Source organism: Streptomyces sp. NPDC089915 (assembly GCF_040684675.1).
GTDB lineage: Bacteria > Actinomycetota > Actinomycetes > Streptomycetales > Streptomycetaceae > Streptomyces.
This window is the reverse complement of record NZ_JBFBGN010000040.1, coordinates 1-53,439: the sequence shown is the minus strand read 5'-3', so window position 1 is coordinate 53,439 and position 53,439 is coordinate 1. Positions and strand designations below refer to the sequence as shown.

Here is a 53,439-nt window from a genome sequence, read left to right as displayed (position 1 = left end):
GCCCCGGATCTGGTCGACGGCGTGCGGCAGGATCCGCGCCAGCACCGCGAGGCCGTCCTTGACCCCGCCCGTGGAGCCGGAGGGTCGAACGCCGGCGGGGCTGGGAGGGGCCGGGGCGCGGCGGGGCCGGGTGGGCGGGCCGGTGGGTGCGGCGGGGCCGGGTGGGGTGGGTTCTGAGAGACTGTGGGCGATGAACGAGACACCGATGCGCGTGTACGCCGAGATCGATCTTGACGCGGTACGGGCGAACGTGCGCGCACTGCGCGCACGGGCGCCCCGGTCCGCACTGATGGCCGTCGTCAAGTCGAACGCCTACGGGCACGGCGCCGTCCCGTGCGCCCGTGCGGCCCAGGAGGCCGGGGCCGAATGGCTCGGCACCGCCACCCCCGAGGAGGCGCTGGAGCTGCGCGCCGCCGGGATCCAGGGGCGGATCATGTGCTGGCTGTGGACCCCCGGCGGTCCCTGGCGGGAGGCCGTCGAGGCCGACATCGACGTCTCCGTCAGCGGCATGTGGGCGCTGGACGAGGTCCGCGCGGCCGCCCGCGCGGCCGGCCGTACCGCCCGGATCCAGCTCAAGGCCGACACCGGCCTCGGCCGCAACGGCTGCCAGCCCGCCGACTGGGCCGAACTCGTCGGCGCGGCCGTCGCCGCGCAGGCCGAGGGCACCGTCCAGGTCACCGGCGTCTGGTCGCACTTCGCCTGCGCCGACGAGCCCGGCCACCCCTCGATCCGGCTCCAGCTCGACGCCTTCCGCGACATGCTGGCCTACGCGGAGAAGGAGGGCGTCGACCCCGAGGTCCGGCACATCGCCAACTCGCCCGCGACGCTCACCCTCCCCGAGACCCACTTCGACCTCGTCCGCACCGGACTGGCCGTCTACGGCGTCTCGCCGTCCCCCGAGCTCGGCACCCCCGCCCAGCTCGGCCTGCGGCCCGCGATGACCCTGCGGGCCTCCCTCGCGCTGGTCAAGACCGTCCCCGCCGGCCACGGCGTGAGCTACGGCCACCACTACGTCACCGAGTCCGAGACGCACCTCGCGCTCGTCCCCGCCGGCTACGCCGACGGCATCCCGCGCAACGCCTCCGGCCGCGGGCCCGTGCTCGTCGCCGGGAAGATCCGGCGGGCCGCCGGCCGGATCGCCATGGACCAGTTCGTCGTGGACCTCGGCGACGACCTCGCCGAGGCGGGCGACGAGGCCGTCATCCTCGGCGACGCCGAGCGCGGCGAGCCGACCGCCGAGGACTGGGCTCAAGCGGCGCATACGATCGCGTATGAGATCGTCACCCGTATCGGAGGTCGGGTGCCCCGGGTCTACCTCGGCGGCTGAGGCTGAGTGAGGACGGCGACGTCGTGAGCGGGATCGGGTCGTGAGCGAGAACTGGCGCAAGGCCGGCTGGGCCGGCGCCGCCATCGGTGTCATAGCCGCGGGCGCCGCGGCCGGTGTCGCCGTCGAGCGGATCACCGTGGGCCGGGGCATCCGCCGCAAGGCGCGCCTCGCGCTGGACGCCGCCGGGGACTACGGCTCCCTGCGCGGCACCGAGGGCACCTGCCGGGCCGAGGACGGCACCGAGCTCCACTACGAGGTCGACGACGTCGACGGACCGGACCAGGCCTCCCCGGGCGGCGGCAGGCGCAGGCCGCGCCGCAAGGGCCCCGCCCCGGCCACCGTCGTCTTCTGCCACGGCTACTGCCTCAGTCAGGACTCCTGGCACTTCCAGCGCGCCGCCCTGCGCGGAGTCGTCCGCTCCGTCTACTGGGACCAGCGCAGCCACGGCCGCAGCGCCCGCGGCCTCGCCCAGGCCGACGGCGAGCCCGTCACCATCGAGCAGCTCGGCCGCGACCTCAAGGCCGTCATCGACGCGGCCGCGCCCGAGGGCCCGCTCGTCCTCGTCGGCCACTCCATGGGCGGCATGACCGTCATGGCCCTCGCCGAGCAGTTCCCCGAGCTGGTGCGCGAGCGGGTGCTCGGGGTGGCCCTGGTCGGCACGTCCAGCGGGCGGCTCGACGAGGTGACGTACGGGCTGCCGTCCATCGGGCAGGGCGCCGTGCGCCGCATCCTGCCGGGCGTGCTCAAGGCCCTCGGCTCCCAGGTGGAGCTGGTGGAGCGGGGTCGCCGGGCCACCGCCGACCTCTTCGCCGGCATGATCAAGCTCTACTCGTTCGGCTCCCGCGAGGTGGACCCGGGCGTCGCGCGCTTCGCCGAGCGGCTGATCGAGGCCACCCCGATCGACGTGGTCGCCGAGTTCTACCCGGCCTTCCAGACCCACGACAAGAGCGCCGCCCTCCAGCGGTTCGCCGACCTGCCGGTCACCGTCGTCGCCGGGGACCGGGACATGATCACCCCGGCCGCCCACAGCGTGGCGATCAAGGAGCAGCTCCCGGCCGCCGAGCTGGTGGTCCTGGAGGAGACCGGGCACCTGATGATGCTGGAGCGCCCCGAGATCGTGACGGGGCTGCTCACCGGGCTGCTGGCCCGCGCCGGAGCCGTCCCCGCACCGACTAACGTTGGGGCGCATGGAAGACGTACAGCGGGAAGCGCCGCGCAGCCCGGCCGCTGAGGCCCTGGCCGAGGCCGCCGCCGAGACCCTGATCACCGTCGACTCGCCCGCCTCCATGCAGGAGCTGGGCCGCCGGATCGCCGGCCTGCTGCGCCCCGGCGACCTGGTCCTGCTGACCGGTGAGCTCGGCGCGGGCAAGACCACCCTGACCCGGGGGCTGGGGGAGGGGCTGGGCGTGCGCGGGGCCGTGACCTCGCCGACCTTCGTGATCGCCCGGGTGCACCCGTCCCTGGGCGACGGGCCGCCGCTGGTGCACGTGGACGCGTACCGGCTCGGCGGCGGGCTGGACGAGATGGAGGACCTGGACCTCGACGTCTCGCTGCCCGAGTCCGTGGTCGTCGTGGAGTGGGGCGACGGCAAGGTCGAGGAGCTCTCCGACGACCGGCTGCACGTGGTCATCGGCCGTGCGGTCGGCCACGAGGAGGTCATGGACGACGTCCGCGAGGTCGCGCTGCGCGGAGTCGGCGCGCGGTGGGCGCAGGCCGGGCCGGAGCTGGCGGGGCTGTACCCGGGCGCGTAGCGGGGCCGGTGTGCCACCGGTCCGGCCGATTCACCCACGAGGTACCGACAACTCGTCGGGAAAACGTTGCGCCGGTGCGGGCCCGCGTGATGACATGGTACCGAGCGCTGGTTAGGTGTACCTAAGTTCGGCGTCCCGGGGTCCCAGGAGGCAGCCATGTCGGCAGCAGGAGCAGAGCGAGCGCCCGTCGTGTCCATGCGGGCCCTGCTCGCGGCGGGCGTGGCCGCCACCGCGGTGTCCACGCCGCCCGCACGCTCGGAACCCGGCCCCCGGGACCCCGCCGCCGAGGACGCGCCGGACGCGGAACAGGCCGCCTCCGCGGAGCCGGAAGCGGCCTGAAACCTCGCGGGAGACCGCGCGCGGTCCTCCGTACGGGTGAAAAATCTGCCCGGGAGCCCGGGAAGCCCTACTGGACGACGACGATCTTCGAGTTGTAGAGCGCGAACGCCCACATGGCGTCCCCGTCCGCACGAGACATCCGGATGCCGCCCGTCTTCTTCGCCGGGTCAGGCTGCGGCAGCGCGCCGTCCGCGCGGGCGCTGAACCCGATCGCGATGCCCTCGGTGCTGTTGGCGAACCGGACGACGTGCTCGATCGGCACCCCGTCCGAGCCGGTGACCGTGCCCGCCCGCGAGTTGACGAGGTAGGAGCCCGGGGCCGGGTGCACCGTGCTCGGCACCACCGTGAAGGTCTTCGGCTCCTTGCCGTCCTCCGTGACCAGCCAGACCCGCTTCTGCGACACCGAGTACACCACCCGCTGCCCGCTGCCCGACTCGGCCGGCAGCACCGCCGGCTTCGCCGCCTCCTGCTGCGCCGGAGGCTGGTTCTGCGGGTTCGCCGGGGCCTGCGCGGCGGGCTTCGCGGGGTGCGCGGGGGCGGTCGCGTGCGCCTGGTAGCCGAGGAAGCCGATGGCGGCGATCGCCGCCACGGTGAGCCCGGCCACGATTCCCGAGCTGCTGCGTGCCACCTTGCTCCACCTCTCCGCGCCTGCGCGTTCCGGATCCCGCTGTCCCGCGGCGCCGTTGCTGCCCGCCGCCGCGTCGTACTCCCGGTCGAAAGGTAGCAGCCGGGCCCCGCTCCGACCGGCCGCAAGGCCCGGGGGCCGGGGAGTCGTAGGCTGTTCGCGTGCTCTTGCTCGCCGTAGATACCGCCACGCCCGCCGTCACCGTCGCCCTGCACGACGGGGAGTCCGTCCTGGCCAGGTCCCACCAGGTCGACGCCCGCCGCCACGGGGAGCTCCTGCTCCCGTCCGTGGACCGGGTCCTCGCCGATGCCGGGGTGAAGCTCGAAGCCCTCACCGGCATCGTCGTCGGCGTCGGACCCGGCCCCTACACCGGGCTGCGCGTCGGCCTCGTCACCGCCGCCTCCTTCGCCGCCGTCCTCGGCGTCCCCGTGCACGGCCTGTGCACCCTCGACGGGCTCGCGTACGCCGCGGGCGCCGCCGGGATCGAGGGCCCCTTCACCGTCGCCACCGACGCGCGGCGCAAGGAGGTCTACTGGGCGCGTTACGAGGACCCGCGCACCCGCGTCGGCGAGCCCGCCGTCGACCGCCCGGCCGACATCGCCGAGCAGGTCGCCGGCCTCCCCTCGGTCGGCCAGGGCGCCCGCCTCTACCCCGAGGTCTTCCCCGACGCCCGCGACCCCGAGCACCAGTCGGCCGCCGCCCTGGCCGCCCTGGCCGCCGAGCGCCTCGCGGCGGGCATCCCGTTCGAGAACGCCGACGGCGTGCCCCCGGCCCCCCTCTACCTGCGCCGCCCCGACGCCCAGGTGCCGAAGAACTACAAGGTGGTCACCCCGCAGTGACGGCCCCGACCGCGGTGCTCCGCGAGATGCGCTGGTGGGACATCGCACCGGTGCTGGAACTGGAGCACGAGCTCTTCCCCGAGGACGCCTGGTCGGCCGGGATGTTCTGGTCCGAGCTCGCCCACGCGCGCGGCCCGCACGCCAGCCGCCGCTACGTCGTCGCGGAAGACCCTGCCTCCGGCCGCCTGGTCGGCTACGCCGGACTCGCGGCCTCCGGCGACCTGGGCGACGTACAGACCATCGCGGCGGCCAAGGACCAGTGGGGCACCGGACTCGGCGCCCGGCTGCTCACCGAGCTGCTGCGCGCCGCGACCGACTTCGAATGCGCCGAGGTGCTGCTGGAGGTCCGGGTGGACAACACCCGCGCCCAGCGGCTCTACGAGCGCTTCGGCTTCGAGCCGATCGGCTTCCGGCGCGGCTACTACCAGCCGGGGAACGTCGACGCGCTGGTGATGCGCCTGACGGACCCGGCCCGGACGGCCGCCCCCGCCACCCCGAACACCGAGACCCCCGAACACCCTGAGAGCAGTGAGACCCATGGCTGACGAACCGCTCGTCCTCGGCATCGAGACCTCCTGCGACGAGACCGGCGTCGGCATCGTCCGCGGCACCACCCTGCTCGCCGACGCGATCGCCTCCAGCGTCGACGAGCACGCCCGCTTCGGCGGAGTCGTCCCCGAGGTCGCCTCCCGGGCCCACCTGGAGGCCATGGTCCCGACCATCGAGCGCGCCCTGAAGGAAGCCGGCGTCAGCGCCCGCGACCTCGACGGCATCGCCGTCACCGCCGGTCCCGGCCTCGCGGGCGCGCTGCTCGTCGGCGTCTCGGCCGCCAAGGCGTACGCGTACGCGCTGGGCAAGCCGCTCTACGGGGTCAACCACCTCGCCTCGCACATCTGCGTCGACCAGCTGGAGCACGGCCCGCTGCCCGAGCCGACCATGGCCCTGCTGGTCTCCGGCGGCCACTCCTCGCTGCTCCTCGCCCCGGACATCACCAGCGACGTACGGCCGCTCGGCGCGACCATCGACGACGCGGCCGGCGAGGCCTTCGACAAGATCGCCCGCGTGCTCCAGCTGGGCTTCCCCGGCGGCCCGGTCATCGACCGGCTGGCGAAGGAGGGCGACCCCAAGGCCATCCACTTCCCGCGCGGGCTCACGGGGTCGCGCGACCCCGCGTACGACTTCTCCTTCTCCGGCCTCAAGACGGCCGTGGCCCGCTGGATCGAGGCGAAGCGGAACGCGGGCGAGGAGGTGCCGGTGCGCGATGTGGCGGCGTCCTTCCAGGAGGCCGTGGTGGACGTGCTGACGCGCAAGGCGATCCGCGCCTGCAAGGACGAGGGCGTGGACCACCTGATGATCGGCGGCGGCGTGGCGGCCAACTCCCGGCTGCGTTCGCTGGCGCAGGAGCGGTGTGACGACGCGGGGATCATCCTGCGCGTGCCCCGGCCCAAGCTGTGCACCGACAACGGCGCGATGGTCGCGGCCCTGGGCGCGGAGATGGTCAAGCGGAACCGTCCGGCCTCGGACTGGGACCTGTCGGCGGACTCCTCCCTCCCGGTCACGGACCCGCACGTCCCGGGGACCTCGCACGACCACGACCACGACCACGACCACGCGCATTCGCATTCGCACGACCACGTGCACGAGCTGAGCAAGGACAACCTCTACTCGTGAACGCCGTCGTCGCGCTGATGTGGGAGGCCCGGGCCGTCGACGGCCGGGGCAACGAGCTGCTGGAGTGGGCGCGCGCCCAGGTCCTGGCCCGGGAGCCGCTGCGCCGCGAGGTGCTGCGGGCCCCGCAGGACCGGGTGCTCGTGATCACCTGGTGGGAGACCCCGGAGGGCGGCCCGCAGGCGGACCTGCCCGAGCTGCCGGAGCCCGCCGCGGACCTGATCACCCGGGCCGTGCACCGCTGGCGCTTCGAGTCCGTCGAGGTCACGCCGGGCGGCTGAGCGCGGGTCGAGGCGTGCTGCGGTGAAGCTCTACGGGCCGCCGCTAGGGTCGTGCGCATGCCTAGCCGCCGTGACCTGCCGCCCCCGCCGCCGCCCGCGCACCTGCGCGAGTGGCTGGACGAAGGCGCCGTACGGGCCGACCGCGCGCGCTTCCTCGCGGACCTGAGCCGCCGCACCCTGGGCCTGGGGCGGCTGGTCCTGCTCTGGCTGACCGCGGCGGTCTTCGCGCTCGGCTGGACCTTCGTCAGCACGGCCGTGATGACCTTCGAGTCCGGCACGGGCGCGGAGTACGCCTTCGCCGTCGTCTTCGCCCTGATGGGCCTCGCGGTGCTGGTGCCGGCCGGGCGGTACTTCGTCCGGGGCGCCCGGCAGGAGCGCCGGGTGCACCGGCTGCTGTGCGCGTGGGCCGTCGAGGACCGGGACCCCGGGGCGGACACGGGGCTGCGGGCCCCGGTGCGGATCCTGGTGTGGCTGCTGGCCTCGCTGGCCCTGGGCGCCCTCGGCCTCTGGACGGCCTTCACCTCGGCGGCGGGGGCCCGTCCGGGCACGGACACGGTGGGGCAGATCGGCTACTTCATGGGCCTGGGCATGATCCTGTGGATCACCGCCCTCCTGGGCCTCGCCAAGGCCGCCACCCACTACAGCTGGTCCCTCCGCGCCCGAAGGGCCCGGGGCGGCGCGGCGGCGCCCCTCCCGCCCACCGGCCCCACACCCCGACGGACGGCCCACACCCCGGCAAGGCCGGCGAACTCCAGCCTCGCGGGCAACTCCAGCCTCGCCGGCGTTTGAGGCGCGGGGTCCGGGGCGGAGCCCCGAAAGCCCGGGCGAAGCCCGGGGCCGCTCGCGCGACGGCGCCGCACCCGGGCGGGGTCCGGGGCGGCGGCACCCCGCGCCCCCTCAGGCCACCGGCGAGCCGATCAGCATCGCCGGCCCCCCGGCCACCCGCGTGAGGAACACCGTCGCCGCATTCGGCCCCGACGGCTTCACCTTCCGCCGCAGTTCCTCCGGCTCGATCGCCGACCCCCGCTTCTTCACCGTCAGCACTCCCACCTCCCGCTCCCGCAGCAGCGCCTTCAGCTTCTTCAGCCCGAACGGCAGCACGTCCGTGATCTCGTAGGCCGTCGCGTACGGCGTCGCCCGCAGCTCGTCGGCCGTGATGTACGCGATCGTCGGGTCGATCAGCCGCCCGCCCAGGTCCCGCGCCACCTCCGCCACCAGGTGCGCCCGGATCACCGCCCCGTCCGGCTCGTACAGCCAGCGCCCCACCGGCCCCGCCTGCGGATCCGGCAGCGGCTCGGCGGTGTGCAGCCCGACCGGCCCCGGCAGCAGGGTGGCCCGTACCGTCCCGGGGGCGGTGCCGAACCACAGCACGGCCTCCTTCACGTCCCCGTGGTCCGAGATCCACTCCGCCTCGGCCTCCGCCGGCACCGCCTCGTGCGGGATCCCGGGCGCGATCTTGATGGCGGCGTACTTCGCGGCCCGCGCCGCCCCGACCGCCCACGACAGCGGCGGCGAGTACGACTCCGGGTCGAAGATCCGCCCGCGCCCGCCGCGCCGCGCCGGGTCGATGAAGACGGCCTCGTACGAGGAGACGTCGACGGTCGTCACGTCCGCCTCCCGGACCTCGATCAGGTCCGCCAGCCCCAGCGCCTCCGCGTTGGCCCGCGCCACGGCCACCGTCAGCGGGTCGAGGTCCACCGCCAGCACCCGGATCCCGCGCCGCGCCAGCGCCAGCGCGTCCCCGCCGATCCCGCAGCACAGGTCCGCGACGCTCCGTACGCCCAGGCCGGCGAGGCGTTCGGCCCGGTACGAGGCCACCGACGCCCGGGTGGCCATCTCGCCGCCGCCGGGGGTGAAGAACATCCGGAACGCGTCCTCGGCCCCGAACTTCGCCACCGCCCGCTGCCGCAGCCGGGCCTGCCCCAGCGCGGCCGACACCAGCGCGGCGGGGTGCTCGCGGCGCAGCCGGGTGGCCACGGCCAGCTCCTGGGCGGGGTCGTAGTCGCGGAGCGAGTCGAGGAGCGCGCGGCCCTCGGGGGTGAGGAGCGCGGAGAAGTCTTCGGGAGTCACGGCTCCATTGTCGGCCAGTCGGTGGAAGGGAGGGCTCCGGCCGTGGTGTCGACCGGGGAGCCGGGCCGTGTGGTGCAAGGATCCGCAGCTATGCAGCTAGTAGGACAAAAGGGAAATCCCACGCAGTTTGGTCACCGGTCCGCGGCACGCCCGCGCGGCCGGTACGGGGTGGCCGCGGCAGCGCTGCTGGTCGCCGCCCTGGGCACGGGGTGCGGAGCCGCGGACACGGCCGCTCCGGTCAAGGGCAAGCCGGACCGCCCCGCCGCCGAGGCCGGCTCCGGCGCGGCCGGCGCCCTCGCCAACTCCGCCGAGCAGCTCAAGGCCGCCCAGGCGGCCCGCGCCGTCATGGCGAAGAAGTGGGGGCTGGCCAAGACCCCGCTCATGGCCCCGGCCGGGCCCAAGACGAAGCCCGAGATCACCACCCGCGAGGGCTTCGAGGTCGAGGGCCAGGACGAGCTGCCCCCGGTCTTCACCACGGTCCCGACCGAGGACAAGGTGGTCTTCCTGACCGTCGACGACGGCGCGGAGAAGGACCCCGAGTTCATCCGGATGATGCAGGAGCTGAAGCTCCCGTACACGGCGTTCCTCAGCGACTACCTGGTACGGGACAACTACCCGTACTTCAAGGAGATGCAGGCCGCCGGAGTCACCCTGAACAACCACACCCTCAACCACCGCTACATGCCCGGCCTCAACTACGAGCAGCAGCACGAGGAGATCTGCGGGCAGCAGGACACGATCCAGAAGCAGTTCGGCAAGCGGCCCCAGCTCTTCCGGCCCCCGTACGGCAACTACAACCAGGACACCCTGCGCGCGGCGAAGTCCTGTGGAATCAAGGCGGTCCCCCTGTGGAACGCGGAGGCCTTCCCGAACCGGATGGACTACCGTGAATGGGACAGGGACCTGCACCCCGGGGACATCATCCTCACGCACTTCCGGGGTCGTGAGGACTGGAAGGGCACCATGCCTGACATGATCCGTCATGTCATGAAGACCGTCACGGACAAGGGGTATGCCGTGGCCCGCCTGGAGGATTACCTGTGAAGTACGCGCGTCGGCTGGTGGCCGGGACGCTGACGGCCGGCGCGCTCGCGCTGTCCCTGTCGGGATGCGGGAACAGCGTGGATCCCATCGAGCGGCTGGGCCGCAAGGCCGGACAGTCGGGGAGCCCGTCGGCCTCCCCGTCCGCCCGGACCTCCGCGGCCCCCTCCGCACAGGCAGGCACCCCGGGGGACGAGGCGTACCGCAAGTGGGGGCTGACCGCCCCGCTCCAGTACGCCCCGAAGCCCGCGCAGAAGCCCCAGCTCCCCAAGGCGGCGGGGCCGGGCAAGCCGGTGGTGGTGGACCGAATACCCGTGGCCCCGAACGACAAGGTCGTCTTCCTGACCTTCGACGACGGCGCGGAGAAGGACCCCGAGTTCCTGAAGATGGCGGCCGACCTGAAGCTGCCGATCAGCATGTTCCTGACGGACAACGTGGCGTCGTCGGACTACGGCTACTTCGAGAAGCTCCGCGACAACGGCTCGAACAGCACGGTGAACAACCACACGCTGACGCACCCCAACATGCGCACGCTGGCGTTCGCGGCGCAGAAGAAGGAGATATGCGGCCAGCAGGAGCGCCTGGAGAAGCGCTTCGGCAAGCGGCCCGTTCTCTTCCGCCCGCCGTTCGGCAACTACAACGACGACACCCTGAAGGCCGCCTCGGAGTGCGGCATCAACACGGTCGTGCTGTGGCGGGCGTCGATGCAGATAAACGACTTCCAGTACGCCGAGGGCTCGGCCCTGAAACCCGGCGACATCATCCTGGCCCACTTCCGCGGCCCGTCGGAACTCAAGGGCGCGACGGAGATCCACATGGTCACCCGGATGCTCCAGCACATACAGGAGCAGGGGTACAAGGTGGGACGGCTGGAGGACTACCTGTAGGGGCGCGGGGCGCGGGGCGGGGTGAGGGTCGGGACTTGACCTGGGCGGTCTCAGGGAGGGTTGGGGGTTTCCCGCCAGTCTCATCGTCCTTCCGCGTCGGGCCGGTCAGTCAAGAGCGCTCCTTCGTCGCGTCGCTTCGCGATGTCGCTGCGCTCCACTCTTGACAGCCCGTCCCGCCACGAAAAGCCGAAGACTGCCGGGAACCCCCCAAAGGAACGGGACGGACGTTCCTTGGACATGCGGCGGGATCGGCGATGAGTCGGGGTCGTCGGGACACGGCAGACCAGACATCGGGCTCCGACGACCGTAATCGGCGCCTGGGGCCGCCCCACGCATCAGATCGCTACGCGCTTCGCTCGTCTCAGCGTCCGACGGCCGTCCGGGGCCGCTACCCGCACGAAATGCCAATCAGGACGGCATCCGGGGCCGATAGGCGCGGCAGATCGCTACGCGCTGCCCAAGTCTCAGCGTCCGGCAGCCGTCTGGGGTTGCTACCTGCACCAAATGGCGAACAGGACCCCATCAGGCGCTGTCCGCACCGGAAGGTGGGAGAACTGGGCTCTTCAGCCAGCGAGTTGAACGGGCTGCTCGGAAGTCATGGGCGGCAGTGGCTGCCAGGTGGCGGGGACGTCGCGCATGACCAGGGCGCAGTCCAGGGTGGCGGTTCCCGGGGGGAAGTGGTTCGGGTCGTCGAAGAACGACGAGGTGGCGGAGACGGCGCGGCCGGCTTCCACGTGCCAGGCGTCGGTGCTCAGCCGCATGCCCTCCAGGTGGTGGCCGGTGCTGGTGGGGGAGAGGCCCTTCGATCCCTGCTGGAAGAAGCGGGAGGCCTCGGCGAGGTCGGCGAAGAGCTCGCTGCCCCGGAGCTCGTCGGACAGTTCGACGGTCACGTCGACCTGGGTGTCGCCGTCGTGCGTCGCCAGTGCGACGCGCATCCGGTCGGGCGTCTCGTCCACCTCGAAGTCCGCGCGGCCGTGTTCGCCGGGGAAGAGACGGCCGCCGGCCCAGGCGTTGAGCCGGGAGGCGGTGTCGCGCCGGGGGATGTAGACGCCGGTCTCCACGCCGTCCGGTCCGTCCCATTCGACGGCGATGCGATGGGCCACGTTCTCGCTGCGCATGCCGACGGCGGCGGGGGCCCAGGTGGGCCGGACGCCGCCCAGGCGGAGCAGGCAGATGCCCGCGACGGCGTAGCCGTTCACCAACTGCGGGCGCAGCGGCTCGGGCAGCAGACGCGCCGCCGTTTCCGGGGCGACCCGGTAGTTCACCAGGAGGCGCCGTTCGATGACGCTGGACATGGCCGGCTGCTTCATGATCCCTCGCTCTGCGCCCCGGGGCGCCATTTGGTGTGGCGGAGCACGATCTGTTCAGGGCATACGGCGCTGAGGAACCGGCCGACGGAGGTGGCCAGACGGTCCTCGGCGAGCGCGTAGAGGATCCGGTTCCCCTCCCGTCGCTCGGTCACCAGCCCGGCACCCTTGAGCACGCCGAGGTGGCGCGAGATGGAGGGCGCGCTGATCGAGAACCTGGCCGCGATCTCCCCGGCGGCGAGCTCGCCGCCCCTGAGGTCTTCAAGGATCTGCCGCCTCGTCGGGTCGGCGAGGGCGCGGAAGGCCCCCGCCTCGTCCTGAGCTTCCGTCATGCTCGCAACTTAGCTCATTAGCTAAACAGCTAACAAGGCCTGGGCATCGTCGAGTTGCCGGGGGCTGGGGGCCGGGTGCCTCTGGTCGGTGGCGTGTACCTCGCCCCGGGCATGCCCGCCGAAGAGCTCGACCGACTCCTCGCGACCGATCCGTACGTCCTCGCGGGTGTCGCCACGCACAGCGTCGTGGAGTTCACCCCGCTGCTGGTCGCGGCCGGCTTGGAGGGCCTCAAGGCCTGATCGCCGAGTTCAGCCGTGCAGGGTGCGGAGCATGACGGCGTACAGAGGGCTGTCGGGGAAGGGCTGCTGGGTAGCCGACGGGTTCGCCCTGCTCATAGCCAATGACGCAGGTGAAGCCGGGGTTGCCGCCCCAGTGGTCGACGAACCACGGGAAGCGCTGGACGAAAGGGTCGTCCTTCTGGTCCGCGTAGACCTCGGCGTGCACGTCGATGAGGGTCTGGCGTATGGCCTTGGCCGTGGAGTGGTCATGGTGCACGAGTTCGAGCGTCATGCGGGGCTCCTCAGCTGGTTCCAGGTGCGGGTATCGCGATCTCAGCGCAGTCAAATCACGCAAAACAGGCGGGAGTTCAAGGGTTAGTCTGCCCGCATGACGATTCGCGCTGTGGTCTTCGACGTCGGCGAGTGCCTGGTGGACGAGACGCGGGAGTACGGGACGTGGGCCGACTGGCTCGGCGTGCCGCGCCACACCTTCGCCGCCTTGTTCGGTGCCGTCATCGCGCAGGGGCGCGACTACCGCGAAACGTTCCAGGCCTTCAGGCCCGGGTTCGACCTGTACGAGCAGCGCGAGGCGCGTGCCGCAGCCGGGCAGCCCGAGCACTTCGACGAGGGTGACCTGTACCCGGACGTGCGTCCCGCGCTGGCACGACTTCGGACCGATGGGCTGTGGCTGGGCATCGCCGGCAACCAGACCGTCCGTGCCGGCGGGATCCTCCGGAACCTGTTCTCCTCGGACGTGGACCTGATCGGCACGTCGGACGACTGGGGGGCCAGCAAGCCCGACCCCGAGTTCTTCGTCCGCGTCGCGAAGGCCGTGCCCTTCGCGCCGGAGGAGATCCTCTACGTCGGCGACCGGGTCGACAACGACCTGCGCCCCGCCGTCGCCGCGGGCATGCACAGCGCCCTGATCCGGCGGGGCCCCTGGGCCACCATCCAGTGGGAGACGACCGAGGCAGTGGAGCTGCCGACCTTCCGGGTCGGCAGTCTCCTCGATCTCCCCGGCCAGATCGCCGAGTTCAACGGGTCAGCGCACTGAGGAGCGCGGCCCAGCCGTAAAGCCGGTCGGCGAGGTCACGTACGCACTCGCTGTGCTGCCACCTCGCCAACGTCCCCCCGCCTATGACCAGCCCCAGACGGCCGCCGGACGCCGGAATATGGGCAGCGCGTAGCGATCTGCTGCGCCCACCGGTCCCGGATGCCGATCTCGTTGGCTTTTGGGGCGGGTAGCAACCCCCGACGGCCGTCGGACGCTGAGAAATGAGGAGCGCGTAGCGATCTGGTGCGTGGGCTGGCCCCAGGCTCCGATTGCGGTCGTCGGGGGCCGGGTGTGTGGTCTGCCGTGTCCCGACGACCCCGACTCGGCGCTGATACGGGCGCATGTCCAAGGAACGTCCGTCCCGTTCCTTTGGGGGGTTCCCGGCAGTCTTCGGCATTTCGTGGCGGGTCGGGCTGTCAAGAGTGGAGCGCAGCGAAATCGCGTAGCGACGCGACGAAGGAGCGCTCTTGACTGACCGGCCCGACGCGGAAGGACGATGAGACTGGCGGGAAACCCCCAACCCTCCCTGAGAACGGTCGGCCCAGGTCCCGCCCTCACCCGCCCCCGCCGCACCGTGCCACCCCCGCCCCACCCACACCCCCGGGCGGCGGGTGGGCAGCCACCGCCCGGCGCCCGGCCCCTCGCGGGGGTGATGGCGGGCCCGCACCGAGCCCCGTACGCCCTCCCACGGGGGGCCCGCCGAGCCCCGTAGCCGTAGCCGTACCCCTACCGCACCCCCGCCCCCACCACCGGGGTGATCGTCGTCTCCGCCGGGCCTCTCGCGTCCGCCTCGCGTTGGCGTTCCGCGCTGTCGCTGATGCGGAGCAGGAGGGCGATCATGATCCAGTTGGCCAGGAGGGACGAGCCGCCCTTCGCCAGGAAGGGCAGGGCCTTGCCGGTCAGGGGGATCAGGCCCGTGACGCCGCCCGCGACCACGAAGACCTGGAGCGCCAGCGCCGACGCGAGGCCCACCGCCAGCAGCTTGCCGAACGGGTCCCGCGCGGCCAGCGCCATCCGCAGGCCCCGCTGCGCGAGGAGCGCGTACAGCAGCAGTACGGCCATGACCCCCGCCAGGCCGAGCTCCTCGCCCACCGTCGTCAGGATGAAGTCGCTGCGCCCCGCGAACTTGATCAGCTCGGGGTGGCCCATCCCCAGGCCCGTCCCCGAGACGCCGCCCGTGCCGAAGCTGAACAGGGCCTGCGCCGACTGGTCGGAGGTGACACCCGGCGGGCGGTTCTCCCAGTAGTAGGACAGCGGGTTGAGCCAGGCCGCCACGCGCGCCTTGACGTGCGGCTCGGTCGAGCCGACCACGAAGGCGCCGCCCGCCGCCATGACCAGGCCGCAGACGATCCAGCTGGTGCGCTCGGTGGCCACGTACAGCATCACCACGAACACACCGAAGAAGATCAGCGAGGTGCCCAGGTCGCGCTCGAAGACCAGCACGAGCAGCGAGATGATCCACACCGTGATGATCGGCCCGAGCTGGCGCATCGGCGGCAGCCGCATGCCCAGGAACTTCCGGCCGGTCAGTGCCAGCGAGTCGCGGTGGATGACCAGGTAGCCCGCGAAGAAGATCGCGATCATGATCTTCACGAACTCGCCGGGCTGGAGCGAGAACCCGAACAGGATGATCCAGCGCTTCGCGCCGTAGGTGTCCGCCCCGAAGAACGCCGGCGCGATCAGCAGCACCAGCGCGACGGCCATCGTGATGTAGATGAACCGCTGGAGCAGCCGGTGGTCCCGCAGCAGCGCCACCACGAGCAGGCAGGCGGCGACCCCGACCACCGTCCACATCAGCTGGCCGGGCGCGTTCGCGTCGGAGTTGTAGCGCTCGATGTACCCCTGGTCGAGCCGGTGGATGAGCACCAGCCCCAGCCCCGTGAGCAGCATGGCGAGCGGGAAGATCAGCGGGTCCGCGTACGCCGCGAAGCGGCGGATGCCCAGGTGTCCCACCAGGGAGAGCAGGGTCATGCTGAGCACGAAGCTGGTGAGGTGCTGCGGCAGCTCGCCGTTCATGGCCAGGCCCGCGCTCACGTGTCCGAAGACGGCGATGCCGACGACGAACACCAGCAGGAGCGCTTCGGTGCGGCGGCGGGCCCCGGCCGTCGTCAGCGGTCTCAGTCCACGCACGGGACGCCGCCGCCGTCGATGGTGTCGGGCTCCGGCTCGGGCTCCGCCCGCGGCCCTGACGGCGGAGGGGCCGAGGGTGATGAGGGTGATGAGGGGAGGGAGGAAGGAGACGCGGCGCCCGGTGCACTCGGGGTCGCAGTGGCGGTCTGGGGACCGATCTGCTCGGCAATGAGGCGCTTTATCTTCATATCATCTACGACGTTGATGTCCTCCCCATGGTTCCTTGCGAAGCCCTCGATGGGGAGTGTCGAAAATTGCACTTTGCCGCCGGACAGGTTCTTCGCCTGCTTCACGAACGACAGCAGATCCCACCCCGCGTCCGTCACGACGTCCTGTTTCGCCGTGTCGATCAGCTTGATCAGCTTGAGCGGATCGGTGAAGGTCCCCGCCGAATCCAGCTTCTGCGTGGCCCCCGCCAGGAAGGCCTGCTGCCGCTTGGTCCGGTCCAGGTCGCCCCCGTCCAGACCGTGCCGCTGGCGTACGAACGCCAGTGACTGCCGCCCGTTCAGCGTCTGCCGGCCCGCCGGGAAGTCCGCCCCCGAGTACCGGTCCTTCACCGGCTTCTTCAGGCACACCGGGACGCCGCCCAGCGCGTCCGCGAGGTGGTAGAAGCCGGCCAGGTTCAGTTCGGCGAAATGATCGACCGGGACGCCCAGGAAGTTCCGCACCGTTTCGATCTGCGCCTTGCGCCCGGCCTCGCGCCCCTCCCGTTCGAGCTGCCGCCGGTCCTTCACCCCCTGCGCGGAGAGCCGTTCCTCCTCGGCCGACTTCGCCAGCCCGTACGCCTTCTTGATCTTGTCCTTGCCGCCCCCGGCGGCCCCCGCCAGCGGGACGAAGTCGTCCCGGGGTATCGAGAAGGCCTTGGCCCGCCCGCCGTCACCCGGCACGTGCAGCAGGATCATGGTGTTGGCGTTGTAGCCCCCGATGTCGGAGCTCCCCGCGTGCAGCTGGTCCAGCACCGCCTCCGGCAGCGGGTCGCCGTTCTGGTCGCGGCGGCTGTCCAGGCCGATGAGCAGGACGTTCACATCGCCGTGCGCCGACTTCTGCGCCCCGTCCAAGGCCTTCGAGCTGCCGATGCTCGACGCCAGTTCCCGGTAGACGTACCAGACGGTGCCGGCGGCCAGCAGCGCCAGCGCGCACGCCGTGACCAGCAGCGTGCGGCCGAGGCCGCGCGGGGAGCGTCCGCGCGGGGAGCCGCCGCCGGGGCGGGCTCCGCGGGGGCCGCGCCTGTGGTGACCGGTGCCGGGTTTCCTCCGTCGCGCGCTCATGCCGGTCGATCCTGGCGCAGGGGCGCTGAAGGAAACCTGAGAGCGGCGCCTCAGCCGCCCCCCGACGGGATCCGCAGCTCCAGCAGCGCGCCGCCGCCCGGCGCGTCCAGCGCGCGTACGCCGCCGCCGTGCGCCCGTGCGATCTCGCGGGCGATCGCCAGGCCCAGCCCGGTGCCGCCGCTGGCCCGGCCCCGGTCCGCGTCGAGCCGGACGAACCGCTCGAAGACCCGGTCCCGGTCCGCCTCCGGGATCCCCGGACCGTCGTCCGCCACCTCCAGGACCGCCCACCCGTCCCGCGCGGCGGCCCGCACCACGACCCCGCCCCGCGCGTACCGCAGGGCGTTGTCCACCAGGTTGGCCAGGGCCCGCTCCAGCCGGGCCGCGTCCCCGTGCGCCGGGACCGGATCCGGCGCCTCCACCCGCAGCGGCACCCGGGGCGCGGGCCGGCGCGCCGCGTCCTCCGCCGCCAGCAGGGCCAGGTCCACCGGCTCGGGGCGCGGCGCGGGCCCGCCGTCGAGGCGGGCCAGGAGCAGCAGGTCGGCGGCGATCCGCTGGAGCCGCTCGGTGTCGGCCAGCGCCGCGGCCACCGAGGCCCGGTCGGGCCGCTCCATCGCCAGGGCCACCTCCAGCCGGGAGCGGACGGCGGCCAGCGGGTTGCGCAGCTCGTGCGAGGCGTCGGCGGTGAACTGCCGCTGGCGGGCGTCGGAGCGCTCCAGCCGGTCGAGGGTGTCGTTGACGGTCCGCGCCAGCTGGGCGATCTCGTCGGCGCCGCCCGGGTCGGGGACGCGGCGGTCCAGCTCGCTCGCGGTGACCGAGGCCAGCCCGGAGCGGATCGCGGTGACGGGGCGCAGCGCGTGCCCGGTGGCCCACCAGGCGAGGGCCGCCGCGAAGGCGATCATCGGGGGCGCCCCGCCGAGCAGCCCGGCCGCGACGGCGCGGGTGGCGTCGTCGACGTCGCCGAGGACGGTCATCGCGTACACGGTGTGCGGGGCGGCCGGGTCGTGCGCCCCGGGCGGCCCGGGGGCCCCGACCGCCACGACCACGCGCCGCTGCGCGCCGGGGTGCGCGGGTGCCAGGACGGCCGACCGGGAGTCCTGTCCGGGCCCGGGGCGCAGCCCGTCGAGGCGGGGGATGTCCCGGGGCTCGCCGCCGGCGGCGGTGCTCGCGACGGTCCGGCCCCGCGCGTCCTGTACGAGGACCAGGTCGACCCCGTTCTCCGGTGCGGGCAGCCGGCCGCCGGGCGGGAGGGTCCGGGTGTCGACCTGGGCGGCGACCTTCCGGGCGGCGAGCTCGGTGCGGCCGGTGGTGTTGTCGAGGAGGTTGCCGCGCATGAGGGTGTACAGCCACAGTCCGCCGGTGGCGAGGACGGCGGCCATCGCGAGCGCGGCGGCGAGCGCGGTCCGGGCGCGCAGGCTGCTAACCAAGGCCGGTCACCGTCAGCCGCCGTCGGGGGCCATGCGGTAGCCCGTGCCGTGGACGGTGAGGATGGAGCGGCGGCCGAAGGGGGCGTCGATCTTCTTGCGCAGGGAGGAGACGTAGACCTCGACGATGTTGGGGTCGATGCCGTGCGGGGAGTCCCAGACCTCGTCGAGGATGTCCTGCTTGGCGACGGCCCGGCCGGGGCGTTCCATCAGGCAGGCGAGGACGCCGAGCTCGCGGGCGGTGAGCTCGATGTCCTGCTCGCCGCGGCGGCAGCGGCGGTCGTGCGGGTCGAGGACGAGGTCCCCGGCGCGGAGCACGGCGGGCGCGGGCCCGGGGCCGGCGGCGCGGCGGGCGAGGGCGCGCAGGCGGGCGCCGAGCACGACGAAGGAGAAGGGCTTGGTGAGGTAGTCGTCGGCCCCGGCGTCGAGGCCCTCGGCCTCGTCGTACTCGCCGTCCTTGGCGGTGAGGACCAGGACGGGGGTGGGGTCGCCGTGGGCGCGCATACGGGCGCAGATCTCGGCGCCGCCGGGGCCGGGGAGCATGAGGTCCAGCAGGACGACGTCGTACGGACCGCCGGTGAGCGCGAGTTCCAGCCCGCGGTGCCCGTCGTGGGCGACCTCGACGCGGTGGCCCTCGGCGGACAGGCCCTGCCGGAGGGACTCGGCCAGGTTCTCTTCGTCTTCGACGACCAGGATGCGCACCCGCCCAGCCTCACACACCGGGCGCCGGACCCCGTGGGGCAGGGTTTGGGCCAAACGGGGCGACCCGCGGCCGGAATACGTGGATCCGGTGGAGCGTGTTGGCACTCCGCTTGACCGAGTGCTAATCGCCGGAATAGTGTCACACCTGGCACTCGCCACCGGTGAGTGCCAACACAGCGACAGGCTGGTCCGGCACCCGCGACGACGGATCGACCTGGTCGCCACTCCAGACAGTTAACCCCGGATCTCCGAAGGGGGAGGTCGGATCGTGACGACCGCCAGCTCCAAGGTTGCCATCAAGCCGCTTGAGGACCGCATCGTGGTCCAGCCGCTCGACGCCGAGCAGACCACGGCCTCCGGCCTGGTCATCCCGGACACCGCGAAGGAGAAGCCCCAGGAGGGCGTCGTCCTCGCGGTCGGCCCGGGCCGCTTCGAGGACGGCCAGCGTCTCCCGCTGGACGTCTCCGTCGGCGACGTCGTGCTGTACAGCAAGTACGGCGGCACCGAAGTGAAGTACAGCGGCGAGGAGTACCTCGTCCTCTCGGCCCGCGACGTGCTCGCGATCGTCGAGAAGTAATCACTTCTCACGCTTTGCTTTGAACTGCGCCCCTGGTCACCCCGCTGATTGCCGGGCGGCGAGGGGCGCGGTTCGTTAAACCCGAGTTTTCGAGAGGGCTGAACCGCTTCCATGGCGAAGATCCTGAAGTTCGACGAGGACGCCCGTCGCGCCCTCGAGCGCGGCGTCAACAAGCTTGCCGACACGGTCAAGGTGACGATCGGCCCCAAGGGCCGCAACGTCGTCATCGACAAGAAGTTCGGCGCCCCCACCATCACCAACGACGGTGTCACCATCGCCCGCGAGGTCGAGCTGGACGACCCGTACGAGAACCTCGGCGCGCAGCTGGTGAAGGAGGTGGCGACCAAGACCAACGACATCGCGGGTGACGGCACCACCACCGCCACCGTGCTGGCCCAGGCGCTCGTCCGCGAGGGTCTGCGCAACGTCGCCGCCGGTGCCTCCCCGGCCGCCCTGAAGAAGGGCATCGACGCCGCGGTCAAGGCCGTGTCCGAGGAGCTCCTCGCGACCGCCCGCCCGATCGAGGACAAGTCCGACATCGCCGCCGTGGCCGCGCTCTCCGCGCAGGACTCGCAGGTCGGCGAGCTCATCGCCGAGGCGATGGACAAGGTCGGCAAGGACGGTGTCATCACCGTCGAGGAGTCCAACGCCTTCGGCCTGGAGCTGGAGTTCACCGAGGGCATGGCCTTCGACAAGGGCTACCTCTCCCCGTACATGGTGACCGACCAGGAGCGTATGGAGGCCGTCCTCGACGACCCGTACATCCTGATCAACCAGGGCAAGATCTCCTCCATCCAGGACCTCCTGCCCCTGCTGGAGAAGGTCATCCAGGCCGGCGGCTCCCGCCCGCTGCTGATCATCGCCGAGGACGTCGAGGGCGAGGCGCTCTCCACCCTCGTCGTCAACAAGATCCGCGGCACCTTCAACGCGGTCGCCGTCAAGGCCCCGGGCTTCGGCGACCGTCGCAAGGCGATGCTCCAGGACATGGCCACCCTCACCGGTGCCACCGTCATCGCCGAGGAGGTCGGCCTCAAGCTCGACCAGGCCGGTCTGGACGTCCTCGGTTCCGCGCGCCGCGTGACCATCTCCAAGGACGACACGACCATCGTCGACGGTGGCGGCAACGCCGCTGACGTCGCGGGCCGCGTCAACCAGATCAAGGCCGAGATCGAGTCCACGGACTCCGACTGGGACCGCGAGAAGCTGCAGGAGCGCCTGGCGAAGCTCGCCGGCGGCGTCTGCGTCATCAAGGTCGGCGCCGCCACCGAGGTGGAGCTCAAGGAGAAGAAGCACCGCCTCGAGGACGCCATCTCGGCGACCCGCGCCGCGGTCGAGGAGGGCATCGTCTCCGGCGGTGGCTCCGCGCTCGTCCACGCCGTCAAGGTCCTGGAGGGCAACCTCGGCCTGACCGGCGACGAGGGCACGGGCGTGTCGGTCGTCCGCCGCGCCGCCGTCGAGCCGCTGCGCTGGATCGCCGAGAACGCCGGCCTCGAGGGCTACGTCATCACCTCGAAGGTGGCGGAGCTGGAGAAGGGCAACGGCTTCAACGCCGCCTCCGGCGAGTACGGCGACCTGGTCAAGGCCGGCGTCATCGACCCGGTCAAGGTCACCCGCTCCGCGCTGGAGAACGCCGCCTCCATCGCCTCCCTGCTGCTCACGACCGAGACCCTGGTCGTCGAGAAGCCGGCCGAGGAAGAGGCCGACGCCGGCCACGGCCACGGTCACGGCCACAGCCACTGAGGCTGAAGCCTGAGCACCAGCTCCACGAGAAGGCCCTGGTCACCGCTGCTTCGCGGGGGTGACCAGGGCCTCTTGCGTGGGATTACGCGGGCATCACGCCCAACTGCCGCATCAGCCCGGGAGCGTCGTAGTACCACCAGTCTTCCGCGATCTGGCCGTTCTCGATCCGGAAGGTCGCACAGCCCGACATGCCGACCTCCTTGCCGGTCGGCGCCACCCCCATGAACTCGCCCTTGTGGGTGCCCCTCCAGTCCCACAGCGTGGTCACGCAGTCCCCTTCGGCGATCTGGCCCGTCTTCTCGAAGCCGAAGTCGAACGCCTCCCGCCACATGCCGATGGTCCGCCGCAGACCGTCCCGGCCGTTGCCGCGGCCCTCCGTGTCCATCATGTCGTGAGTGACGTAGTCGAGCGCGATGCACTCCTCGATGACCTCGAACTTGCCCAGTGCCGCGATCTCGTCGAAGAACCGGTTCGCGACCAGCTTGTTGAGGTACTCGTCCCGGACGACGTCCAGGTTCATGAACTTCGGCATCCCCTCGCAGAGGGCGACCATCTCCTGGAACATCCGGTCGGTCTCGGGGAGGTGAGAGTTCTTCATCGCCTCCTCGTACGAGGGGAATTCGACGAGGTCCACGTAGTGCGTCCGGGAGTCGCGGTCCTGGCCGATCATGGTGTGGGTGACCGTGCGCCTGCCGCTGGTCTGTTCCGCGTAGCGGTCGATGAGGGCGTTCATCTCGTCGAACCGCTTGGTCTCGTAATCGATTACCTGTACGAATGTCATCGCGTCGCCTCCCGCAGTGGATGAGACACGTCCATTTTAGGGAGATTTCACCCTTTCGGCCGCTTTATTGGGGCCCGTACTTGCGCCCGGTGCGGGAGGACACCCCGCCGAGCAGCCCGCGCGGCGTCAGCTTCACCACGCCCATCAGCGCCTTGTACCGCGGGTCCGGGATCGACACCGTCTTCCCGCGCGCCAGGTCGGCCAGCGCGGCCGCCACCAGCTTGTCGGCGTCCAGCCACAGCCAGCCCGGGATGTTGTCGGTGCCCATCCCGGCCCGCTGGTGGAACTCCGTCCGCACGAAGCCCGGGCACAGCGCCATCATCCGCACCCCGGACCCGGCCAGGTCCCGGGCCGCGCCCTGGGTGAACTGGACGACCCAGGCCTTGCTGGCGCCGTAGGTGCCGCGCGGGACGAAGGCGGCGACCGAGGCCACGTTGACGACCCCGCCGCGGCCGCGCGAGCGCATCGACTCCGTCGCCGCCGAGGTCAGTCGCAGCACCGCCTCGATGTGCACCTTCAGCATCGTCAGCTCGTCGGCCATGGAGACCTCGAGGTAGCGGCCCTTGTTGCCGAAGCCGGCGTTGTTGACCAGCAGGTCCACCGGGTGGGTGCGGTCGGCGAGGCGGGTCTCGACCGACGCGATGCCCTCCTCCGTGGCGAGGTCGGCGGCCAGCACCTCGGCCTCGATGCCGTGCCGGTCGTGCAGCTCGGTGGCCTGCTCGGCCAGCCGCTTCGTGTCCCGGGCCACCAGGACGAGGTTGTGGCCCTGGGCGGCGAGCCGCCGGGCGAAGGCGGCGCCGATGCCCGCCGTGGATCCAGTGATCAACGCAGTCGTCATGTGCGCAAAATAGCCGCCCCCGCCCGCTCCCGTACCCCCTGAGGGCCCCGTTCTCAAAGTCGGGGCTGGACACGACCGGCGAGGCAAAAGCCGGGCTTATGCTCGAAGGGTGATTGAGGCACGCCACCTGCGGATCCTGCGCGCTGTCGCCGGGACCGGTTCCTTCTCCGCCGCCGCCCGCGAACTCGGCTGCACCCAGCCCGCCGTCTCCCAGCAGATGAAGGCCCTGGAGCAGTCGGCCGGCACCCCGCTGCTGGTCCGCACGGGCCGCGAGATGCGGCTGACGCAGGCGGGGGAGGCCCTCGTGCGCCACGCCGCCGGGATCCTGGCCGGGCTGACCGCCGCCGAGGAGGAGGTCGCGGCCATCGCCGGGCTGCGCGCGGGCCGGGTGCGGCTGGTCTCCTTCCCCAGCGGCAGTTCCACGCTGGTGCCGACCGCGCTCGCGGCGATGCGCGCCGAGCACCCCGGCACCCGTATCTCCCTGGTGGAGGCGGAGCCGCCGCGCTCGGTGGAGATGCTGCGAGAGGGGGACTGCGACCTGGCGCTGGCCTTCCGCTACGCCGGGGCGTCGGCGGCGGCCGAGTGGGAGGACCTCGTGGTCACCCCGCTGCTGACCGACCGGCTCGTCGGGCTGGTCCCCGACGGGCACCGGCTGGCCGGGGCCGGGCGCGTGGGCATGGCGGAACTGGCCGGCGAGCCCTGGATCGCGGGCTGCCCGCGCTGCCGCCGCCACCTGGTGGAGGTGTGCGAGGGGGCGGGCTTCACCCCGCGCATCGACTTCGCCACCGACGACTACCCCGCCGTGGTGGGGCTGGTCGGGGCCGGGCTGGGTGTGGCGGTGCTGCCGGAGCTCGCGGTGGAGTCCGTACGGGCGAAGGGCGTGAGCACCCTGGCGGTGGAGCCGGCGGTGGAGCGGGAGGTCGTGGCGCTGACGCTGCCCGACCTGGCCCGCGTGCCGGCGGTGGCGGCGACCCTGGGAGAGCTGGTGCGGGCCGCCGCCCGCTGACGCCGGGGGTGGCGCGGCCGGTTCGGGTCAGTGCGGCGCGATGGGGCCGATCGTGCTGGAGGCGGGGATCAGGCGGTGCCGAGCGCGGCCCATCAGCTCCTCGCGTTCGTCCTCGGTGAGGCCGCCCCACACCCCGTAGGGCTCGCGGACGGCGAGTGCGTGCGCGGCGCATTCCGAGCGCACCGGGCAGCGCATGCAGACCTCTTTAGCCGAGGCCTCGCGCGCACTCCTGGCCGCGCCCCGCTCGCCCTCCGGGTGGAAGAAGAGGGAGCTGTCGACCCCTCGGCAGGCTGCCAGCAGCTGCCAGTCCCAGAGATCGGCGTTCGGTCCGGGGAGGCGGGAGAAATCTGCCATTGGTAGTCCTCTTGGTGCCGGTACTGAGGCGGATACGGTCCATGTCTCCACACCTACTGTCGTAGTAGATGTAAATATGACTCATTGGGAATCTAGCCTCAGACACATGCCAAACGGAAGGAAAGCCGCCAAATAGGGCATAGCTCCAGATGGAGGACGCGCCGAGGGTGGCTCCGGCGTCGTGATCGCTTCCTCACGTAGAGTGCCGAAGGTGTCCGTCCGACCCGTAACTCTTTCGAGTGACCGTCGTTGAGAGAGCGAGTGCGGTTGAAACGACATGTTCCCGGACAGGTGTCCGAGAGCATCGACCGCACAGGTGACGATACGTACCAGCCTGGAGGCTCAAGGTGACGCGCATCAGCAGCTGCGGAGGGCGGTCATGACTTCCGTCCTCGTCTGCGACGACTCCCCGCTTGCCCGAGAGGCGCTCCGTCGCGCGGTTGCCACCGTGCCCGGCGTCGAGCGTGTGACGACGGCTGCCAACGGCGAGGAAGTCCTCCGCCGCTGGGGTGCCGACCGGTCCGACCTGATTCTGATGGACGTGCGGATGCCCGGGCTCGGCGGTGTCGAGACCGTCCGCCGGCTCCTGTCCGCCGACCCGGGGGCCCGCATCATCATGCTGACGGTCGCCGAGGACCTCGACGGGGTGGCCCTCGCGGTCGCCGCCGGCGCCCGCGGCTACCTGCACAAGGACGCCTCGCGCGCCGAACTGCGGGCCACGGTCACCCAGGCCCTCGCCGACCCGACCTGGAGGCTGGCCCCGCGCCGGCTGCGCTCGGCCGAGATGGGCGCCGCGCCCACCCTCACCGCGCGCGAGATCCAGGTGCTGGAGGGCATGAGCCACGGCCGGTCCAACGCGGAGATCGGGCGCGAGCTCTTCCTCTCCGAGGACACGGTCAAGACGCACGCCCGCAGGCTCTTCAAGAAGCTCGGCGCCTCGGACCGGGCCCACGCCGTGGCGCTCGGCTTCCGCTGGGGTCTCGTCCGCTGACCGCGGGAGCGGCGTCCGGCTTTCCGGAGCGGTCCCGTCCGCCGATGGCGGGCGGGGCGGCAGGCCGCCTCCTGGAGACGGGACGCGAAAGTCCCGTCCCAACCGGTGTCCCGTCGGGGATTGACGGGGCACAATCCGGGGGACGTGTCGCTTCGGGCGCGATGCCGCATCCTTGATGGTGTGCCGCATTCTTGGAGAGGTCGAGTCCTCGGGGACGACGATTCGGGCCGAGCGGAGGGGAGGGCGCAGAAGATGGGTTCCGGCGCACCCGCTCATAACGCTTCGACGCACAACACGGACCGCGATGCCACGAACGCTCCGGCGCCAAGGCACCATGGATTGATGCGCGACGACGAGGCCCTGGGGTCAGCCCCGGCCACAGGCCCCACCGGCGCCGCCAAAGGCGGCAACGCCGGGGCCGTCAGCGCGCTCGTACGCCGGGCGGTCGACGGTGACGAGCAGGCCACGCACGACCTGCTGGCCTTCGTGCACCCCCTGGCCATCCGCTACTGCCGCACCCGGCTGTCGCGGCTGCCGGGTGATGCCCGCCACTTCGTCGAGGACCTCGCGCAGGAGGTGTGCGTCGCCGTCCTGATGGCGCTGCCGCGCTACCGGGACACCGGGCGCCCCTTCGAGGCCTTCGTCTTCGCCATCGCCGCGCACAAGGTCGCCGACCTCCAGCGGGCCGCCATGCGGCATCCGGGGAGCACCGCCGTCCCGTCCGACGAGATGCCGGAGCGGCCGGACGACTCCCTCGGCCCCGAGGAGCGGGCGCTGCTCAGCAGCGACGCGGCCTGGGCCAAGAAGCTGCTGGCCAATCTGCCGGAGAACCAGCGCGAGCTGCTCGTCCTGCGGGTGGCCGTCGGGCTGACCGCCGAGGAGACCGGCCAGATGCTCGGGATGTCCCCAGGCGCGGTGCGGGTCGCGCAGCACCGTGCGCTGAGCAGGCTGCGCGCGCTCGCGGAGCAGTGACCCGCGTTTTCCTCGTAGGAAGTTACGAAACTTCTGGTTGACCTTGGTCGTGGAATGAGACGCCTCGGGATCCCGTTAGCATGGACATCCGCGCTGAGCAAGACCATTTGGGAAGGTGTCATGACCGCCGACGGAGTACCCGACAAATTCGCCGCGCTCGGACTGACCTACGACGACGTGCTGCTGCTGCCGGGCGCGTCGGACATGGCGCCGGACGCGATCGACACCTCCTCGCTCATCTCGCGCAACGTCCGAGTGAACGTCCCGCTGCTGTCCGCGGCCATGGACAAGGTCACCGAGTCCCGGATGGCCATCGCGATGGCCCGCCAGGGCGGCGTCGGCGTGCTGCACCGCAACCTCTCCATCGCCGACCAGGCCAACCAGGTCGACCTGGTCAAGCGCTCCGAGTCCGGCATGGTCACCGACCCGATCACGGTGCACCCGGACGCGACGCTGCGCGAGGCCGACGAGCTCTGCGCGAAGTTCCGCATCTCCGGCGTCCCGGTCACCGACCCGGCGGGCAAGCTCCTCGGCATCGTGACCAACCGCGACATGGCCTTCGAGTCGGACCGCAGCCGCCAGGTGCGCGAGGTCATGACCCCGATGCCGCTGGTCACGGGCAAGGTCGGCATCTCCGGCGTGGACGCCATGGAGCTGCTGCGCCGCCACAAGATCGAGAAGCTCCCGCTGGTCGACGAGGCGGGCCTCCTCAAGGGCCTCATCACGGTCAAGGACTTCGTCAAGGCCGAGAAGTACCCGAACGCCGCCAAGGACAAGGACGGCCGCCTGCTGGTCGGCGCCGCCGTCGGCGTCGCCGGTGACGCGTACGAGCGCGCCCAGGCCCTGATCGAGGCGGGCGCCGACTTCATCGTCGTCGACACCGCGCACGGCCACTCCCGCCTGGTCGGCGACATGGTCGCCAAGATCAAGTCGAACACCTCCGTCGATGTCATCGGCGGCAACGTCGCGACCCGCGACGGCGCCCAGGCCCTGATCGACTCGGGCGTCGACGGCATCAAGGTCGGCGTCGGCCCCGGCTCCATCTGCACCACCCGCGTCGTCGCCGGCATCGGCGTCCCGCAGGTCACCGCGATCTACGAGGCCTCGCTGGCCGCCAAGGCCGCGGGCGTCCCCGTCATCGGCGACGGCGGCCTCCAGTACTCCGGCGACATCGCCAAGGCCCTCGTCGCGGGCGCCGACACGGTGATGCTCGGCTCGCTGCTCGCGGGCTGCGAGGAGTCCCCGGGCGAGCTGCTCTTCATCAACGGCAAGCAGTTCAAGTCCTACCGCGGCATGGGCTCGCTGGGCGCGATGCAGTCCCGGGGCGACCGCAAGTCGTTCTCCAAGGACCGCTACTTCCAGGAGGGCGTCGGCGGTGACGACAAGCTGATCCCCGAGGGCATCGAGGGCCAGGTCCCCTACCGCGGCCCGCTGTCCGCCGTGGTCCACCAGCTCGTCGGCGGCCTGCGCCAGTCGATGTTCTACGTCGGCGGCCGCACGGTGCCGGAGCTCCAGGAGCGCGGCCGGTTCGTCCGGATCACCTCGGCGGGCCTCAAGGAGAGCCACCCGCACGACATCCAGATGACGGTCGAGGCGCCGAACTACTCCCGCAAGGGCTGAACACGATGACCGCCCGGAGGGGCGGGCCCACCCGGGCCCGCCCCTCCGGCGCGTCCGCGGACGCGCGCGCGTGCGTCCGTACAGCGGTCACCGGAACGCGGGTCCCCGGGGTTCGGGGATACTGGACGGGCAGACCCAGAGGAAAGGCCACCACACGTGACTGAGATCGAGATCGGGCGCGGCAAGCGCGGCCGCCGGGCGTACGCCTTCGACGACATCGCCATCGTCCCGAGCCGGCGTACGCGGGACCCGAAGGAGGTCTCGATCGCCTGGCAGATCGACGCGTACCGCTTCGAGCTCCCCTTCCTGGCCGCCCCCATGGACTCCGTGGTCTCCCCGCAGACCGCCATCCGGATCGGCGAGCTCGGCGGCCTCGGCGTGCTGAACCTCGAGGGCCTGTGGACCCGCCACGAGGACCCGCAGCCGCTGCTCGACGAGATCACCGAGCTGGACGAGGAGGCCGCCACCCGCCGCCTCCAGGAGATCTACGCCGCGCCGATCCAGGCCGACCTCATCGGCCGGCGGATCAAGGAGGTGCGCGACTCGGGCGTCGTCACGGCCGCCGCGCTCTCCCCGCAGCGCACCGCGCAGTTCTCCAAGGCCGTCGTGGACGCGGGCGTCGACATCTTCGTCATCCGCGGCACCACCGTCTCGGCCGAGCACGTCTCGGGCGCGGCCGAGCCGCTGAACCTCAAGCAGTTCATCTACGAGCTCGACGTCCCGGTCATCGTCGGCGGCTGCGCCACCTACACGGCGGCCCTGCACCTGATGCGCACCGGCGCGGCGGGTGTCCTCGTCGGCTTCGGCGGCGGCGCCGCGCACACCACGCGCAACGTGCTGGGCATCCAGGTCCCGATGGCCACGGCCGTCGCGGACGTGGCCGCGGCGCGCCGCGACTACATGGACGAGTCCGGCGGCCGCTACGTGCACGTCATCGCCGACGGCGGCGTGGGCTGGTCCGGCGACCTGCCCAAGGCCATCGCCTGCGGTGCGGACGCCGTGATGATGGGCTCCCCGCTGGCCCGTGCCACCGACGCGCCCGGCAAGGGCCACCACTGGGGCATGGAGGCCGTCCACGAGGACGTGCCGCGCGGCAAGAAGGTCAACCTCGGCACGGTCGGCACGACCGAGGAGATCCTCACCGGCCCGTCGCACACCCCGGACGGCTCGATGAACCTCTTCGGCGCCCTGCGCCGCTCGATGGCCACGACCGGCTACAGCGAGCTCAAGGAGTTCCAGCGGGTCGAGGTCACGGTCGCGGACTCCCAGCACCGCCGCTGACCCGTCTTCCGTACGTACGCCGGAGGGCCGGCACCCCGCTCGGGGTGCCGGCCCTCCGGCGTGCGCGGGGTCCGGCTCGGAGGCGCCGGCTCAGAGGCCGGCCTTCTTGGCGGAGCCGAAGCCGACGAAGGCGCCGATGCCGAGGAAGACGAAGGACATGAGGTCCAGGCTCTCCTTCCAGATGTCCAGCACGCCGGAGACGCCGGCCTTGTCGAGGACGTCGAGGACGCCGACGTTCGCGTACTTGGCCATCGCGAGCACGATGAAGAACATCTGGCCGAGGAAGACGCCGCCGACCGAGAGCAGGGCGGCGACCCCGGGCAGGACGGGGTTGCGGCCGCCGAGCTTTCCGGCGGCGAGGCCCACGATCAGGCCGACGCCGGCGGCGGCGTAGCCGATCTCGCGGTCGATCGCGTTCATGATGCCGCCGTACGCGGCCGCCGCGACGAGCGCCGCCACGACACCGGCCGCGATGCCCAGGCCGATGTTGCCGCCGCGGGCCGGCGCCGGGGCGGGCGCCTCGGTGTAGGACGAGGGCGCGGGCGGCTGGTAGTTCTGGCTCATGCGGGAAATCCCCCCCAGGGATTCGGGCACACGTCTGCCCAGGGGCATAAGTGCGAGATAAGTGACGCCGCAGGCTAGCAGGGGACTGCGACATTCCTGGAGGGGATTTCGGTCGGATGATCGAACCGGAATCGGCCCGTGACCAGCGGTGGGGCAGGTCAGAGGCGGTGGGCCGCGCCGGCGGGGCTGGCGCCGCGGGTGTCCAGGAGGAGCTGGGCCTTCACCGCCAGGCCCTGCATGTCGTAGGTGCGGTGGTGCTGGAGCAGGATCGTCAGGTCGGCGTTGGCGGCGGCCTCGTAGAGGGAGTCGGCGCGCGGGACGGGCTGGTCGCGGACCCGCCAGCCCGGGATGTACGGGTCGTGGTAGCTGATCATGGCGCCGAGGTCGAGGAGCCGGCTGGCGATCTCGCGGGCGGGGGAGCCCTCCTGGTCGGCGAGGTCGGGCTTGTAGGTGACGCCGAGGAGCAGGACGCGGGCGCCGCGGGCGGATTTGCCGTGCTCGTTCAGCAGGGTGGCGCAGCGCTGGATGACGTACTGCGGCATCCGGTCGTTGATCTCCTGCGCCAGACCGACCATGCGCAGGGGGTGGCCGGGGGTGCGGGTGGTGTGGGGGAGGTAGTTGGGGTCGAGGGGGACGCCGTGGCCGCCCACGCCGGGGCCGGGGCGGAAGGCCTGGAACCCGTACGGCTTGGTCTCGGCGCACCGGATGACGTCCCACAGGTCGACGCCGAGGTCGTGGCAGAGGACCGCCATCTCGTTCATGAGGGCGATGTTCACGTGCCGGTAGTTGGTCTCCAGCAGCTGTACGGTCTCGGCCTCGCGCAGGCCGCGGGCGCGGACGACCTTCTCGGTGAGGCGGGCGTAGAAGGCGTGCGCGGACTCGGTGCAGGCCGGGGTGAGGCCGCCGATGACCTTGGGGGTGTTGGCGATGGTGTGGGTCCGGTTGCCGGGGTCGAGGCGGCTGGGGGAGTAGGCCAGGTGGAAGTCGCGTCCGGCGCGCAGGCCGGAGCCCTGTTCCAGGATGGGCCGCAGGTAGTCCTCGGTGACCCCGGGGTGGGCGGCGGACTCCAGGATCACGGTGGTGTGCGGGCGCAGCCGGGCGGCGAGGGTGCGGCCGGCGGCGCCGACGGCGGCGAGGTCGAGGGCCCGGTCGGCGCCGAGCCGGGTGGGGGCGCAGATGACGGCGGTGCGGACCCGGCCGAGCTCGGCGGGGTTGGTGGTGACGCGGAAGCCGGCCGCCGACATCCGGCGGATCTCGGCGGCGGTGAGGGGGCTGTCCGTGGCGGGGCCGCTGTCGTAGCCGACGGTCTGGATCCCGGCGGCGACGGCCGCCTGGGCGAGGGGGAGGCCGAGGTGGCCGAGTCCGATGACGGCGAGGTCTGCGGGCATGGGGGGCCGTCCCTTCCCTTCCCTGGCATGCATGAGGGGGTGGTGCGCGCAAGTCCTGTGGACGAATGGAGCTGGCGCAATGTCAGACTAGGCGTATATATGACAGATATGTCGCATTCTGGGGCCGTGGTCATCCCTGTGTTGTCCACAGCCGGTGGCTGATGTCGGCGCGGCCGGTCAGAATCGGAAAACGGGAGATGTGAGCGGGATCACCCGCATCGAGCGGGTTCGGCCCGCACCAACGGGAGGCAGCCGTGAGGACAGCGACACTGGGGCCCGCGCAGCGCGCGGAGGCCCTCGCCGGAATGGCCGAGCGGGAACTGGACGTGCTGGTCGTCGGCGCGGGGGTGGTCGGCGCGGGCACCGCGCTCGACGCGGTGACCAGAGGCCTGTCGACCGGGCTGGTGGAGGCGCGCGACTGGGCGTCGGGGACGTCGAGCCGCTCCAGCAAGCTCATCCACGGCGGCCTGCGCTACCTGGAGATGCTCGACTTCGCCCTCGTCCGCGAGGCCCTCAAGGAGCGCGGGCTGCTGCTGGAGCGGCTCGCCCCGCACCTGGTGAAGCCGGTGCCGTTCCTGTACCCGCTCCAGCACAAGGTCTGGGAGCGGTTCTACGCGGGCTCGGGCGTGGCGCTGTACGACGCGATGTCGGTCTCCAGCGGGCACGGCCGCGGCCTGCCCACCCACCGGCACCTCTCGCGCCGGCGGGCGCTGCGGATCGCCCCGGCGCTGCGCAAGGACGCCCTGGTGGGCGCCCTGCAGTACTACGACGCCCAGATGGACGACGCGCGCTACGTGACCACGCTGGTCCGGACGGCCGCCGCGTACGGGGCGCACTGCGCCAACCGGGCGAGGGTGATCGGCTTCCTCCGCGAGGGCGAACGGGTGGTCGGGGCCCGCGTGCGGGACGTGGAGGGCGGCGGGGAGTACGAGATCCGCGCCAAGCAGGTGGTCAACGCGACGGGGGTGTGGACGGACGACACCCAGGCGCTGATCGGGGAGCGCGGACAGTTCCACGTCCGGGCCTCCAAGGGCATCCACCTCGTGGTCCCCAAGGACCGGATCCACTCGAACAGCGGACTGATCCTGAGGACGGAGAAGTCGGTGCTGTTCGTGATCCCGTGGGGGCGGCACTGGATCGTGGGCACCACCGACACCGACTGGGACCTGGACAAGGCGCACCCGGCGGCCTCCAGCGCCGACATCGACTACCTGCTGGAGCACGTGAACTCCGTCCTGGCGGTGCCGCTGACCCGGGACGACGTCCAGGGGGTCTACGCGGGCCTGCGGCCGCTGCTGGCGGGGGAGTCGGACGCCACGAGCAAGCTCTCCCGCGAGCACACGGTGGCCCATCCGGTGCCGGGGCTGGTGGTGGTGGCCGGCGGCAAGTACACGACGTACCGGGTCATGGCGAAGGACGCCGTCGACGAGGCGGTGCACGGGCTGGACCAGCGGGTGGCCCAGTGCGTCACGGAGGACGTGCCGCTGGTCGGCGCGGAGGGCTACCGGGCCCTGTGGAACGGCCGGGCCCGCATGGCCGCGCGGACCGGGCTGCACGTGGTGCGTGTGGAGCACCTGCTGAACCGCTACGGATCCCTGACGGAGGAGCTGGTCGCCCTGATCGCCGCCGACCCGGGGCTGGGCGAGCCGTTGACCGGGGCCGAGGACTACCTGCGGGCGGAGGTCGTCTACGCCGCCTCGCACGAGGGGGCCCGTCACCTGGACGACGTACTGACCCGGCGGACCCGGATCTCGATCGAGACCTTCGACCGGGGTACGCGTTCGGCGCGCGAGTGTGCGGAATTGATGGCTCCGGTGCTGGGGTGGAACAAGCAGCAGATCGAGAACGAGGTGGAGCACTACGAGAAGCGGGTGCAGGCGGAGCGCGAATCGCAGCGCCAGCCGGACGACCAGACCGCCGACGCGGCACGGCTGGGGGCGCCCGACATCGTGCCGTTCTGACTCCGTGATCCGCCGGGGGGAACCGCTGGACCCGGGGCTTCCGTCCGATGCGGAGTGAGCAACAATGAGGTTTCTGCCGGGGTGGGTTACCTTGCCCCCGGCGGCTGCCGGGGGCAGCCGGGGCAGGCTGCACGATCGCAGAGGGGACGCATGTCGAAGCCGGAGCACACCGAGTCGTCTGCCGAGGCGGCTGGGGTGAAGCGTGAGGGTGCCGGTGCCTCCGGGGGCGGTGGCGCGGTGAAGTCGGGCGCCCAGCCCGGATCTGACGTCGCGCAGGCGGAATCCGCAGGGGCGGAGGGCGCCGCCGTTCCCCGGCCGAGGTCCGCCGCGAAGCCGGCCGCCGGGAAGGTTCCTGACGCCCCGGCGGACGAGACCCCCGCCGACGCGGCCGGGGCCGAGCCCGAGACGGAGGCCAAGCCCCCGGCCCGCAAGGCAGCTTCGGCACCGGCCCCCGCGAAGCCCGCCGCGGGCGGGGTCGCCGACGCCGAGCCCGAGGACGCGAAGCCGGGCACCGCCGAGGCGGCCGGCCCGGGGGCCCGGGGCGTGAAGCCGACTACGGACAGGGCCGCTGGCGCGGAGCCCGAGGACGCGAAGCCTGCCGCTGCCAAGGCGGCCGCCTCCGGGGCCGGGGCTGTGAAGCCGGCTACGGACAGGGCCGCTGACGCCGAGCCTGAGGACGCGAAGCCTGCCGCTGCCAAGGCGGCCGCTTCCGGGGCCGGGGCTGCGAAGCCCGGCGCCGGCAAGGCCGCTGACGCCGAGCCTGAGGACGCGAAGCCTGCCGCTGCCAAGGCGGCCGCCTCCGGGGTCGGGGCTGCGAAGCCCGCTGTGGGCAGGCCCGCTGGCGCCGAGCCCGAGGACGTCAAGCCCGATGTCGCCAAGCCCGGTGCGGGTAAGGCGGCCGAGGGGGGCGTGGGGCGGGAGCGGGAAGGGCGGTTGCTTGCCGGGCGGTACCGGCTCGGGGCCGTGCTCGGCAAGGGCGGCATGGGCACCGTCTGGCGGGCCGAGGACGAGGTGCTCGGCCGGACCGTCGCCGTCAAGGAACTCCGCTTCGGCGGCGGCGTCGACGAGGACGAGAAGCGCCGCCTCATCACCCGCACCCTCCGCGAGGCCAAGGCCATCGCCCGCATCCGCAACGAGGGCGCCGTCACCGTCTACGACGTCGTCGACGAGGACGCGCGGCCCTGGATCGTCATGGAGCTCATCGAGGGGCCCTCCCTCGCCGAGTTCGTCCGGGAGAACGGCCCGCTGACCTCGCGCCGCGCCGCCGAGGTCGGCCTCGCCGTGCTCGACGTCCTGCGCGCCGCGCACCGCCAGGGCATCCTGCACCGCGACGTGAAGCCGTCCAACGTGCTCATCGCCGGCAGCGGCCGCGTCGTCCTCACCGACTTCGGCATCGCCCAGGTCGAGGGCGACCCCTCCATCACCTCCACCGGCATGCTCGTCGGCGCCCCCTCCTACATCTCCCCCGAGCGCGCCCGCGGCTACAAGCCGGGCCCGCCGGCCGACATGTGGTCCCTCGGCGGGCTCCTGTACGCCGCCGTCGAAGGCGTGCCCCCGTACGACAAGGGTTCCGCGCTCGCCACCCTCACCGCGGTGATGACCGAGGCCGTGGACCCGCCGAAGAACGCCGGTCCGGCGCTGACCGAGGTCATCTACGGGCTGCTGGTCAAGGACCCGGCGATGCGGCTCGACGAGGACCGCGCCCGGTCGTTGCTGAAGGCCGTCGTCGACGCGCCCGATCCGGCCCCCGTCCCCGCCCCCGAGCCCGCCCCGGCGGTCGAGGAGACCCGGCCGATCTCGCTCACCAAGGCCGAGGCGGAGGCGGAGAAGGCCGCCGAGAAGGCGGCGAGGAAGGAGCGCGAGCGCCGCGAGCGCGAGCAGCGCGACCGCACCCGCGCCGCGCTGAAGGCGGCCCGCAAGGCGGCGGCCGCCGAGGCCGCGGCAGCCGCCGCCGAGGCCGCGCCGAAGCGCCCCTCGACGGTGGCCCCCGCATCGCTCACCGACGTGATGCCCCGCCGCACCATCGCCCTCGCGATAGCCGGGGTCCTCGTGGTCCTGGCGGTCATCGGCTCGCTCATCGCGTACGCGGTCAGCGGCGGCGACGACAAGGGCGCCCGCAAGAACGAGGGGCAGGGCACCCCCGCCCCGGCCGCCTCGGCCGGCCACTCCCCGGGCAACGCCCCGGCCGCGTCGCAGGCCTCCTCCCCGACCCCGACCCCGACGCCCACCCCCAGCGCCTCCGCGAACGGCGGGCCGAGCCCGGCCGCGCCGAGCCCGGGCACCGACCCGGCCCAGAACCAGGGGCAGAGCAGCCAGGGCCAGGGCGCCAGCCCCGGCGGTCCCGGCGGCGGGGCCGGCGTCCCCGCGGGGTTCGCCACGGTGACCGACCCCCGCTTTCGGTTCGCCATGGCGATGCCCGAGGGCTTCCACCAGACCGGCACGGCCGGCAGTGACTCGGGCGCGATATACAGCCGCTCCGGCGGCTTCCCCCGAATCCAGGTCGACCACACCGACAGCCCGGGCAGCGACGCCCGGGCCGCCTGGGCCGAGATGGCCCCGGGCACGGCGGCCAGCAGCAGGAACTACCACCAGATCCGCCTCGAAACCGTCCAGTACCGCAACTACCCCACCGTCGCGGACCTGGAGTTCGAGCGCGACGACCAGGGCATGAAGACCCGCGTGCTCGACCGCGGCTTCAGGGCGGACGCCAGGAACGGCTACGCCATCATGATCAGCTGCCCGGCCGACCAGTGGGACGGCCCCGAGTGCACGCAGATCCGCAACACCGCCTTCGACACCTTCCAGCAGTTGGGCTGACGGCCCTCGCAAGCCCGGGACGCGGGCGGCCCGGGGCACGTATCGTGTCAGCGGGGCCATGGGGAGCCCGCCGCACTCGGGGGAGGCGATGTGGAGGACTACGCCGGCCGGATCCTGGCCGACCGCTACCGTCTGCCGTTGCCGCCGTCCGATGAGCACGAGCTGGTGGAGACCCGCGCGTTCGACACCCGCAGCGGGCAGGAGGTCCTCGTCCGGCACGTGCCGCTGCCCGAGGTGGTGGACGCCGAACTGCTCGACGGGACCCGCGCGCGGCCGGCCGCCACCGGGGAACTCCCCGCGGTGCGCAGGGCGATCGCCGCCGCGCAGGCCGCGGCCTCCGTACCGGACCACCCCCGGCTCGACCAGGTCTTCGACGTGTTCGCCGAGGACGGCTCGCTGTGGATAGTGAGCGAACTCGTCCCCGCCAGGCCGCTGGCCGCGCTGATCGCCGACGAACCGCTGAACCCCTACCGGGCGGCGGAGGTCGCCTCGGACGTGCTGACCGCCCTGCGCGTGCTGCACGCGCACGGCTGGACCCACCGCAACATCACCGTCCGCACGGTCCTGATATGCGAGGACGGACGCGTCGTCCTCACCGGGCTCGCGGCCGGAGCCGCCGAGGACGCCCTGTGCGGGTACGACCCGGTGCCGGCGGAGGAGCCCGGCGACGGGACCGCGGCGGATCCCGCCGCGTCCTGGGAGCCGACGCCCCCCGCCCCGGGGGTACGGGAGCCCGCGTACGCCCCGCTGGTGGCGCCCGGGTACGACACCGGGCCGCGCTACTCCGACCACGTCCTCCCCGGTCCCGCCGAACCGGCCGGGCCCCCGGACCCCGCCGACCCCGCGCCGGCGGCCCCGCCCGGGCCCCCGGCCCGGGACCGTGACGACTCCCTGGCCGCCGCCCGCGCCAGGACCGTGGCCGCCTACCGGGCCGGCTCCCGCGCCGCCGCCGAGCGGGTGGCGGAAGAACGCGGGGTACGGGGGCCGGTGGTCGTCCCGCAGCTGCCGCCGACCGGCGCCAACCTGCCGCAGGAGTACGCCTACCCGTACGGGGAACCGGACTCCGCCGCCCCCTGGCACGGGTCCACCCCGCGCCGCCCGGCGGAGCACGACCGGGCGCCGGAGCCGCAGCCGGAGCCGCAGCCGCAGCCGGAGCCGGAGGCGCCGTGGGAGCAGGCCCCTTGGGAGCGGGCACCCGACCAGGACCCGGCGCCGGACCCCGGCCCGGACCGGGCCCCCGCCCACCACCCCCGGCAGCCCGTGCCGGGCCTGGCCTGGGAGCCGGCCGGCCGTACCGCGCCGGAGCGGCCGGAGGAGGTCCTCGCCGCGCGGCCGGAACCGGCCCCGGACCAGGGGGCGCGGTGGCCCGAGGCCCCCGCGGAGCCGTTCCGTCCCGCGCTCCCGGCGGCGCTCGCCCTCCCGCAGGGCTACCACCAGGCCGACCCCCCGCCACGGCCCGGGGACGGGACCCCCGAGGGGGACCCGTACGAGACCACCGCGGTCCTGCCCGTCGTCGTCCCGGAGCGCCCCACCGCCGGAACCCCCGGCGCCCGCGTCCCCACAGCCCCCGGAACGGCGGCCCCCGGAACCACAACCCCCGGCCCCGCGGCCCCCGGACGCGGCACCCCCGCGGCCCCGGAGCCCCGCGCCCCCGGAGCCCGTCCGCCCGTGCAGCCGGCGGCCGTGCCCTGGACCCGCGTCCCCGCAGCCGCCGGAGGCCCCCGTACCGGACTCGACGCCGAGCGGGCCCGGCAGACGCGGATGGCCGTCGTCGGCCCCGTCACCGAGCGCTGGGCCCCCGAACAGGCGGGCCCCGTCCACGGCGGGCCCTGGCAGCTGGCCGCGCCCATCGGACCCGCCACCGACCTCTGGGCCCTCGGCGCCCTGCTCTACCGGGCCGTCCAGGGGCACGCCCCGTACCCGGAGGAGAGCGTCGCGGAGCTCGTGGACATGGTCTGCGCGGAGCCCCCCGCCTTCGCCGAGGAATGCGGCCCGCTGCGCCCCGTCGTGGAGTCCCTGTTGCGTCAGGACCCCACCGAGCGCCCCGACTTCGAGGAGCTGCGCGGCTGGCTGCGCTCGCTCGTCCGCTCCGCCCCGGAGCCCGACGGGGACTTCGTGTTCCCGGTGTTCCCGCTGCCCGAGCCCGACCCCGCCCGGCTGCCCGAGGTGCGCCGGCGCGGTGAACTGCACGGCCGCCACCGCAACTCCGACGCCCCCCGCAAGCCGCGTTCCCTCGGCCGGACCCTGCTGGTCGCCGTCCTGGCGCTGCTCGTGGGCGGGGTGGCGTACGCGATGCTGTTCCTGCCGGGCTCCGGTGACCGGGGCGACGGCCGGGGCCAGCAGCCCACGGCCGCCCAGAGCCCGGCGCCCCCCTCCCCGGCGCCGCAGAAGACGCAGAAGTCCCCGCAGCAGTCGCCGCCCCCGGGCTCCCCGTCCACCGGCACGCAGCCGCCCGCCCAGCAGGCCCCCGACGGCTACACCCTCCAGCAGGACCCGGCGCACTTCACGGTCGCCGTGCCCGACGGCTGGGAGCGGCAGTCGATCAACGAGGCCGGTCAGGTCCGCTACACCCAGGGGCAGTTCACCCTGATCGTGGTCCCGGGCCGGGACCGGGTCGAGGGCGGCTCCCCGGATCCGCTGGGCTACCAGAAGGACAAGGAGGCGGAGCTGTCCCCGTACCGCAACTCCACCTGGGCCTCGGGGGGCGACGTGAAGTCCACCAGGGTGGGCCAGCAGCTGCGGGTGACCGGCCGTTACACCTGGATCGACGCGGCGGGCCGCTCCCTGTTCGCCCGCAACTTCGTCGTCGCGCTGGGCGGCGCCTATCACGTGGTCATGGTCACGGGGCCGGAGGACAACCAGGACAAGGTCACGGACGTCTTCGACAAGGCCACGGCCAGTTATCAGGCCGGAGGCTGACGGCCGATCAGTACGGCGATTGCGTCACAGTGCTGTCTTTCGGGCCCCGCCCGGTTCCGGCACCGCCCGCATGCTCCGTAATCTGGCCCGGAGTGCACAGAGCGGCGGGAATTCGTGGAACAGCAGACAGGCGCGGGCGCGGTGCTCGCGGGCCGGTACCGGCTCGTGGAGCCCATCGGCAGCGGCGGCATGGGCAAGGTGTGGCGCGCCCATGACGAGCTGCTGCACAGGACGGTCGCCGTCAAGGAACTGACGGCGGTCCTGTACGTGTCCCAGGCCGACCGGGAGGTGCTGCACGCCCGCACCCAGAAGGAGGCCCGGGCGGCGGCCCGGATCCAGCATCCGGCGGTCGTCACGGTGCACGACGTGCTGGACCACGACGACCGGCCGTGGATCGTCATGGAGTACATCGACGGCCCCTCCCTCGCGGAGGCCGCGAAGGCGGCGGGGCGGATCGAGCCCCGCGAGGCGGCCCGGATCGGCCTGCACGTCCTCGGCGCGCTGCGCGCCGCGCACGCGGTCGGCGTCATGCACCGGGACGTGAAGCCGGGCAACGTGCTGCTGGCCAAGGACGGCCGGGTGCTGCTCACCGACTTCGGGATCGCGGCGATCGAGGGGGACTCCTCCATCACCCGTACGGGTGAACTCGTCGGTTCCATCGACTACCTGGCCCCGGAGCGGGTCACCGGCGGGGCCCCGGACCCGTCCTCCGACCTGTGGTCCCTGGGCGCGACCCTGTACACGGCGGTCGAGGCCCGCTCGCCGTTCCGCCGGACCTCGCCGATCTCCAGCCTCCAGGCCGTCGTCAACGACGAGCCGCCCGTCCCGAGCCAGTCCGGCCCCCTGGGCCCGGTCATCACCGCACTGCTGCGCAAGGACCCGGCGGAGCGCCCCTCGGCGGCCGAGGCCGAGCGGATGCTGATCGAGGCCATGGAGGGCCGCGAGCCCAAGGCGGCGCACGCGTACGTGCCCACCCGCGCGGTCAGCGCGGAGGAGCGGGCCCCCGCCCGGCCGGAGGCCGACCCGCAGCCGCAGCGTCAGCCGCAGCCGCGGCCCGAGCCCGTCCCCTCCCCGACGACCGCGCTGTCCGAGCCGGCGGCGGCCCCCGCCGGGCGGCCGCCGGGCCGGATCAAGAGGGTCGCCGCGGTGGCCGTGGTGGCGGCGCTGCTCGGCGGCGGCGGGGTCTTCGGCGTGCTCAAGCTGACCGGCGGGGACGATGCGGCCGCCTCGGACAAGAACGCCTCGGCCCCCGACGGGCAGGACGAGGCCGACGGTCCGCCGGAGGGCTACACGCAGGTCACCGACCCGGAGGGGTTCACGCTGTTCGTGCCGAAGGGCTGGAAGCGGCGGATGTTCGGCAACCAGATCGACTACACCGGGGACGACGGCAAGCACTTCATCCGGATCGCGGTCGACACGACACCCGACTTCAACGAGCCGTACATGCACCTGCTCGACCTGGAGAAGCAGCTCAAGGTGCGGACGGACTACAAGCGGCAGGCGCTCAACCAGAACACCTTCCACGACAGCACCCGCGCGGCGCTGTGGGACTTCAGCTGGACGGAGAAGGGGGCCCTGGCCGGGCCCCGGCGGGCCATCGACCAGATGTACATCGCCCCGGACGGCACCGAGTACGGGGTGTACATGTCGGGCCCGGCGGCGGACTGGGAGACCACCCGCTCCCAGTTCGACGTGGTCCTCAGCGGCTGGGAGCCGGCGCCGAAGAAGAAGTGAGCGCGGGGCCGGGGCGGGGGCCGTTCCCGCCCGCCCCCGGCCATCGTGCCAGCGATTACTGGCACACTTGGCAAAATCCGGTTACCCACGGGTACCCAAAGGCCCCCCGGCGGCATACGCTCACCGCCATGACGGACTCGAAGGCTGCTGCCGCCCCCCTCCGCTCCGCACCCACCAACCCGGTCGCCCCGGCCCCGGCGGGCGCCCGCACCGCCGCCGACGTGGTGACGCCCGCCCTGATCGCCCGGCTGACCCGCGGAGTGACCGGCTCCGGCAGCACCGCCAACCACACCCCCTTCACCGGGGCCAAGCTGGCGGACCTCCCCGAGGCCACCCCCGAGGACGTGGCCGAGGCCTTCGCCCGGGCCCGCGCCGCCCAGCCCGCCTGGGCCGCCGTCCCCGTACGGCAGCGCGCCGCCGTCCTGCTGCGCTTCCACGACCTGGTCCTCGCCCGCCAGTCCGAGGTCCTCGACCTCATCCAGCTGGAGACCGGCAAGGCCCGCCTGCACGCCCACGAAGAGGTCCAGGCCGTCGCCGTCGCCGCCCGCCACTACGGCCGCAAGGCCCCCTCGTACCTGCGCCCCAAGGGCCACACGGGCGCCATGCCCACCCTCACCAAGGTCACCGAACTGCGCCAGCCGCGCGGGGTCGTCGGCCAGATAGCCCCCTGGAACTACCCCCTCGAACTCTCCGTCGGCGACGCCCTGCCCGCCTTCGTCTCGGGCAACGCCGTCGTGATGAAGCCCGACACCGAGACCGCGCTGACCGCCCTGTGGGCCCGCGACCTGCTGATCGAGGCCGGGCTGCCCGCCGAGGTCTTCCAGGTGGTCCTCGGCGAGGGCCCCGTCGTCGGGCCCGAGGTGGTCCGGCACGCCGACTACGTCTCCTTCACCGGCTCCACCCGTACCGGCCGCGAGGTCGCCCAGGGCGCCGCAGCCCGACTGGTCGGGGTCTCCCTCGAACTCGGCGGCAAGAACGCCATGCTCGTCCTGCACGACGCCGACGTGGAGAAGGCCGCCGCCGGAGCCGTCCGCGCCTGCTTCTCCTCCGCCGGACAGCTGTGCATCTCCATCGAGCGGCTCTACGTCCACGCCTCCGTCGCCGACGCCTTCGTCGAGCGCTTCGCCGCCCGCACCAAGGCCATGCGGCTCGGCGCCTCCCTCGCCTACGGCGCCGACATGGGCTCCCTCGTCGGCGAACGCCAGCTGGAGACCGTGCGGCGGCACGTGGACGAGGCCGTCGCCAAGGGCGCCACCCTCGTCGCCGGCGGTGTCGCCCGCCCCGACATCGGCCCCCTCTTCTACGAGCCCACCATCCTCGACGGCGTCGAGTCCCCCATGTCCGTCTGCGCCGAGGAGACCTTCGGCCCGGTCGTCTCGATCTACCGCTTCACCGACGAGGACGAGGCCGTCGCCCAGGCCAACTCCACCGCCTACGGCCTCAACTCCAGCGTCTGGACCAAGGACGCCCGCCGCGGCCACGCCGTCGCCGCCCGCCTGCGCACCGGCACCGTCAACATCAACGACGGCTACGCCCCGGCCTACGGCAGCGCCCAGGCCCCCATGGGCGGCATGAAGGACTCCGGACTCGGCCGCCGGCACGGCTCCGAGGGCATCCTCAAGTACACCGAGGCGCAGACCGTGGCCCACCAGCGGCTGCTGCCGATGGCCCCCTCGCTGGGCATGGACGACGAGCAGTACGCCCGCTTCATGACCACCAGCCTCAAGGTCCTCAAGGCCCTCCGACTGCGCTAAGGGGTACCCGTGCCGTACGACTACGACGTCATCGTCATCGGATCGGGCTTCGGAGGGTCGGTCTCGGCCCTGCGGCTCAGCGAGAAGGGCTACCGGGTCGGCGTCCTGGAGGCGGGCCGCCGCTTCACCCGCGAGAGCCTGCCGCGCAACAGCTGGGACCTGCGCAACTACCTCTGGGCCCCCGCCCTCGGGCTGTACGGGATCCAGCGCATCCACCTGCTCGGCAACGTCATGGTGCTCGCGGGCGCCGGGGTGGGCGGCGGCTCCCTCAACTACGCCAACACCCTCTACGTGCCGCCCGCCGCCTTCTTCGAGGACCGCCAGTGGGCCTCCATCACCGACTGGCAGGCGGAACTCGCCCCGTACTACGAGCAGGCCAAGCGGATGCTGGGCGTACGGCTCAACCCGACGATGACCCCCTCCGACGTCCACCTGAAGGCGGCCGCCGAGAAGATGGGCGTCGGCGACTCCTTCCACATGGCGCCCGTCGGCGTCTTCTTCGGGGACGGGCGGGACGCCGAGGGGCAGCGCGGGGTCCGCCCCGGCCAGGAGGTCCCCGACCCCTACTTCGGCGGCGCCGGTCCCGCCCGCAGGGCCTGCACCGAGTGCGGCGAGTGCATGACGGGCTGCCGGCACGGCGCGAAGAACACCCTGAACGAGAACTACCTGCACCTGGCCGAGCGGGCGGGCGCCGTCATCCACCCCATGACCACCGTCACCGCCCTCGCCGACCACCCCGACGGCGGCTACCGGGTCCGCACCGTCCCCACCGACCACCGCCGCTCCGGCCGCGCCAAGGTGCTGCGCGCCCGGCACGTCGTCGTCGCGGCGGGCACCTACGGCACCCAGACCCTGCTGCACACCATGAAGGACCGCGGCGAACTGCCCCGCCTCTCGGACCGGCTCGGCGACCTGACCCGCACCAACTCCGAGGGCCTGGTCGGCGCGCAGACCGACGACCGCCGCTACCGCAGGCGCCACCCCGCCGAGCCCCGGGCGGACTTCACCCGGGGCGTGGCCATCACCTCGTCCGTCCACCCCAACGCCGACACCCACATCGAGCCCGTCCGCTACGGCAAGGGCTCCAACGCCATGGGGTTCCTGACCGTCCTCCAGGTCCCCCACAGCGCGCACCGGGTCCGCGCCTGGTTCGCGCGCACCGCCCGCCACCCCGTGCAGCTGGCGCGCTCCCTGTCCAACCGGCGCTGGTCCGAGCGGACCATCATCGGCCTGGTCATGCAGTCCCTGGACAACTCCCTGACGACCTACCGCAAGCCCCGCGGCCCCGGCAAGGGCCTCCTGACCGCACGCCAGGGCCACGGAGCGCCCAACCCGGTGCAGATCGCCGAGGCCACCGAGGCCGCGACCCTGCTGGCCGAGGAGATCAACGGATTCCCCGGCAGCAACGTCGGCGAGCTCATGGGCACCCCGCTCACCGCGCACTTCCTCGGCGGCTGCCCCATCGGCGCCACCCCCGTGGTGGGGGTGGTCGACCCGTACCACCGGCTGTACGGGCACCCGGGCATCTCGGTGGTCGACGGTTCGGCGGTCTCCGCCAACCTCGGGGTCAACCCGTCCCTGACGATCACGGCCCAGGCCGAGCGGGCGATGTCGTACTGGCCGAACAAGGGCGAGGCGGACCCGCGGCCCGCGCAGGGGGAGGCGTACGAACGCCTCGCGGCGGTGGAACCCGTCCGTCCGGCCGTCCCGAAGGAGGCCTTCGGGGCACTGCGGCTGCCCTTCCTGCCCGTTCCGGAAATTCCCCGCAGGCAACCGGAAGCGAAGGACTGAACTCCGGATGCGACCGCGGCGGGCACCGCGCTCCCCCTCCGAGCGCGGTACCCGCCGCAGTACAGAAGTGGACAGGCGGTCGCCGGAAATGGTTGTACCGGAATGCTTCGGGTGAAGCTGTGGTGTCGGTCACACGGCCGACCGTGCAACCGAGGTGCACGTCCGGCGGTCACACGGGGCATGAGACAGCGCATCTCCCTGCTGGCCGCGTGCGGCCTGGCGGCCGCGGGACTCGTCACCGTCCCCGCCGCCGCGGCCCACGCCGCGGAACCCGCCTTCCGGCTGACCGGAACGCCCGGCCTCACCCTCCCGCCCGCCCCCGCGACGGGCTCCCCGACGCCGGTGGCGCTGAACTACCGGCTGGAGGGGACGGGCGGGGTCACCGCCTTCGACGGCGAGTTCACCCTGACCGTCGACCTCTCCAAGCTGAACGGCGTGGCGACCGTCCAGGAGAGCCCGGGCGCGGCGGCCAAGAAGTGCGCGCCCGCAGGCGACACCCTCGTCTGCAAGCAGCAGGGCCTGCGCCCCGGCGTTCCGGCCGGCGTGGACCTGCAGGTCGTCCCCGGGAAGAAGACCGGCGTCGGCGTGGTCAGCGTGACCGGCACGGCCCCCGGGGCCACGGTCGAGCAGGCCGTCACCGGCATCAAGATCGGCGCGCCCGACCTCGTCATGGGCGAGATGAACCTCAAGAAGGACCCCAAGCCGGGCGAGAGCCAGTCCCTGCCGCTCACCTTCCGCAACGCGGGCAACGAGCCGGCCAAGGGCATCGTCCTGGAGCTGGAGGCCAGCCACGGCCTGGAGCTCCCGGAGCGGTACGACAACTGCACCTACCGCACCACGCGCACCTCCACCACCGCCGTCTGCACCATCGAGGGCGACTTCGACCCCAAGGCCTCCTACGAGCTGGCCGGCGACAGCCCGCTCCACCTCAAGGCCGGTGCGAACGCCCTCGACGAGCGGTTCGGCTACGGGGTCTACCCGGCGGCCGTCCCGCCGAAGGCCCAGGCGGAGCCGGGCAAGAACGCCGCCGACCAGCCGAAGACCGGCGACGCGGCCGGCAAGGCCGCGCGCAAGCTGACCGCCCGCAAGGCGGCGGCGCAGGCCCCGCTCGCCGAGCACGGCCCGGACCTCAACCCGGCCGACAACAAGCGCGAGGCCGTCCTCACCGTCCCGAACAAGGCGGACTTCGAGGCCGAGCCGGTGACCGTCAGGGGCGAGGCCGGCACCACCGCCAAGACCGTCGTCGCCATCCGCAACAACGGCCCGGCCTGGGTCGCCGACAAGGGCGGCGCCCCCGCGGCCGTCGTCGACGTCGAGCTGCCCAAGGGCCTCAAGGCCGTCACTGTGCCCGCCGCCTGCCGCCCGCTGGGCGAGGCCCTCTACCGGTGCGCCACCGCGCCGTCGGTGCTGGAGAGCGAGAACGTCGAGTTCCCGTTCGAGCTGAAGATCGAGAAGGCGGTCAAGGACGCCAAGGGCGCCGTCCGCGTCGGCGCGCCCGGCCCGAAGGGCGAGCCGCAGCTGCACTCCTTCGACCCGGTCCTGGCCAACAACCTCGCGGCCTTCACGGCGAACCCCACGTCCACGGGCCCCAGCCCGAGCCCGTCCGGCAGCCCCTCGCCCAGCACCTCCGCGAGCACCTCGGCCTCCCCGGGCGCGAGCACCTCGGCGAGCGGCGGCACCACCGCCAACGGCGGCAAGAGCGGCGGCCCGCTGGCCTCCACCGGCAGCCAGGCCGGCCTGGTCGGCCTCGGCGCGGCCGGGCTGGTCGCCGTCGGCGGCGCGCTGTACCTGTCGGCCCGCCGCCGCAAGGGCGCGCACGCGTGACGGCCTGACCGTCCGCAGACGAACGGAAGAACGGAAGAACGGCCGGCCCGGGGCGTCCCCCGGACCGGCCGTTCCCGTGAGTGACCGGGCCGCTGTCCCCTGCCGTCCGGTCACGCGGGGGAGCGGGGTCCCACGACGTGCGCCGTCAGGCGTGTCACGTCTCACCGCTCCCGCGGACACCCCCTCAACGAAGGCCCCCGGCGCCGGACACGGTCCGGACGGGTGACGAACACCCGGCCGCGCGGTCAGACACGGCCCCGGCACAGCTCCAGCAGGGTCATCGCGAGCGCGGTCCCGGGCTTGCCGAGGGCGTCGCTCCAGTGCGACAGCACCTCCATCTCCCGCGAGAGGTGCACACGGCGGCCGCCCGCGCCGATCCGGGCCTCCTGGATGACGGCCGAGACGGCCATCCGCTCCTGGATCAGCCCGATGATCCGGTCGTCGAGCGCGTCGATGCGCTCGCGGGAGTCGGCGATCAGCTGCTCGGGGGTGACGGCGGTGGTGGTGACGGTGCTCATGGGTCTCTCCTGTGGTCGTGGCCGGCAGGAGCGGAAACGCGGAGCGCCCCGGTCCTGTCGGACCGGGGCGCTCTGGGAAGTCAGCGGCTCAAGCGAGCATCACGATGACCCATGGCGACCGGACCGGCCGGTGCCATAGGTAAAGAGGAAGCTCAGCTGCTTGCGCATGGTGTGGATTATGGCCCCCCGCCCGCGCCCCGGCCAACCGGGCCCGGATGCTGAGACGCGGCCCCGGCGGCCCCGGCGTGACGTGGGCCTCGGATGGTGCGACAAAAGCGCGCCCGGCGCCACCGGTAGAATCGACAAAACAGCCACCTCTTCCGCCGGAAGGCCGTCCCGTGCCAGAAGCACCCTCCGCCGCCCACGACAGCGCCCCGGACACGGTCCTCGTCGTCGACTTCGGCGCGCAGTACGCCCAGCTCATCGCCCGCCGCGTCCGCGAGGCCCGCGTCTACAGCGAGATCGTGCCCAGCACGATGCCCGTGGCCGAGATGCTCGCCAAGGACCCGAAGGCGATCATCCTCTCCGGTGGCCCGTCCTCCGTCTACGAGGAGGGCGCCCCGCGCCTGGACGACGGCCGCGCCCTGTTCGAGTCCGGCGTCCCGGTCTTCGGCATGTGCTACGGCTTCCAGCTGATGGCGACCACCCTCGGCGGCACCGTCGACAACACCGGCGCCCGCGAGTACGGCCGCACCCCGCTGGCCGTCTCGAAGCCCGGCTCGACCCTGTTCGAGGGCACCCCCGAGCACCAGTCCGTGTGGATGTCCCACGGCGACGCCTGCTCCGCCGCCCCCGAGGGCTTCTCCGTCACCGCGTCGACGAACGTCGTCCCGGTCGCGGCCTTCGAGAACGACGAGAAGAAGCTGTACGGCGTGCAGTACCACCCCGAGGTGATGCACTCCACGCACGGCCAGCAGGTCCTGGAGCACTTCCTCTACCGGGGCGCGGGCCTGAAGCCCACCTGGACCACCGGCAACATCGTCGAGGAGCAGATCGCGGCCATCCGCGAGCAGGTCGGCGACAAGCGCGCCATCTGCGGCCTGTCCGGCGGCGTGGACTCCGCGGTCGCCGCGGCCCTCGTCCAGAAGGCCATCGGCTCCCAGCTGACCTGCGTGTACGTCGACCACGGCCTGATGCGCAAGGGCGAGACCGAGCAGGTCGAGAAGGATTTCGTCGCGGCCACCGGCGTCCAGCTGAAGGTCGTCGACGCCCAGGAGCGCTTCCTGGACGCGCTGGCCGGCGTCTCCGACCCGGAGACCAAGCGCAAGATCATCGGCCGCGAGTTCATCCGCGTCTTCGAGCAGGCCCAGCTGGAGATCCTCCAGGAGGACGGCCCGGCGGTCTCCTTCCTGGTCCAGGGCACCCTGTACCCGGACGTCGTCGAGTCCGGCGGCGGCACCGGCACGGCCAACATCAAGTCCCACCACAACGTGGGCGGCCTCCCCGACGACATCGAGTTCGAGCTCGTCGAGCCGCTGCGCCAGCTGTTCAAGGACGAGGTCCGGATGGTCGGCCAGGAGCTCGGCCTGCCCGAGGAGATCGTCCAGCGCCAGCCGTTCCCCGGCCCCGGCCTCGGCATCCGCATCGTCGGCGAGGTCACCAAGGAGCGCCTGGACCTGCTGCGCGAGGCCGACGCCATCGCCCGCCACGAGCTGACCGCCGCCGGCCTGGACCGGGAGATCTGGCAGTGCCCGGTCGTCCTGCTCGCCGACGTCCGCAGCGTGGGCGTCCAGGGTGACGGCCGCACCTACGGCCACCCGATCGTGCTGCGCCCGGTCTCGTCCGAGGACGCGATGACGGCCGACTGGACCCGGATGCCGTACGAGGTGCTGGCCCGGATCTCGACCCGCATCACCAACGAGGTCAAGGACGTCAACCGCGTCGTCCTCGACTGCACGAGCAAGCCCCCGGGCACGATCGAGTGGGAGTAGTCCCCCGCCGCCGTGCCTGAGCCGAAGCCGCCGTTCCCCCCGGGGAGCGGCGGCTTCGCCGTTGCCGGTCCGTGTCGCGGGTCTGGCCTCCTCGCCCCCGCGCCGGTACCTTGCGCCGCGACCAGGAGGAGGGGACAGCCATGCCGGAACAGCCCGTACCCGTGCCGGTGGACCGGCTGGCCTTCGAGATGCCGCCCGTGCACCGGGACCCCGCCGAGGAGCGGGCGCACCGCAAGGAGCGGCTCGCCGGGGCGCTGCGGCTGCTGGGCCGGCTGGGGTACGTGGACGGGGTCGGGGGGCACGTCAGCGCCCGGGACCCGGAGTTCGGGGACTGCTACTGGGTGAACCCCTTCGGCCGGGCCTTCGCCGGCCTGGGCCCCGAGGACCTGCTGCTGGTCGACGGGGACGGGCGGGTGGTCCGGGGCGGGCGGCGGGTGAACCAGCTGGCCTTCGCCGTGCACGCGGCCGTGCACCGGGCGCGGCCCGAGGTGGTGTCCGTGGTCCGCACGCAGGGCCCGTACGGGCGGGCGCTGGCCTGTCTCGGCGAGCTGCTGGCCCCGGTCAGCCAGGAGGCCTGCGCCTTCTACGAGGACCACGCGCTGCTGGACGAGTACCTGGGGGCGGAGGACCCCGTCCGGGTCGCGCGGGCGCTGGGCCCGTACAAGGCGCTGATCCTGCGCAACCGGGGGCTGCTGACGGTCGGCGGGTCGGTGGACGCGGCGGTGTGGTGGTTCGTCGCGGCGGAGCGGGCGGCGCAGGTGCAGCTGATCGCGCGGGCCGCCGGGAAGCCGGTGCTCATCGACCACCACGGGGCGGTCGCCACGCGGGAGCGGTTCGGGGGAGACCTGGCCGCGTGGGCGAGCTACCAGCCGCTGTGGCAGACGGTCGCGGACGGCGCCGGACCCGTGGCGTCAACATCATGAACCGTTAATCACCTGCTCTGACATCGTGCGCAATCCGGAGCACTGCCCCAGTGGTGCACAATTCGCTGGCATCGCACCGTAGTTCAGAGAGGCGGCACGCACGTGGCTGTCCAAGAGATGTCCCGGGGTACCCACACCGCCGTCTGCGCATGCGACGACTGCGCGCGGGAGGGGCACCGCCGCGCGGTCGCCGCGTTCCTGGAGAAGCGCGACGAGTTCGCCGCCGGCCAGGGGGTGCCGCCCGCCGTGGCCCACTCGCTCGGCGCCTCCCGCCAGTGGGTCTCCGACGAGCTGGCCCTGTCCGCCCGCACGGTCGCCGACCGGGGCCGGGAGGCCGGGCACTCCTGGCTGTACCTGTTCTCCCGGCGGGCCGTCCTCACCCTGTGGATCGCCGCCGGGGTGCTGCTGCTGGTGCAGGTGGGCACCGCGCTCGGCACCGGCTGGTCCACCGCCCGCACCGCCGGGCTGCTGGCCGCGCTGGTGCTGGCCGGGCTGCTGACCGTCGCGGCCCGCGCGCAGTCGCTGCGGGGCGGGCTGCTGGCCCCGGTGGTCGGCGAGGACAACCGGCTGTCCACCTCGAAGGCGGCGGCGAGCGCCTGGGTGGTGCTGACCGCGTTCGCGGCGCTGCTGCCCGCGCTGCGGCTGGCCGCCTCCGGGCCCGGGCCGGAGCGCGACGCGCTGTACGAGGGGTTCGCGCTGGGACGGGCGCTGCCGCTGCTGGCGGTGGTCGCCCTGACGTCGGGGGTGGCGGTGCTGGTGCGCCGGGTGGTCTGCGTACGGATCGCGGGGCAGCGGCTGCAGAAGCTGCCGGCGGACCGGCCGCGCGGGGTGGACCTGCTGACGGACGACGACGGGCGCGGGAGCTTCCCGGACGCGCAGTACGTGCTCGTCTCCACGGTGGTGCTGGGGTACGCGGCGGTGACGCTGGCCCGGTTCCCCGACCGGCTGCCGCGGCTGCCGTGGGCGCTGGCCCTGCTGCTGGCCCTGTCGGCGGCGGTGTACCTGGCGGCGAAGTACGCCGAGGGGAGCCGTCCGCTGGTGCTGTCGGTGGTGCGCAGACGCGAGCCGGGGGACATCGACGCGGCCGTCCGCCCCGGGGACGACATCGAGATCCGGGGCCTCGGCTTCGTGCCGGCGGGGGCGCGGACGCCGGAGATGCTGGCCCGGCTGGTGGTCCGGGTCGGCCCGGTCCACGTGCACGTCCCGCTGGTCCCCGTCGCCGGGGGGTTCGTGAACCCGTCCGACACGGTGCTGACCGTGCCGGTGCCCGCCGAGGTGGAGCCGGGGCGGGTGGACGTCCAGGTGGTGACCGCCGCAGGGGTGGAATCCAACCGGTGCGTCATCGACGTGGCCGAATGAAGCGGGTAGACATGGCTGCGTGAACCGAACTGACGACCCCTCCGGTGTGCGGTCCACACCGTGGAGAGAACTCGCCTCCCGCCATGCCCTCCTCCCGCTGCGGACCTTCCTCGGCGTGACCTTCGTCTACGCGGGCCTCGACAAACTGACCGCCTCGGGCTTCTTCGCCGCCTCCGGCTCCGGCTCGATCGGCGAGCAGATGGACGGCGTGCGCGACACCGCCGCGATCCCGGCCCTGGTGGACCTCGCGCTGAAGGCCCCCGCCGGCTTCGGCTACGCCATCGCCCTCGGGGAGCTCCTCGTCGGCCTGGGCGTGCTCGCCGGGCTGCTGACCCGGGTCGCGGCTGCGGGCGGCGCGCTGATCTCGCTGAGCCTGTGGCTGACGGTCTCCTGGGCCGTGACCCCGTACTACTACGGCAACGACCTGGTGTACCTGATGGCCTGGCTCCCGCTGGTCCTGGCCGGGGCGCCCTACTGGTCCCTCGACTCCCTGATCCGGTCGCGCCGGTCCCGGCGCACCGCGTAGGTCACCAGCCCGACGAAGGCGGCCAGGGCCAGTCCGCCGAAGGCCATCGGCACCACCAGGAACCAGGGCAGGTCCGTCTTCCCGGCCGCGTCGAGCAGGTACAGCACGCCCGCCGCGGTCAGGACCAGGCCGGCCAGCAGCCTTCCCGGCTGGAACTCATGACGCCGCACGGGCCACCTCCACCTGTCCCACACCCGCGTCCAGGTGCAGCTCGATCGTCCCGCCGGCCTCGGTGCCGGCGGTGGGGGGCAGGGTCGCCTGCCGGTTCTCTCCGCCGCCCTTGATCCGTACGGACCGGTCGCCGGGGAGCTGGATGTCGCCGAGCCGGATCGTGACGTCGGCCTTCGCGGTGACCTCCCGGGGGACGATCACCTTCAGCCGGCCCGCCTCGATGGAGGCGCGGACGGAGACGGTGGTGCCCTTCGGGACGTCCAGGCGGCTCAGGTCGAGCGTGGCCAGCCCGGTGCCCGACGTGTACTCGGGCCGGACGTCGGCCACGGCGGCCGGGCGCCAGTCGACGTCGTGCCAGTCCGTGCTCACCTCGCGCGGCAGGGCGGTCGCCGCCGCGAGCAGCCCGGCGGTGACCAGGCCCAGCAGGATCGTGCCGAAGCCGGTGCGGCCCTTGAGGGAGCTGACGGCCAGGCCCAGCCCGAAGACGGCCAGCGCGCAGGCCAGGCCGACCTGGAGGGCGTGCCCCAGCGGGCTGCCGTGCCAGACGGACGCGGTGCCGACGCCGCCCGCGAGCAGGGCCAGGACGAACACCCGGCCGCCGATCCCGCCGCGCCCCCGCTCCCGGACGGGCGCGGGCCGCGGCTTCGCGGGCGCCGTGCCGGGCGCGGCGCCGGCCGTCGCGTCCGCGCGCTCGTCGGCGCCGTCGTCCGGACCCCACAGGTAGCCGGAGGAGCCGACCGGGCCGGTGGTGCCGTCCTTCACCAGCGGGTCGCGCCACCAGGACGGGCTGCTCGGCACGGGCGGCGCCTGGGTCTCCGGCGGCGCCGGACGGTGCGAGCCCGGGACCTCCGCCTCGGGGGCGGGGGCGTGCCGGTGGCGGCGCGACCAGTACGCGGCCCCGCCGAGGGCCAGGATGACCAGGACGGAGAACCCGCCCATCACCCCGTTGTCGAGCATCGACAGGAACAGCGCGCAGCCCACCAGGGCGCTGAACACGGCCGCCAGGGTGGTCCCCTCGATCCGGCCGGTCAGCAGTTTGCGGCCCTCGCCCTCCTCCTCGCCCTCCAGGGGCAGCAGCAGCCACGCGAAGCCGTAGAAGACCAGGCCGACGCCGCCGGTGACGGCGAGCACCCCGAGCACGACCCGGAAGACCACCGGGTCCAGGTCGAAGTACCGGCCGAGGCCGCCGCAGACGCCCGCGAGGACCTTGTCGCGCCTGCTGCGGCGCAGCGTCGGCCGTTCGGCGGGTGCCGGTGCCCCGGGATCAGCGGGCGGGGCGTCGTGTACGTCGGTCATGGCTCCATGGTGACCGGCCGTCCGGCCGCCCGGCACCGGGCCCGACCCTGGCGCAACCCTGATATCCCCCCGACGGAACTGGGGGGATGCCCTGATGCCGCGCCGCGTCCGCACGTGTGACCCTTGGTGACATGCCCGCAGCAGCCGCCGCCCGTACCCCGCACGCCGCCGAACCCGACGACACCCCGCAGCGCAGGCTCTACCGCAGCGCCGACGGACGGATGCTCGGCGGAGTCGCGCGCGGCCTCGCCGGGCACCTCGGGCTGCCCGTCCTGTGGATCCGGCTGGCCTTCCTCGCCATGTTCATGTGGGGCGACGGCCTGGGGGTGCTGCTCTACGCCGCGTTCTGGGTGTTCGTCCCCCTCGGCGTCGGCGGCAGCAGCGGACACCACTCCTTCTTCGAGACCCTCACCGACGGCACCCGGCGCCTGCGCAAGCCCGACAAGGGCGCGGTCTCCGGCCTGATCGCCCTGGCCGTCGGCGCGGGCATCTTCTTCTCGCAGCTGCGCGTCGGCGGCGCCAACGGCCGCTACATCTGGCCC

General features: G+C 73.1%; 49 protein-coding genes and 1 pseudogene. 32 read left to right on the top strand and 18 right to left on the bottom strand.

What is annotated here, in order from left to right; genetic code table 11:
* Nucleotides 1-78: pseudogene (locus AB0O29_RS15220) on the bottom strand (MogA/MoaB family molybdenum cofactor biosynthesis protein); the annotation flags it as partial.
* Nucleotides 79-190: 112 nt separating this feature from the next.
* Here AB0O29_RS15220 and alr point away from each other — a divergent pair.
* The 4 genes from alr to AB0O29_RS15200 all read left to right on the top strand — a co-directional run bounded on the left by alr (nucleotide 191) and on the right by AB0O29_RS15200 (nucleotide 3,417).
* The gene (gene alr, locus AB0O29_RS15215) at nucleotides 191-1,327 is read left to right on the top strand and encodes an alanine racemase (RefSeq protein ID WP_365151679.1); all 1,137 of its coding nucleotides are present in this window, start codon (nucleotides 191-193) and stop codon (nucleotides 1,325-1,327) included.
* A 40-nt stretch (nucleotides 1,328-1,367) separates the two neighbouring features.
* Nucleotides 1,368-2,558: an alpha/beta hydrolase gene (locus tag AB0O29_RS15210; RefSeq protein WP_365151677.1), complete on the top strand. Its 1,191-nt coding sequence runs from the start codon at nucleotides 1,368-1,370 to the stop codon at nucleotides 2,556-2,558.
* Entirely contained in the window at nucleotides 2,515-3,078 is a 564-nt protein-coding gene (gene tsaE / locus AB0O29_RS15205; protein ID WP_365151675.1) for a tRNA (adenosine(37)-N6)-threonylcarbamoyltransferase complex ATPase subunit type 1 TsaE, read from the top strand. The genes AB0O29_RS15210 and tsaE overlap by 44 nt, the downstream gene beginning before the upstream one ends.
* Before the next feature lie 156 nt (nucleotides 3,079-3,234).
* Nucleotides 3,235-3,417, top strand: a complete 183-nt coding sequence (locus tag AB0O29_RS15200) for a hypothetical protein (RefSeq protein ID WP_365151673.1) — start codon at nucleotides 3,235-3,237, stop codon at nucleotides 3,415-3,417.
* 67 nt (nucleotides 3,418-3,484) lie between these two features.
* Here AB0O29_RS15200 and AB0O29_RS15195 read toward each other — a convergent pair whose 3' ends face one another.
* Nucleotides 3,485-4,045, bottom strand: coding sequence for a hypothetical protein (locus AB0O29_RS15195; RefSeq protein ID WP_365151671.1), 561 nt, complete (start codon nucleotides 4,043-4,045; stop codon nucleotides 3,485-3,487).
* A 158-nt stretch (nucleotides 4,046-4,203) separates the two neighbouring features.
* Here AB0O29_RS15195 and tsaB point away from each other — a divergent pair, with 158 nt between their 5' ends.
* Genes tsaB through AB0O29_RS15170 form a run of 5 tightly spaced genes read left to right on the top strand, consistent with a single transcriptional unit; the run spans nucleotide 4,204 to nucleotide 7,619 of the window.
* Nucleotides 4,204-4,881: a tRNA (adenosine(37)-N6)-threonylcarbamoyltransferase complex dimerization subunit type 1 TsaB gene (gene tsaB, locus AB0O29_RS15190; RefSeq protein WP_365151669.1), complete on the top strand. Its 678-nt coding sequence runs from the start codon at nucleotides 4,204-4,206 to the stop codon at nucleotides 4,879-4,881.
* Nucleotides 4,878-5,426 (top strand): ribosomal protein S18-alanine N-acetyltransferase, encoded by a 549-nt coding sequence (gene rimI, locus AB0O29_RS15185; RefSeq protein WP_365151667.1) that lies wholly within the window; start codon nucleotides 4,878-4,880, stop codon nucleotides 5,424-5,426. Before tsaB ends, rimI begins: the two co-directional genes overlap by 4 nt.
* The gene (gene tsaD, locus AB0O29_RS15180) at nucleotides 5,419-6,552 is read left to right on the top strand and encodes a tRNA (adenosine(37)-N6)-threonylcarbamoyltransferase complex transferase subunit TsaD (protein ID WP_365151665.1); all 1,134 of its coding nucleotides are present in this window, start codon (nucleotides 5,419-5,421) and stop codon (nucleotides 6,550-6,552) included. Before rimI ends, tsaD begins: the two co-directional genes overlap by 8 nt.
* A gap of 17 nt (nucleotides 6,553-6,569) precedes the next feature.
* Nucleotides 6,570-6,830 carry a hypothetical protein gene (locus AB0O29_RS15175; protein WP_365151683.1) on the top strand — a complete coding sequence of 87 codons (261 nt, stop codon included), beginning with the start codon at nucleotides 6,570-6,572 and terminating at the stop codon, nucleotides 6,828-6,830.
* A 57-nt stretch (nucleotides 6,831-6,887) separates the two neighbouring features.
* The gene (locus AB0O29_RS15170) at nucleotides 6,888-7,619 is read left to right on the top strand and encodes a hypothetical protein (RefSeq protein ID WP_365151663.1); all 732 of its coding nucleotides are present in this window, start codon (nucleotides 6,888-6,890) and stop codon (nucleotides 7,617-7,619) included.
* Nucleotides 7,620-7,727: 108 nt separating this feature from the next.
* On the opposite strand, the gene AB0O29_RS15165 is transcribed toward AB0O29_RS15170, so the two are convergent.
* Nucleotides 7,728-8,918 carry a methyltransferase domain-containing protein gene (locus tag AB0O29_RS15165; RefSeq protein ID WP_365151681.1) on the bottom strand — a complete coding sequence of 397 codons (1,191 nt, stop codon included), beginning with the start codon at nucleotides 8,916-8,918 and terminating at the stop codon, nucleotides 7,728-7,730.
* Between the two features lie 150 nt (nucleotides 8,919-9,068).
* Here AB0O29_RS15165 and AB0O29_RS15160 point away from each other — a divergent pair, with 150 nt between their 5' ends.
* Both AB0O29_RS15160 and AB0O29_RS15155 read left to right on the top strand, forming a co-directional pair.
* Nucleotides 9,069-9,944 carry a polysaccharide deacetylase family protein gene (locus tag AB0O29_RS15160; RefSeq protein ID WP_365151661.1) on the top strand — a complete coding sequence of 292 codons (876 nt, stop codon included), beginning with the start codon at nucleotides 9,069-9,071 and terminating at the stop codon, nucleotides 9,942-9,944.
* Nucleotides 9,941-10,828 carry a polysaccharide deacetylase family protein gene (locus AB0O29_RS15155; RefSeq protein WP_365151659.1) on the top strand — a complete coding sequence of 296 codons (888 nt, stop codon included), beginning with the start codon at nucleotides 9,941-9,943 and terminating at the stop codon, nucleotides 10,826-10,828. The genes AB0O29_RS15160 and AB0O29_RS15155 overlap by 4 nt, the downstream gene beginning before the upstream one ends.
* Before the next feature lie 563 nt (nucleotides 10,829-11,391).
* Here the strand turns inward: AB0O29_RS15155 and AB0O29_RS15150 are convergent.
* Nucleotides 11,392-12,138 carry a DUF2071 domain-containing protein gene (locus AB0O29_RS15150; protein WP_365151657.1) on the bottom strand — a complete coding sequence of 249 codons (747 nt, stop codon included), beginning with the start codon at nucleotides 12,136-12,138 and terminating at the stop codon, nucleotides 11,392-11,394.
* Nucleotides 12,135-12,467, bottom strand: a complete 333-nt coding sequence (locus tag AB0O29_RS15145) for a metalloregulator ArsR/SmtB family transcription factor (RefSeq protein ID WP_365151655.1) — start codon at nucleotides 12,465-12,467, stop codon at nucleotides 12,135-12,137. The genes AB0O29_RS15150 and AB0O29_RS15145 overlap by 4 nt, the downstream gene beginning before the upstream one ends.
* Before the next feature lie 93 nt (nucleotides 12,468-12,560).
* Between AB0O29_RS15145 and AB0O29_RS15140 the strand changes: the two genes are divergently transcribed.
* Nucleotides 12,561-12,707 carry a hypothetical protein gene (locus tag AB0O29_RS15140; protein ID WP_365151653.1) on the top strand — a complete coding sequence of 49 codons (147 nt, stop codon included), beginning with the start codon at nucleotides 12,561-12,563 and terminating at the stop codon, nucleotides 12,705-12,707.
* Here AB0O29_RS15140 and AB0O29_RS15135 read toward each other — a convergent pair.
* Nucleotides 12,697-12,978 carry a hypothetical protein gene (locus AB0O29_RS15135; RefSeq protein WP_365151651.1) on the bottom strand — a complete coding sequence of 94 codons (282 nt, stop codon included), beginning with the start codon at nucleotides 12,976-12,978 and terminating at the stop codon, nucleotides 12,697-12,699. The genes AB0O29_RS15140 and AB0O29_RS15135 overlap by 11 nt on opposite strands.
* Nucleotides 12,979-13,074: 96 nt before the next feature.
* Between AB0O29_RS15135 and AB0O29_RS15130 the strand changes: the two genes are divergently transcribed.
* Entirely contained in the window at nucleotides 13,075-13,740 is a 666-nt protein-coding gene (locus AB0O29_RS15130) for an HAD family hydrolase (protein ID WP_365151649.1), read from the top strand.
* Between the two features lie 726 nt (nucleotides 13,741-14,466).
* On the opposite strand, the gene AB0O29_RS15125 is transcribed toward AB0O29_RS15130, so the two are convergent.
* Genes AB0O29_RS15125 through AB0O29_RS15110 form a run of 4 tightly spaced genes read right to left on the bottom strand, consistent with a single transcriptional unit; the run spans nucleotide 14,467 to nucleotide 19,261 of the window.
* A complete protein-coding gene (locus tag AB0O29_RS15125) occupies nucleotides 14,467-15,870 on the bottom strand; it encodes an FtsW/RodA/SpoVE family cell cycle protein (protein WP_365151647.1) in 1,404 nt (467 codons plus the stop codon).
* Nucleotides 15,858-17,138, bottom strand: coding sequence for an LCP family protein (locus AB0O29_RS15120; RefSeq protein WP_365151645.1), 1,281 nt, complete (start codon nucleotides 17,136-17,138; stop codon nucleotides 15,858-15,860). Before AB0O29_RS15120 ends, AB0O29_RS15125 begins: the two co-directional genes overlap by 13 nt.
* A 50-nt stretch (nucleotides 17,139-17,188) precedes the next feature.
* Nucleotides 17,189-18,562 carry a HAMP domain-containing sensor histidine kinase gene (locus AB0O29_RS15115; RefSeq protein ID WP_365151643.1) on the bottom strand — a complete coding sequence of 458 codons (1,374 nt, stop codon included), beginning with the start codon at nucleotides 18,560-18,562 and terminating at the stop codon, nucleotides 17,189-17,191.
* Nucleotides 18,563-18,574: 12 nt separating this feature from the next.
* Nucleotides 18,575-19,261, bottom strand: coding sequence for a response regulator transcription factor (locus AB0O29_RS15110; RefSeq protein ID WP_365151641.1), 687 nt, complete (start codon nucleotides 19,259-19,261; stop codon nucleotides 18,575-18,577).
* A gap of 268 nt (nucleotides 19,262-19,529) precedes the next feature.
* Between AB0O29_RS15110 and groES the strand changes: the two genes are divergently transcribed.
* Together groES and groL are read left to right on the top strand one after the other, a co-directional pair.
* Entirely contained in the window at nucleotides 19,530-19,838 is a 309-nt protein-coding gene (gene groES, locus AB0O29_RS15105; protein WP_266934835.1) for a co-chaperone GroES, read from the top strand.
* Nucleotides 19,839-19,949: 111 nt separating this feature from the next.
* Complete coding sequence (groL, locus tag AB0O29_RS15100; protein WP_365151638.1) at nucleotides 19,950-21,578, top strand: chaperonin GroEL; 1,629 nt, start codon at nucleotides 19,950-19,952, stop codon at nucleotides 21,576-21,578.
* Between the two features lie 82 nt (nucleotides 21,579-21,660).
* Here groL and AB0O29_RS15095 read toward each other — a convergent pair whose 3' ends face one another.
* Nucleotides 21,661-22,359: an ester cyclase gene (locus tag AB0O29_RS15095; protein WP_365151636.1), complete on the bottom strand. Its 699-nt coding sequence runs from the start codon at nucleotides 22,357-22,359 to the stop codon at nucleotides 21,661-21,663.
* 64 nt (nucleotides 22,360-22,423) lie between these two features.
* Nucleotides 22,424-23,197 carry an SDR family oxidoreductase gene (locus tag AB0O29_RS15090; protein ID WP_365151634.1) on the bottom strand — a complete coding sequence of 258 codons (774 nt, stop codon included), beginning with the start codon at nucleotides 23,195-23,197 and terminating at the stop codon, nucleotides 22,424-22,426.
* Between the two features lie 109 nt (nucleotides 23,198-23,306).
* On the opposite strand from AB0O29_RS15090, the gene AB0O29_RS15085 reads away from it, so the two are divergent.
* Entirely contained in the window at nucleotides 23,307-24,203 is an 897-nt protein-coding gene (locus tag AB0O29_RS15085) for a LysR family transcriptional regulator (RefSeq protein ID WP_365151632.1), read from the top strand.
* Nucleotides 24,204-24,230: 27 nt separating this feature from the next.
* Here AB0O29_RS15085 and AB0O29_RS15080 read toward each other — a convergent pair whose 3' ends face one another.
* Entirely contained in the window at nucleotides 24,231-24,557 is a 327-nt protein-coding gene (locus AB0O29_RS15080; protein WP_030230767.1) for a WhiB family transcriptional regulator, read from the bottom strand.
* A 379-nt stretch (nucleotides 24,558-24,936) separates the two neighbouring features.
* Between AB0O29_RS15080 and AB0O29_RS15075 the strand changes: the two genes are divergently transcribed.
* The 4 genes from AB0O29_RS15075 (at nucleotide 24,937) to AB0O29_RS15060 (ending at nucleotide 29,421) form a co-directional block, all read left to right on the top strand.
* Entirely contained in the window at nucleotides 24,937-25,548 is a 612-nt protein-coding gene (locus AB0O29_RS15075; RefSeq protein ID WP_003948568.1) for a response regulator transcription factor, read from the top strand.
* Between the two features lie 342 nt (nucleotides 25,549-25,890).
* Nucleotides 25,891-26,520 carry a sigma-70 family RNA polymerase sigma factor gene (locus AB0O29_RS15070; RefSeq protein ID WP_365151630.1) on the top strand — a complete coding sequence of 210 codons (630 nt, stop codon included), beginning with the start codon at nucleotides 25,891-25,893 and terminating at the stop codon, nucleotides 26,518-26,520.
* A gap of 120 nt (nucleotides 26,521-26,640) precedes the next feature.
* Nucleotides 26,641-28,140 carry an IMP dehydrogenase gene (gene guaB, locus AB0O29_RS15065; RefSeq protein WP_365151628.1) on the top strand — a complete coding sequence of 500 codons (1,500 nt, stop codon included), beginning with the start codon at nucleotides 26,641-26,643 and terminating at the stop codon, nucleotides 28,138-28,140.
* Between the two features lie 156 nt (nucleotides 28,141-28,296).
* Nucleotides 28,297-29,421, top strand: a complete 1,125-nt coding sequence (locus AB0O29_RS15060) for a GuaB3 family IMP dehydrogenase-related protein (protein ID WP_365151626.1) — start codon at nucleotides 28,297-28,299, stop codon at nucleotides 29,419-29,421.
* A gap of 90 nt (nucleotides 29,422-29,511) precedes the next feature.
* Here AB0O29_RS15060 and AB0O29_RS15055 read toward each other — a convergent pair whose 3' ends face one another.
* Both AB0O29_RS15055 and AB0O29_RS15050 read right to left on the bottom strand, forming a co-directional pair.
* A complete protein-coding gene (locus AB0O29_RS15055; RefSeq protein WP_365151624.1) occupies nucleotides 29,512-29,985 on the bottom strand; it encodes a hypothetical protein in 474 nt (157 codons plus the stop codon).
* A 158-nt stretch (nucleotides 29,986-30,143) separates the two neighbouring features.
* Nucleotides 30,144-31,373, bottom strand: a complete 1,230-nt coding sequence (locus tag AB0O29_RS15050) for a nucleotide sugar dehydrogenase (protein WP_365151622.1) — start codon at nucleotides 31,371-31,373, stop codon at nucleotides 30,144-30,146.
* A gap of 254 nt (nucleotides 31,374-31,627) precedes the next feature.
* Between AB0O29_RS15050 and AB0O29_RS15045 the strand changes: the two genes are divergently transcribed.
* The 7 genes from AB0O29_RS15045 to AB0O29_RS15015 all read left to right on the top strand — a co-directional run bounded on the left by AB0O29_RS15045 (nucleotide 31,628) and on the right by AB0O29_RS15015 (nucleotide 46,173).
* Nucleotides 31,628-33,334 (top strand): glycerol-3-phosphate dehydrogenase/oxidase, encoded by a 1,707-nt coding sequence (locus tag AB0O29_RS15045; RefSeq protein WP_365151620.1) that lies wholly within the window; start codon nucleotides 31,628-31,630, stop codon nucleotides 33,332-33,334.
* An 825-nt stretch (nucleotides 33,335-34,159) separates the two neighbouring features.
* Nucleotides 34,160-36,151 carry a protein kinase gene (locus tag AB0O29_RS15040; RefSeq protein ID WP_365151618.1) on the top strand — a complete coding sequence of 664 codons (1,992 nt, stop codon included), beginning with the start codon at nucleotides 34,160-34,162 and terminating at the stop codon, nucleotides 36,149-36,151.
* 90 nt (nucleotides 36,152-36,241) lie between these two features.
* Nucleotides 36,242-39,070 carry a serine/threonine protein kinase gene (locus tag AB0O29_RS15035; RefSeq protein ID WP_365151617.1) on the top strand — a complete coding sequence of 943 codons (2,829 nt, stop codon included), beginning with the start codon at nucleotides 36,242-36,244 and terminating at the stop codon, nucleotides 39,068-39,070.
* Nucleotides 39,071-39,184: 114 nt separating this feature from the next.
* A complete protein-coding gene (locus tag AB0O29_RS15030; RefSeq protein WP_365151615.1) occupies nucleotides 39,185-40,804 on the top strand; it encodes a serine/threonine-protein kinase in 1,620 nt (539 codons plus the stop codon).
* 128 nt (nucleotides 40,805-40,932) lie between these two features.
* Entirely contained in the window at nucleotides 40,933-42,558 is a 1,626-nt protein-coding gene (locus tag AB0O29_RS15025) for a succinic semialdehyde dehydrogenase (protein WP_365151613.1), read from the top strand.
* A 9-nt stretch (nucleotides 42,559-42,567) separates the two neighbouring features.
* On the top strand, nucleotides 42,568-44,349 hold the full coding sequence (locus tag AB0O29_RS15020; protein ID WP_365151611.1) for a GMC family oxidoreductase: 1,782 nt from the start codon (nucleotides 42,568-42,570) through the stop codon (nucleotides 44,347-44,349).
* A 180-nt stretch (nucleotides 44,350-44,529) separates the two neighbouring features.
* Nucleotides 44,530-46,173 carry an LPXTG cell wall anchor domain-containing protein gene (locus tag AB0O29_RS15015; RefSeq protein WP_365151609.1) on the top strand — a complete coding sequence of 548 codons (1,644 nt, stop codon included), beginning with the start codon at nucleotides 44,530-44,532 and terminating at the stop codon, nucleotides 46,171-46,173.
* A gap of 245 nt (nucleotides 46,174-46,418) precedes the next feature.
* Here the strand turns inward: AB0O29_RS15015 and AB0O29_RS15010 are convergent, their stop codons facing one another.
* On the bottom strand, nucleotides 46,419-46,691 hold the full coding sequence (locus AB0O29_RS15010; RefSeq protein ID WP_365151607.1) for a chorismate mutase: 273 nt from the start codon (nucleotides 46,689-46,691) through the stop codon (nucleotides 46,419-46,421).
* Nucleotides 46,692-47,029: 338 nt separating this feature from the next.
* On the opposite strand from AB0O29_RS15010, the gene guaA reads away from it, so the two are divergent.
* The 4 genes from guaA (at nucleotide 47,030) to AB0O29_RS14990 (ending at nucleotide 51,430) form a co-directional block, all read left to right on the top strand.
* Complete coding sequence (guaA, locus tag AB0O29_RS15005) at nucleotides 47,030-48,622, top strand: glutamine-hydrolyzing GMP synthase (RefSeq protein WP_365151605.1); 1,593 nt, start codon at nucleotides 47,030-47,032, stop codon at nucleotides 48,620-48,622.
* 110 nt (nucleotides 48,623-48,732) lie between these two features.
* On the top strand, nucleotides 48,733-49,545 hold the full coding sequence (locus AB0O29_RS15000) for a class II aldolase/adducin family protein (RefSeq protein WP_365151603.1): 813 nt from the start codon (nucleotides 48,733-48,735) through the stop codon (nucleotides 49,543-49,545).
* A gap of 102 nt (nucleotides 49,546-49,647) precedes the next feature.
* Nucleotides 49,648-50,904 (top strand): hypothetical protein, encoded by a 1,257-nt coding sequence (locus AB0O29_RS14995; RefSeq protein ID WP_365151601.1) that lies wholly within the window; start codon nucleotides 49,648-49,650, stop codon nucleotides 50,902-50,904.
* 19 nt (nucleotides 50,905-50,923) lie between these two features.
* Nucleotides 50,924-51,430, top strand: a complete 507-nt coding sequence (locus AB0O29_RS14990; RefSeq protein ID WP_365151599.1) for a DoxX family protein — start codon at nucleotides 50,924-50,926, stop codon at nucleotides 51,428-51,430.
* On the opposite strand, the gene AB0O29_RS14985 is transcribed toward AB0O29_RS14990, so the two are convergent.
* Nucleotides 51,376-51,600 (bottom strand): hypothetical protein, encoded by a 225-nt coding sequence (locus tag AB0O29_RS14985; RefSeq protein ID WP_365151597.1) that lies wholly within the window; start codon nucleotides 51,598-51,600, stop codon nucleotides 51,376-51,378. The genes AB0O29_RS14990 and AB0O29_RS14985 overlap by 55 nt on opposite strands.
* On the bottom strand, nucleotides 51,587-52,897 hold the full coding sequence (locus AB0O29_RS14980; protein ID WP_365151595.1) for a PspC domain-containing protein: 1,311 nt from the start codon (nucleotides 52,895-52,897) through the stop codon (nucleotides 51,587-51,589). Before AB0O29_RS14980 ends, AB0O29_RS14985 begins: the two co-directional genes overlap by 14 nt.
* Nucleotides 52,898-53,028: 131 nt before the next feature.
* Between AB0O29_RS14980 and AB0O29_RS14975 the strand changes: the two genes are divergently transcribed.
* Nucleotides 53,029-53,439: PspC domain-containing protein (locus AB0O29_RS14975; RefSeq protein WP_365151593.1), on the top strand; the 411-nt coding region annotated here is incomplete at its 3' end.

Bases quoted from the DNA above. Each gene is read 5' to 3' on its own strand.
- AB0O29_RS15135 (WP_365151651.1), bottom strand. From the start codon at position 12,978: ATGACGCTCGAACTCGTGCACCATGACCACTCCACGGCCAAGGCCATA.
- alr (WP_365151679.1), top strand. From the start codon at position 191: ATGAACGAGACACCGATGCGCGTGTACGCCGAGATCGATCTTGACGCG.
- AB0O29_RS15070 (WP_365151630.1), top strand. From the start codon at position 25,891: ATGCGCGACGACGAGGCCCTGGGGTCAGCCCCGGCCACAGGCCCCACC.
- AB0O29_RS15015 (WP_365151609.1), top strand. From the start codon at position 44,530: ATGAGACAGCGCATCTCCCTGCTGGCCGCGTGCGGCCTGGCGGCCGCG.
- AB0O29_RS15025 (WP_365151613.1), top strand. From the start codon at position 40,933: ATGACGGACTCGAAGGCTGCTGCCGCCCCCCTCCGCTCCGCACCCACC.
- tsaE (WP_365151675.1), top strand. From the start codon at position 2,515: ATGGAAGACGTACAGCGGGAAGCGCCGCGCAGCCCGGCCGCTGAGGCC.
- AB0O29_RS15010 (WP_365151607.1), bottom strand. From the start codon at position 46,691: ATGAGCACCGTCACCACCACCGCCGTCACCCCCGAGCAGCTGATCGCC.
- AB0O29_RS15080 (WP_030230767.1), bottom strand. From the start codon at position 24,557: ATGGCAGATTTCTCCCGCCTCCCCGGACCGAACGCCGATCTCTGGGAC.
- AB0O29_RS15170 (WP_365151663.1), top strand. From the start codon at position 6,888: ATGCCTAGCCGCCGTGACCTGCCGCCCCCGCCGCCGCCCGCGCACCTG.
- AB0O29_RS15150 (WP_365151657.1), bottom strand. From the start codon at position 12,138: ATGAAGCAGCCGGCCATGTCCAGCGTCATCGAACGGCGCCTCCTGGTG.
- AB0O29_RS15075 (WP_003948568.1), top strand. From the start codon at position 24,937: ATGACTTCCGTCCTCGTCTGCGACGACTCCCCGCTTGCCCGAGAGGCG.
- AB0O29_RS15130 (WP_365151649.1), top strand. From the start codon at position 13,075: ATGACGATTCGCGCTGTGGTCTTCGACGTCGGCGAGTGCCTGGTGGAC.
- tsaD (WP_365151665.1), top strand. From the start codon at position 5,419: ATGGCTGACGAACCGCTCGTCCTCGGCATCGAGACCTCCTGCGACGAG.
- AB0O29_RS15175 (WP_365151683.1), top strand. From the start codon at position 6,570: ATGTGGGAGGCCCGGGCCGTCGACGGCCGGGGCAACGAGCTGCTGGAG.
- AB0O29_RS14980 (WP_365151595.1), bottom strand. From the start codon at position 52,897: ATGACCGACGTACACGACGCCCCGCCCGCTGATCCCGGGGCACCGGCA.
- AB0O29_RS15200 (WP_365151673.1), top strand. From the start codon at position 3,235: ATGTCGGCAGCAGGAGCAGAGCGAGCGCCCGTCGTGTCCATGCGGGCC.
- AB0O29_RS15120 (WP_365151645.1), bottom strand. From the start codon at position 17,138: ATGAGCGCGCGACGGAGGAAACCCGGCACCGGTCACCACAGGCGCGGC.
- AB0O29_RS15050 (WP_365151622.1), bottom strand. From the start codon at position 31,373: ATGCCCGCAGACCTCGCCGTCATCGGACTCGGCCACCTCGGCCTCCCC.
- AB0O29_RS15145 (WP_365151655.1), bottom strand. From the start codon at position 12,467: ATGACGGAAGCTCAGGACGAGGCGGGGGCCTTCCGCGCCCTCGCCGAC.
- AB0O29_RS15095 (WP_365151636.1), bottom strand. From the start codon at position 22,359: ATGACATTCGTACAGGTAATCGATTACGAGACCAAGCGGTTCGACGAG.
- guaB (WP_365151628.1), top strand. From the start codon at position 26,641: ATGACCGCCGACGGAGTACCCGACAAATTCGCCGCGCTCGGACTGACC.
- AB0O29_RS15090 (WP_365151634.1), bottom strand. From the start codon at position 23,197: ATGACGACTGCGTTGATCACTGGATCCACGGCGGGCATCGGCGCCGCC.
- groL (WP_365151638.1), top strand. From the start codon at position 19,950: ATGGCGAAGATCCTGAAGTTCGACGAGGACGCCCGTCGCGCCCTCGAG.
- AB0O29_RS15055 (WP_365151624.1), bottom strand. From the start codon at position 29,985: ATGAGCCAGAACTACCAGCCGCCCGCGCCCTCGTCCTACACCGAGGCG.